Source organism: Cylindrospermum stagnale PCC 7417 (assembly GCF_000317535.1).
GTDB lineage: Bacteria > Cyanobacteriota > Cyanobacteriia > Cyanobacteriales > Nostocaceae > Cylindrospermum > Cylindrospermum stagnale.
In genome coordinates this window covers 3,617,492-3,675,162 of sequence record NC_019757.1, presented here as the reverse complement: position 1 = coordinate 3,675,162, position 57,671 = coordinate 3,617,492, and the positions used below count along the sequence as shown (strand labels likewise).

The window sequence follows — 57,671 nt, the reverse complement described above, 5'->3', positions numbered from 1 at the left end:
AGACTTCCTACTTTTTTTTGAACTTGTACACGTCTTGATCTAGAAAAAACTGTTTTAGCTATGCTTAAATTATTTTTCTCTAAAGTTTTAAACCATTTAGATTTTAAAATAGTAAATGCAATCTCAGTATCTGCATTTAATATTAAAAATATGGCTGTATACTCATCATCTTTTGCTCGTGCAGTATTATGTTTTTTACATGATGGTACAGTTAGAAGATTTTTCTTGTAATCAGGGCTTCCATCAGGCAAATATTCTTTCCCAGGGAAAAAACATTCAGGTGGTATATGTTCTCTACTATTTGAAATTTCATTACAACAGTAACATTTAGCTTTTCCTATTTTTCCACGTCCCATTGATTAAAATTCCTATTTTTCTAGCCTAGATTAGATTAGGATACTAGGAATAATGAATACTAGAGTAGGATTACTGAAATTAGTAACGTCCTAATATCAAAGACTTTTACTCTGGTGTGTTTGCATACTCAAACCCTGCTAATTCGTATTATCTCATTATATCTCTTGCCTTCCTCTCTCCGCGCCTCTGCGTCTCTGCGTGAGATAACTCTTTATTCTCCTTTCCCCATCTCCTGATAAGCCGCGTAAACACCCTTGACGTTATACCAATTCAGAAAAATTCGCGCAATTTCCAAAGCCAACTGCGGCTTACCCAAATCAATCAACCATTGCAAAAAAGGAGCCATCGTCCTTTCATTCAACGCGCCATTAAGCGAAAGAATGCCCCAAAGTAAGCGATGAAACCATGTCATTTGAATCATCATTTTTACTTCCCAAGTGGGATGTTTTTGATAAAACAAAACTCCCATGCGTCCGCGTTGAATTTCTTGATCAATTAGACGAGGAATTTGTGCTAAATTAAATGGTGGATGCCAATGATAACCGACAGCTTCAGGACATTTAATTAGTTGTAAACCTAGCTTTTTTAGCCTGACGCCTAGTTCTAAATCTTCCCAGCCATAAAGTTGAAAGCCTGTGTCGAATAATCCCGCTTTTTCTAACCAATGTTTGGGAATGGCGACATTACCAGTAGCAAAGAAGGCGGCGGAAAAATCTGTGATTTTATAGGGTTCGGCGGTGGGGTTGTCAAAATTAGCAGTGTTAATGACTGCACCGTAGGTAAAAAAGCGATCGCATCCCAACTTCTCTTCTCCCCGCACCAACGCCTCAAAATGCGATCGCAGAAAGTTTTTCAGCACCACCAAATCGCTATCAATAAAAATAATTGTGTCTCCCAGCGCCTTCTCTACCCCCAAATTTCGCGCCGCAGCGGGGCCAGCATGATCTTGTTGAAAGCTTCGCACATGGGGAAATTCTTCTTTATTAGTCGCTAACCACTCCAATGTGCCATCAGTAGAGCCATCATCTACCAAAACTATTTCATAACCTTGGAGAGACGTTTCATGAAACGTCTCTACATCACTCAAATCCTGCATTTCCAAGGCACGGAGGCACTTAGACAAAATCGGCTGGCGATTGTAAGTTGGTATCACAACGCTGAAAAACACAGTCTCACCCACAACACTTTTACTCATCTCCAGGATAGGACAAATAAATCACTGTCAGGGTTTCCTCAAAGATTAGAGTGTAGATTAATAGTTTTCTCCTGGTACCCAATCCCCAGATGGCGTTGCATAGAGAAAGTATACAGGGGTTACTTTAGATATAATAATGACTCATTCTTTGTTTTCCTGAGTGGAGAAATTAATGGGTCGCGCCAAAAAGGTTGTCCTGGCATATTCTGGTGGAGTTGATACTTCTGTTTGCATCCCCTACCTGATCAAAGAGTGGGGAGTTGATGAGGTGATTACACTTGCAGCAGATTTAGGTCAGGGAGATGAATTAGAGCCAATTCGAGAAAAAGCGCTGAAATCGGGTGCAAGTGAATCTCTGGTGGCGGATGTCAAAGACAGCTTCGTTAAAGATTACGCTTTCCCAGCGATTCAAGCTAATGCTCTTTATGAAAATCGCTATCCTCTAGGAACTGCCCTAGCTCGGCCGCTGATTGCCAAAATATTAGTAGAAGCTGCGGCAAAATACGGTGCTGATGCGATCGCACACGGTTGCACTGGCAAGGGTAATGATCAGGTACGCTTTGATGTCTCCTGTGCCGCTCTAAATCCCAATCTGAAGATACTCGCACCAGCAAGGGAATGGGGCATGAGTCGTGAGCAAACCATCGCCTATGGTGAGAAATTTGGCATCCCCGCACCAGTCAAAAAATCCTCTCCCTACAGTATTGATAAAAATTTGCTCGGTCGGAGCATCGAAGCTGGTTCGCTGGAAGATCCAGCCGTCGAACCACCAGAAGAAATTTATCAAATGACTAAAGCGATCGCCGACACACCCAATGAGCCAGAATACATTGAAATCGGCTTTGAAAAAGGTCTTCCTACCACGCTCAACGGTACAGCCAAAAACCCAGTTGAATTAATTGAACAACTCAATCAGGTGGTAGGAAATCACGGCATTGGGCGAATCGACATGATTGAAAACCGCTTAGTGGGCATCAAATCGCGGGAAATATACGAATCACCTGCCATGTTGGTGCTAATTCAGTCCCACCGCGATTTAGAAAGCCTAACTTTGACAGCTGATGTCAGCCACTATAAACGGGGACTAGAAGAGACTTATACGCAACTTGTGTACAACGGGCTGTGGTACAGTCCACTCAAAGCCGCATTAGATGCCTTCATTCAAAAGACACAAGAGCGAGTGTCTGGAGTTGTGCGGGTGAAACTTTTCAAAGGCAATGCCACAATAGTCGGTCGTTGGAGTGATAAATCCCTCTACAGCCCCGACTTAGCAACCTACGGCGCAGAAGACCAATTTGACCATAAGGCAGCTGAAGGCTTTATCTACGTTTGGGGGCTACCAACGCGGATTTGGGCACAGCAAACTAGAGGCTAGTCAATTCTGGATTTTGGATGAATTGAAAATCCAAAATCCAAAATCCAAAATCCCACTACTCACCAGCTTGATGCTTAACTTGGCGGGACTCCCACCACAGGGGCACAACGATCACGGCAATTAAAATTAGTAATGCGGCGATCGCAAATTGACTCACCCAGGCAACCAACTGCTCTAGGGAGATAATTCTGCCAGCAAAGAAAGCTAATGTCACCATCGCACTAGCCCAAGCACTGGCCCCTGCCAAGTTGTATAAAAAGAATTTTCCAAAGGACATTTCAGCTATCCCAGCTAGTGGTGCCGCAAAAATTCTTAATAAGGCGAAAAAACGCCCAAAAAATACAGCTTTACCAGCATTTTCACTAAATTGATCTTTAATACTCAGCAGTCGAACTTCAGAAATCCGGAAGAGACTACCAACTTTTAACAGGAAAGGCCAACCGCCTACTCTCCCAATCCAATAACCGCAATTGCCGCCAATTACAGCACCAGCAACGGCATCACCGAGAACCAGCCAGTAGTTTAGTTCATCGCTACCAGCGAGGAAACCACCTACTAGAGTCACGGTTTCACCAGGAAGAGGAATGCCCAAATTTTCTAGCAAAATTCCCAAGAAAATTGCCCAATAGCCGTAACTGTGGGCAACTTCCTGGATATTTTCTAGTGAAATCAGCTCAAAAGACATTCCGCACCGCCACCTTTACAAATTTTTACTTTTACTATATCTTTGCTTGTTTTTGCTTGGGGTGTCAATCAAGCCACTACACGGACTCATTAGTCTTTAATCGAAGTTGACACGTTCCACGGCTGAAACCAATAATCTTTAATCTATGTTAACTGTTGAATTTTGACTATTGACTATTAGCTAATCAGCGTTATTTACCACAAAAGTTGATTTATTGTCGGCTAAATTCAAAAAATTTATAAATAATTTATAAAAAGCCAAGATTTTTATAAATATCTTGTAAAAGATAACTTTGATACCGAAATTACCAGGCACTTGTGCCTATACTGGGTTAAATATCATAAATTATACGGCATAAATACTGAAACAAAAGCTAAATTGCATTACGCAAAGTCCCAATACATTTGGATAAAACGGTAATTTCGCCGTTGAAACAGAAGCAGCATTGATGTCAAATTTTCTTTTTGTTAAGTGTATCAACTACTCAGTTAAATTTATGACTCTGACACAAGAACGCCAAGTGATTTTGTTCGAACCCCAAGGAGCTATAGACTTACAGGGTGGTATGGCTTTGAGCGAAAAGATGGCTGCAATAAAGCCCCAAGCCGATCAACTCTGGGTTATCGATCTAGCGGCAGTGGATTTCATGGATAGCTCTGGACTAGTCCCCTTGGTAATAGGACTCAAAGCCGCACGCCAGAGTGGTTGTCGCTTAGTTCTTTGCAACGTACAAACCCCTGTACGATTGATTTTGGAACTTACCCAACTGGATTCAGTGTTTGAAATTTTTAACAGCGAGGAAGATATCTTATCTATCGTTAAGGATAACAATTTTGTGCTAGCAGACTAAATTTTTATACCATCTATATAAAGTATGGCGAGACCGACTAGCAGTTTTGCCGACGGAAATGACACACGAATATAGCATGGAGAGGAATTAATTCCTATGAGTTCGCAGCCCCCGCAATTTATTTTAGGGACTGCGGACTACAATTTTTTAGTAGCAAATTTCAGGAGCTTATCGGCTAATTGTTTAGATTGCACCACAATCATATCTTTAGGCATTCTGGGGAGTAGACATATTACTTTGTCCAGATGCCGTGCGGGGAAAGTTTGGCAAATCAATGCCGCTATGAGTAGTATGCCGGGTTTTTACTGCTAAACGGTAACTCACGCTTTGCAGCTCAGCCTGTAGTTGGCGATTTTCCCGTTGTAGCACTGTCACCTTTTCTCGCACTGGAGCCATACGTTCCTCAAACTTACGGCGGTAAATTTGCGGTAACTCCTGTACTACTTGCTCCAACATCCGACTGCGATCAGTGAGTTCTTGCACTGACTGGCGCAATTGGTAAATTTCGGCGTCACGAACTGTAATTTGCTCTTGGTAGAACGTCACCTGCTGTTCAACAGCTTGGAGTTGTTCTCGTAAAGCCTGCAACTGACTCAGATCCCGCTCTGGCTCCGAGCGCTGGGGCATGAAATTAGTATTTCCTTTTACCAGCCGGAAGAGTTCTTGAGATAGCTGCTGTACTAATTGATCGCGAAGTTGCAACTCTTGGCGCAACTGCGATACTTCCGTAGAAAGAGCTTGGATGTTGGGGGTGTCAGATTGGCTCACAGTGGCTTACAGCTCTCTTGGTATAACTGCGATGATACTGCCTTTGGCAAGTACTTGTTAATTTAGCATTCCCATCTGCAATCAGGAAAAAGTCATCAAGAAATTTTTTGGATTTTTATCTAACTTAGTTTTGAGTACTGAGTTGTGACACTCAGCACTCGTTACTCGTTACTCGTTACTCAAAACTCAGCACTGTCCTAGACGGTTGCCGCAACTTTAGCTGGTTTTTCTTCGTGGACTTCTTGCTTAACTGTTAAATAGCGAATCACTTCTTCGCTTAATCGCATAGCCCGTTCTAATGGAGCGATCGCTTTTGCGGGTGCCGTGTAGTTGAATTGGATGTAGATGCCATCCCGGTGCTTTTTGATTTCATAAGCAAGACGACGCTTGCCACGATTTTGAATTTGGATCTCCTCAGATCCTTGTTCACGGAGCAAGCTTTGGTATTTAGTAATTGCTTGCTCTACCTGCTCGTCTCCCAAGTCAGGGCGCAGGATGTACATTGTCTCGTAAACTGTCGTCATGGTTTTTAGTTTCCTTATGGACAAATTGGCTGCTGATGTTAATTTATACAAGCATGGTAATATACGATACCAGCACCCATCAACATCGGAAGCAACAAGGAACTATAATCTTACCAGTTTTCAATTTGAATGATTAGCCAAATCTGCCAAAGTAAGGATATTAATCAAGGTTATGGCGCAACGCTATTTGCGAGTTCAAAATCAAGAAGGACAGATTTACTATGGGTTACTACAACCATCCCTGAATGTGGAAGTGTTGGATGCTCCACCTTGGTTGCATGGCCAACCCACTGATTTAATCTTGGAACCAAATAATTACCAAATTCTGGCGCCTTGTGCGCCCTCAAAAATTGTGGCGGTAGGCAAGAATTATGCAGACCATGCTGCTGAAATGGGAACTTCTGTGCCTGCTGAACCATTGCTCTTTCTGAAGCCACCTACATCTATCATCGCCTCAGAGACGGAAATTAAGTATCCTCGCCAGTCGCAACGGGTAGATTATGAAGGAGAGTTGGCAGTCGTGATTGGCTCGAGCACCTGTGACTGTACACCAGAGTTAGCCCAAACCAAAATTTGGGGTTATACCATCGCCAATGATGTGACAGCGCGGGATTTACAAAAACAAGATGGTCAATGGACAAGAGCCAAAGGTTTTGATACTTTCTGTCCCTTGGGGCCTTGGGTGGTAAGGGAATTAAATCCAGGAGCCAAATTGCAGACTTTTTTGAATGACGACCCGAACCCAGTGCAATCTGCCTGTATCGATCAGATGGTGTTTCCCCCAGACTTTCTGGTGTCCTATATCAGTCAAGTGATGACGCTGTTGCCAGGGGATGTAGTGTTAACGGGTACGCCCTTTGGAGTTGGTGCATTGCACTTAGGCGATCGCGTGCGCGTAGAAATTGAAGGTATCGGCCGCCTAGAAAATACCGTGGTAGCCCGTTAACCTCTAGCGCACTTGCATATGCACAGCATCAGAAATCGCCGGAATTTCCGCATAACGCCCGCTCAGTGACTGGATAACAGAATATACCACAGATGCTACTACGCCTAAAAAGATAGTGTTAGCTACCGTTTCTATTGCAAATCCCGCACCAGGAATCGGCACCAAAATTTTCAGCAGTATGGAACACAAAAATATAATGATGTCCAAAAGTATTGCCTGCATAGCGTTGAAACGGATGAAGTGACTTATTTTTTCGTTTCTTACCACCAAGAGGAATAAAGCGAAGAACGCGAGCAGTTGACCAATTTGTCCTATGCTATCGTAAATTGCTTTCACCGGTAGCAGGGGCAAAAATAGCAATTGCAGTGGCGGAAACTGTGCCAACAAAATGCTACCGAATACTAGACCATCAATTAGGGGTAGTAAATAAGGTAAGCAAGCAAAAAGTCGGTCGGAAACTGTTGTAGACCCGCGCCAAGTCATCGTGCGTTCTCCTGTGGTGAAATTTCAACGTTTACTTGAGCCTAGGATAACGCAGTTGCTTGGTCTTGCTCGCAAATCAGATTATTCTATATAAGCAATGCGGAAACCCATCATACACTTATACTGGTTCGGCTGCTGTTCAGTGAACTTGCGAATAGCTTGACCACAGCGGAGTTGACCACCACGCCAGCGGGGTTGACCGCTCCCGTCGGCGAGTAGACAAGATTGGCAAACCTGCTCAGGGGCAAGGATTTGATCGTCCATTAAAATGACTAGCATCTAATCCCTCCGTAAATCCTTATTGCTACCCACATTCCACTTCGGAGAGAACACGCTTGGTAGACACCCAAAGAGCAGAGTCAGGTAGGATAGTCGCTGGCTGCGGGTCGTCAACTCCTGCGATTTTATCTGGCGGAACATGCCAATAAAACAACCAAAGCCCTCTTGTTGGCAAAAATGTGGGCAATAGCTTTCATATTGCTAAATACACCTTAATTCATTGTATGTTGTATATCTTGGAACAGAGGATATTAGTAAAAAATAATACATAAATTCTTACACAATGTTTTAGCAGAGGCAGCCAGATCGATCGCATCCCCGTTAAGTTAGTGAGAGGGAATGTCAAACTTGATATTCTCTGCGAAGAAGCTCGATGATCATTAACGCATTAATTAGGCTGGTATCTAATAATAAATAAGTCACCACCAATCAACGTCAATAGTCAGCAGTCCAAAAAACATTGAACTATCGACTATCAGACGGTTACTTCGGTGCTGCACCTAACTAAAATCTACCCATTGTCCAAATTTCCATAAGGATAGTTCCAGTGACCAAGACTAACTCAGACTTTCTTACATCCTCTGATCCTGCGATTGGGGAGTTAATTAACCAAGAACTACAGCGTCAACGTGACCACTTAGAGTTGATTGCTAGCGAAAACTTTACCTCTGCCGCTGTGCTGGCGGCCCAAGGTTCTGTACTGACAAATAAGTATGCTGAAGGGTTGCCTGGTAAACGCTACTATGGCGGCTGTGAGTTTGTTGATAAAATTGAGCAACTGGCGATAGACCGAGCCAAACAACTGTTTGGTGCTGCTCATGCCAATGTACAACCCCATTCTGGGGCACAAGCGAATTTTGCCGTCTTCTTGACACTGCTGCAACCAGGGGACAAAATCATGGGGATGGATTTGTCTCATGGGGGACATCTCACCCACGGTTCACCAGTAAATGTTTCGGGTAAATGGTTCCAAGTTTGTCACTACGGCGTTAACCAGCAAACAGAACAATTGGATTATGATCAAATTCGCGAGCTGGCGCTAAGGGAGCGTCCTAAGCTGCTGATTTGTGGTTATTCAGCTTATCCCCGTGTCATTGACTTTGGCAAGTTTCGCAGCATCGCTGATGAAATCGGTGCTTACTTACTGGCGGATATTGCTCACATCGCTGGTTTAGTGGCTTCTGGTCTGCATCCCAATCCAATTCCTGATTGTGATGTAGTGACAACAACGACTCATAAAACTTTACGCGGCCCTAGGGGTGGTTTAATCTTGACCCGTGATGCAGAACTCGGTAAAAAGCTAGATAAATCAGTTTTCCCTGGTTCTCAAGGTGGGCCATTGGAACATGTTATTGCTGGTAAGGCAGTAGCTTTTGGCGAAGCTTTGAAGCCAGAGTTCGCCACCTATTCTGCTCAAGTGATTGAAAATGCCCGTTCCTTGGCAACTCAACTGCAAAACCGAGACTTAAAACTAGTGTCTAATGGCACTGATAACCATTTGATGTTAGTGGATTTACAGTCTATTGGCATGACGGGTAAGCGGGCAGATCAGTTGGTGAGTGGGATAAATATTACGGCCAATAAAAATACAGTTCCCTTTGATCCCCAGTCGCCCTTTGTTACTAGTGGTCTGAGGTTGGGTTCTCCAGCTATGACTACGCGGGGCTTGGGAGTTGCAGAATTTGCGGAGATTGGGAATATTATTGCCGATCGCCTGCTTGACCCTGATTCTGACACAGTTACCCATGATTGTCGGCGACGGGTGGCAGCATTGTGCGATCGCTTCCCCTTGTATTCTCACCTAGAAATTCCCGTACCAGTGCTAGCTTAAGCAATTTGAGATTTGAGATTTTGGAAAGCGTCTAAAATCTCAAATTCCGATGCTGATAACTGACCCAAATGTAGTAGATATAGGTAGAAACTGCCCTCACCCGCTTTTGTCTAGCAAACTACTTAGAAAAAAATACTGATGCCTGCTCAGATTTATCATCTGATTGCCTTCCTAGTCGCCGCAGTAGTCGTTCTCTGGACTACCCCTGATGTCAAAAACATTGGTATCAAAAGCGGACGAGTAGATCAACCAGGCGATCGCAAAGTTCATCAACGTCCGATGGTTCGCCTGGGAGGAGTTTCTATCTTCGCAGGTACTTTTGCCTCCCTATTAATTGTCTGGTGGTTAGGCGGATTTGGCAATTTGTCACTAGAAAAAGAATGGCAAATTTGGGGTGTTATTTTAGGAGGTGTGGGCTTTTTTCTCATCGGTTTAGCAGACGATTTATTAAACCTCTCTCCCCTAGGACGCCTGCTAATGCAAGTGATTGTGGCATCTGCTGCATGGAAAGCAGGCGTAAGTATAGATTTTATTAGCGTTCCCACAGTCGGCATAGTTAACCTAGCAGGGCTAAGTTTACCAATCACAATCATTTGGCTGGTGGGGATGGTCAATGCCATTAACTGGATTGACGGTTTAGATGGATTAGCCGCTGGCGTATCTGGAATTGCCGCTGTAGTGATGTTGGTGGTATCCCTGTTTATGCGCCAACCAGCAGCAGCCCTAATTGCTGCCGCTTTGGCAGGTGCCGCCCTAGGTTTTCTCCGCTATAATTTCAACCCCGCACAAATTTTTATGGGAGATGGCGGGGCTTATTTTATGGGGTTCACCCTAGCCGCTGTCGGTGTAATTGGTTTAGTGAAAATCCCTGCTTTCACTGCTGTGTTATTGCCCTATCTAATTTTGGCAGTCCCAATTGTTGATATGTCAGCCGTGATTTTAGCGCGGTTACGTCGGGGCAAATCGCCTTTTGTGGCGGATAAAAGCCATTTGCATCACCGTCTGCTACAGGCAGGTTTGTCCCACAGATTAACAGTTTTGTTTATTTACTCTTTAACTCTGTGGGTGGGAAGCTTGGCTTTAGCTATTGCTGGCATCCCTAGTGGCATTACTTACGCCTGTGCCGCCACCTCACTTTTAAGTTACGCTATCTGGCGAGTATGGAGACTTTCTCGACAGTCTTGATTTTCGTTAAAACTACACCATCAAAACTCACAATAAAACCACTGAATTTATTTAGGACAAAAAAGGAAATATGTATTTTTATCCCCCCAGCGCTGATAATAAAGCGTCCTTTTGACAAACTGTGTGAATTTATTCAGCGGTTTCCCAATGCCAATCCCACGGGAAGCGCAATGAAGATAAAATTAAAGCATAAATTTAAATTCATGCTGTGTTTATGGCAACCCAACTCCGTGAAGCCAAATCCCTAACTGAACTGGTAATCTCTTGGGAAGCGTTGCCCAACGATTTTCAATTAGAGGATGAACCAGTGGAGAATACCGGTCAACCACTTTTAGCTGGTGCCTTGCGTGAAAGCCTAGAGATTAGTGGATTCATCAAACCCCAGATGTTGATCGCCTCAAATTTTGGTCTTTGTGCAACCGTCAACGAGCAATTTATTATCAAAGCACCTGACTGGGTTTATGTCCCATCAGTTAAAGAATTTTTGGGAAATCGCAAAAGTTATACACCCCATTTAGAAGGTGAGATTCCAGAAATTGTCATGGAATTTCTCTCCGACACAGAAGGGGGTGAATATTCAGTAAAGCGAACTTATCCACCAGGAAAATGGTTTTTCTACGAGCAAATTTTGCAGGTTCCCATCTACATTATTTTTGAACCAGATAGCGGTTTATTGGAATTTTATCAACTAGAAAATAGACGCTATGAGTTAAAGCAACCCGATGAAAACGGCCGTCATTGGGTTGAGACAATGGGCTTATTTTTGGGAACTTGGCAAGGAACAAAAGAAACTCGCCCTGGTTATTGGTTGCGCTGGTGGGATGAAGCGGGGAATTTGTTACCTTGGGCTGTGGAACAAATTGAACAAGAACGCCAACGTGCTGAACAAGAACGCCAGCAAAAAGAACGATTGATTGCTTATTTACAATCTCAAGGTATTGACCCGAATAATTTGCCCCCGTTGGAGTAAAAACATAGCAATTATATAGGAATCCAGTTTGATTCCTGAAAAGGGATTTAAATAAAAAACCTTACATAATCAGGACTTACTCACAGGACAAATTTATCCTTTTTTCAGGCAGTTTAAATAGTTTTTTAATACGTCTCTTGGCCCACCCTACAGGTAGGATTGCTTCCCAGCATCAAAAAAGCCTAAAAAGAGGGTAAATTTTTATAGTGCGTAAGTCCTAAAATCATAATTTTTCCTAGCAATTAACCATTCCTAAATCCGATGAGTTCAGAAATTATTTGTGTTGGTACTGAAATGCTGCTAGGAGATATCCTCAACAGCAATGCTCAATATCTTGCCCAGCAGTTAGCCCAGTTAGGCATCCCCCACTACTATCAAACTGTGGTTGGGGATAATCCAGAAAGACTCAAGCAAGTTATAGAAATTGCTGCTTCCAGAGTACAAATTCTTATTTTTACCGGTGGTCTTGGCCCCACACCAGATGACCTCACTTGTGAAACTATCGCCGATTTTTTTGGTGTCCCCTTGGTAGAAGACCCAGAAGTTATCGAAGATATAGCTGAGAAATTCGCTCAACGCGGTCGGGAAATGACGCCAAGCAACCGCAAACAAGCCTTAATTCCCCAAGGGGCAAAAGTTTTACCCAACCCCACAGGTACTGCACCCGGTATCATTTGGCAACCCCGACCAAATTTAACAATTTTCACCTTTCCCGGTGTTCCTAGTGAAATGTATCGGATGTGGGAACAAACAGCAGTCCCCTTTCTTAAAAGTCAAGGTTGGGGTCAGGAAATTATTCACAGCCGGAGTTTAAGATTTTGGGGAATTGGTGAATCTGCTTTGGCGGAAAAAGTCTCGGCTTACCTGAATTTACTTAATCCGACGGTAGCACCTTATGCAGGTAAGGGAGAAGTCAGGCTGCGAGTTTCTGCTAAAGCAACTTCAGCAGCAGCCGCAGAGGAATTAATTGCACCAATTGCCAAACAACTTATAGATATTGCAGGTTTAGATTATTACGGTGCTGATAATGAAACCCTGGCTTCTGTGGTGGGTAAGTTGTTACGGATATCAAGGGAAACCTTATCGGTGGCTGAATCCTGCACTGGTGGCGGTTTAGGGCAAATGTTGACAGAGATTTCTGGTAGTTCTGAATACTTTTGGGGTGGGGTAATTTCTTACGATAATTCGGTAAAGGTTGGTTTGCTGGGGGTTAACCCAGAAGATTTAGATAAATTTGGGGCTGTGAGTGCGACTGTAGCTGAACAGATGGCCATTGGGGTAAAAACCCGTCTCTCGACTACTTGGGGATTAAGTATTACGGGAATTGCTGGCCCGACTGGGGGAACTGATGAGAAGCCGGTGGGTTTGGTATATGTCGGTTTAGCGGGGCCAAAGGATGAAGTGACCAGTTTTGAGTATCGCTTTGGGACTATCCGGGGACGTGCTTTAACTCGTCATGTGAGTGCAAATGCAGCTTTGGATAATTTGCGCCGGCGGTTGTTGACGAGGTAGGGGATAGGCGATGTCTATGACGGGCTTCGCCTACGCATTTTACCCGTAGCGTGCGTTCCCTAACGCACGAATTACCACTTTTAATCAACTAGTCACGCTGGTTGAGGCATTTGGATTTTCTCTATCACGGATGCTTGGTTTATTTATTTATCTTATTTTTAAATAGAAAATTATATATTAAACTAAAAATAATCAAGCTGTAGCTGCAAAATAAAGCAATACTAACACTAGTAAACGCAGGAATATTGAAGAATTTAATCAGCCATTGAATCACAATTATAGCTACAATGCTAAAAATAAAACTAGCTATAAAAGCTACCAAATTTTTGGGCAAAATATTCTCCTATTTATATTTGATGTAGACTTAACTTACTAATAGTTTGTTGAGTCTCTCAAATACAGTCATAAATGTTACTGATAAACCTGGCTAATCAGTTTATTCGGATTAATTTAAGATTTTAATTAAACCTGTTGGCAAGTTTAATCATCTCCAATCCAAAAGGTAGTAATAGTGAATCTGCACCTTCTGCTACCTATCAAGTACTTGTAACCGTTTCAAATTTCTAACGTCTCTTCACTAGCGTTACCACTGGTTTATCAGGGTTATTCAGATTTAGATGATAAACTGTTATCGGTACATTTGAGCGGTTACGCTCTTTAAGAGTAATCAGAAATGTAGCATTTCTTTTAGTTTTTTGGACTACTTGGTAAATAATCTGACCTTGAATTTTTTGAACATTATTCAGTTTTTTCATATAGCGATAATTAGATTGAGTAATACATAAAACTGCTGTACCATCCTGAAAATGCACCACAGTTAAAAAATATTCTTTTCGATTAGTAATAAAATGCTTTCTGGTGAGTAAATCTGCTGTATCAACTGCTGGCATTTTGAAATTATCTGATGTTCTTTCGTATGTACGACAGTTACCATCATAGAATGGTGTACCAGCCGATACGGATTGAGAGAAGTATGCATATGTTAATGCAAATATAGAAAAATTGACTAAGGCAGTTTTTAAAACCTTGCGAAACTTGGACATCTTGTTGATATTCTGTTTTAGTAATAGTGTAACGCACCAATTTGTTTAAATAAAATCGGTTAAGTGCTAAATAAATTTAATCAATGTCAATATCTTTTTAGATAGTTGGGGGATGATGTAGGGCGATCACACTTCTGTAGTGTTGAGAAAGCGGATCGCTTGATTAGCTTATTCCATAGAAATCCTACCTTCATTTAATGTCGCTAAACAATAAATAATTTAACTTTTGGTTAATAGCTTCTATGACATTAGATTCTTCAGGTGTAATTACCCCATCTAAATTAGCAATTTTTTCACATTGGGCTAGTAAAGGTACAGCAAAATCACTATTAATTTGCTCAAGTAATCTTTCTAAAGATGGTGGTGATTTGATGTGAGTGGCAATTTCCTCAATTGAGGCAGGGCTAAGGTTAGCAGCTTGTAATTCTGGCAAAATATCCTCCCAAGATTTATCTGGATTACCTGCTAACACAACATGAACTAGAATTTGATCCATGATCTTCTCTTGAGAAATAGCAGCTTCGAGATATTTTTCGCTCTCTGCTTGAGCATCTATCAAGGTTGCTTCTAAAGTTAATGGATTCTGCTTTGCCTCATAAAATTTACAAGCTGCATAACCTAATGCATAGATCATTACTGCATTTGAACTAGCACCAATTACTGCTCCTGCAACTGGCAGGTTTCGCAACAAACCCAAACCAGCTTTAATTGCTGTTTTTCCACCTAATCCTAAACCAAAAATTGCCACTACTTCACCTTTCCGCTCTGAATTTTGTAAATCCAGCCCATAGGCAGCAGCAATTTGATAAACTAACTCCGCCGATAATGCAGCTGTAGCAGCCCAATCTACTGCAAACATTAGTGCTGCTTGTCCTGGTACAACACTACTAACAAGCCCTGTTCCTCCTGCTTCAACAGCTTTTCCTAGCATGAGATGATGGGCGATCTCTGCTGGTTGTTCATTTGGATATTTTTGCTGTAAATCTCTGACTATAGCCTCGGCTTTAACCAAATCAACCTGTTGAATTAAAGGATTCAACCAGTCCTTATTTAGAGATTTGACCGCTGTTTGCAACTGGGGATTATTACCAACAATTGCTAGTGCTTGCCCTACTATTTGTGTTGCTTGTAAAGCTGCGCCACCAATAGCCCCACCGATGCCTACAGCAGCCCCTGCAACAACTTGTCCAGCTTGAACAGCAGCGCCGCCAACTGCTCCAGCGGTTCCTGCTATAGTCCCACCAATACCTTCAGCAGCTCCTACAACAGCGCCGCCAACTGTTCCCGCAGTTTCTGTTATGGCCCCACCGATGCCTACAGCAGCCCCTGCAACAGCTTGTCCAGCTTGAGCCGCAGCCCCGCCAACTGCCCCGGCGGTTCCTGCTATAGCCCCAAACAGCGAATTGAAAAAAGATGGTTTTTGAACAGATAATTTACCGTCTGTTTGAGGTAGTGACAAAGAGGAATTGAGTTTTACTTCTAACTCAAATTCTTGTTGCCAATCTGGAAAATCTTCTCCTGTCTCTCTTCCATATATTTTGACTTTTGTAATAGATTGAATATTTAAATTCATTAATGCATCACGAATCAGTGGAACTAATGATTGCTGCTCTGGAACTTTGGCCGATTCCAGCATTATTTGTAGACAATCTTGTTTTAGAGTGGTTTTTGTCTTAATACTGGGCGAGTTTAACCACTCATTTACCAGAGTATTAATCGCATCTGTATCACCCTGCTTTGCAAGTTCTATAGTATTTGGCTGTGTCATTGTCAGTAGTGGTGAGAAGTTTATACTTTCTTCAAGTATTCCCACTTCTAAGCGACTAATAACACTATCATTCGTCCTTATCAACATCATCAGTCGTCAAGAGTGCTTGTGAACTATGGCGCACATAAAGCACATAAACAGTGTCATCCCGAATTGCGAACAAAATCCGGTAGGTACTTCTTGACTTCCCATAAAAGAGTTGGCGTACTTCCTCAGAAAATACTTCACGTTCTGAAACTAATGCACAGCGACGAGGTTTTTCCTGAAGAGAGGCGATTGCATTCATCAATCCTCTAAACCATTGATCTGCATAGGCTGGGTTGTAATCTCTCAGCCACAAATATGCTGCCTCAATTTGAGCATCCGCAGCCTCGGTTGTTCTAACTTGAAATGCCATATTTTTGCTGCATTTCTCGCTCAAATTCTTCAACAGGTCTTGTCTTACCTGCGTCTATATCCTCTAACCCCTTTCTAATTCCCGCAATTGTTTCCAACTGTTCCAGCAGTTCCAAAAGCTTCTGATACGACTCAGCATCCTGAACAACCAACTCTGCTTTACCATTTACAGTTAGTACAACAGGTTGTCCCGTTTGCTTCATCTGCTGAAGAAATTCAGATGTGTTGCGCTTGAAGCTAGAAAGAGAGTGAATATCTCGAATGATGTTTAGCATTGCTTTGATTATGCATTTAATTTGCACTAAATTAAATGTTATCAAATTTAAAACATTCTATTTGCCCTAAATTTAATGCTTTTCAGCAAAAATATGTCATATCCGATACAGGAAGCTATCAACCATCAGTTATCCTACTCTGACCCATCAGCAGAACCTATTACGGGATCGCTTGCAGTATTGTTCATAGTTTGTTACAAAAGTACAAAGAACTTCTAGAGAGCCAAAACCTAATGTTCGGCGGACTTACTGGTTTAACAGATCCCAAAGGCACTGATTGGGGAGAGCGGATGCTCAATACAGTCGCTAGCCAAACGATTCGCCACCTGTTTACCCAAAGCGAGTCAGTAGAAGTCTTTGTGCGCTGCTATCCCTCCAGCAAACTGTTGCAAGGCAGCATTGACAGCTTTAAAATGAGCGGACGTGGCTTGGTGATTCGGAGAGATTTTGCAGTTGAGGAGATGTCTTTTGAAACTGATGCGGTTGCCATTGATTTTGGCTCGGTGATGAGTGGCAAACTCAACCTCAAGCAACCCACCCAAGCGGTAGCCCAAGTGATTCTATCAGAATCGGGCATTAATGATTCCTTTAGGGCGGAACTGGTAAAGAAGCGCTTGCTTAACCTTTCTGTCCCAGCCTTGACGGCATTATCTGGGGGTGAACCTGTTTCTTTTACGGAAGTCCAAGTCAAGTTATTGCCACAAAATCGTTTGCATCTTGTAGCAAAGGCGGATTTAAACAACGGCGAACTCATCCCCCTGAGTATGACTGTTGGTATCAGCATTGAAAGACGGCGGCGGGTTTCTTTTAAAGACCCGAAAATTGAACTTGATCTGGTGCCTGAAGCGCAACGAGAAATTTCTCAAACTTTGAGCGTGGCGTTGGTGGAAATTTTGGATAATATGGTCGATTTAGATCGCTTTGACCTCGATGGGGTGAAAATGCGTCTCAACCGTTTAGATACTGAGGGACAAAAGTTAATTTTTAGCGGCTATGCGGAGATAGAACGGATTCCCCGTACTCCTTGAAATGAAAAATCAATTAAACGCCGCCTAGAAAAATCTAGGCGGCGGTTTAATTTTTTGGGTATTTGATTAAAAATTAAAAAACTAATTCTTAATTTTTAGCGTCCTACACCTACATATTGGAATCCAGCCTGTACCATTGCTTCGGGATTAAGGAAGTTACGACCGTCGATGATGACGGCATGGTTCATTAATTTTGCCATTTTCTCATAATCTAAAGTGCTGAATTGCTGCCATTCGGTGACGAGTACTAAAGCATCGCAGCCATCAGCTAGCCGTTCGGCATCAGTTTCTACTAGCACGCCAGAAATACCATGACGCAGACCTGTTTGGGAAACGATGGGGTCGTAGGCTTTGACTTTGGCTCCCAGTCGGTTTAGTTGCTCAATCAGGTTGAGTGCTGGGGCATCGCGCAAATCGTCGGTATCGGGCTTGAAGGTGAGTCCGAGTAGTCCGACGGTTTTGCCTTTGAGAATTTTCAGGACTTGCTGGAGTTTTTCTAGAGCAATTAGCCGTTGGCGTTCGTTGACGCTGACAGCGGCTTTCATTAGCTGGGCTTCGTAGCCGTAATCATCGGCGGTGTGAATCAGGGCGGAGACATCTTTGGGGAAGCAGGAACCACCCCAACCAATACCAGCTTGTAAGAATTTGTTACCAATACGAGAGTCTAGACCGATGCCTTTTGCTACTTGAGTGACATCAGCACCGACGCGATCGCAAATATTCGCAACTTCGTTAATAAAACTAATCTTAGTCGCCAAAAAAGCATTAGCAGCGTATTTGATCATTTCTGCTGAACTCAGGTCTGTGGCCAGAACTGGAACAGCGGCTAAAGACTTATCAGCAGCGTACTCACGCTCAACAATTGGGGCATACAGTTCTTTCATTAAGGCGATCGCTTTTGGACTATTACCACCCAACACAATACGGTCGGGGTTAAAGGTGTCGTAAACAGCCGAACCTTCACGCAAAAACTCTGGATTGCTAATTACGTCAAAGTGGGCAGCTATCTCAGGCAATTTCTCGTCAATCACTGCCCCACCTGCGGGTACTAGTGTTTTCTGGCGTTCAGCGATGCCATCCAAAACAATCATCCGCACCCAATCACCAGAACCAATAGGCACTGTAGATTTATTCACGATCACTTTATAACCACCGTTGAGATTTTCCCCAATCCCACGGGCTACAGCTTCTACATAACGGGTATCACTTTCACCAGTAGGTAAAGGGGGCGTTCCCACTGCAATAAACAGAATTTCCCCGTGGGCGACTCCAGCTGCTAAATCTGTGGAGAACTCGATTTTCCCAGTATTAATCGCAGATTGCATAATTTCTGAGAGTCCCGGCTCGAAAATTGGGGACTGCCCAGACTTCATTAATTTGACTTTTTCTTCGTTGTTATCTACACAAATTACATCATGCCCGATATGAGCCAAGCAAGCACCTGTCACTAAACCAACGTAACCAGTACCAATTACGCAAACACGCATTTTGTTTAATTCCTCAATTTTTTTCGGGTTATTCTGCAATTAGAAACTTTCAGCATGAAATCCACAGACAGGAGGGAAACCCCCGTTACCAGAGTCTAGGCTACGAAGAGAGCGAGACTGCACGGAGATTCAGAGCAGCCTTAAGCAGTCAGGAATAAGCCTGACTACTTGATCTCGTTTTGGATACGCTCGCGGAAATCTTCTACTGTCAGTTTTAACCCTTCTTGCAGAGGAATGGTAGGTTCCCAATTTAACAAGGTCTTTGCTTTTGTGATATCCGGCTGACGACGACGGGGATCATCAGAAGGTAATGGCTCAAACTGGATCTGCGCCTCTGGGTTAATCAAGTTTTGTACTGCTTGGGCCAATTCTAAAATGGTGTATTCACCAGGATTTCCCAGATTCACAGGGCCGATATAGTCACAATTCATCAGGCGGATAAATCCTTCTACCAAGTCAGAAACGTAGCAGAAACTACGGGTTTGGGAACCATCACCGTAAACTGTTAAGGGATTACCCCGCAACGCTTGAACAATAAAGTTGCTCACCACCCGCCCATCATTTTCTAACATCCTTGGCCCGTAGGTGTTAAATATCCTGACTACCCGGATATCGACTTTATTTTGTCTGTAATAGTCAAATGTCAAAGTTTCAGCAATTCTTTTGCCTTCGTCGTAGCATGAACGTATCCCGATGGGATTTACGCTACCTCTATACTCTTCGACTTGGGGATGAACTTCAGGATCACCGTATACTTCACTGGTTGAAGCCAAGAAGAACCTGGCGTTGACTCGTTTAGCCAACCCCAGCATATTCATTGTTCCCAACACGTTAGTTTTAACGGTTTTGACTGGGTTGTACTGATAATGTACTGGGGAAGCAGGACAAGCTAGATGATAAATTTGATCCACTTCTAACCGAATTGGTTCGGTGATATCGTGACGGATCAACTCAAAGTATGGATGATCTAGCCATTTGAGGATGTTGCGTTTGTGCCCTGTATAGAAATTATCTAAGCATATTACTTCATGCCCAGCTTCCATTAGTCGGTCAATAAGATGGGAGCCAAGAAACCCAGCACCACCCGTCACCAAAATTCTCATAGTGTCCCAGTTAGTTACAGATATTTTCAGTAGCTATTGCGCTTGTTTTTAGATTACCCAACTTGGGTACAAAAATATATGACAAACAGGGACAAATAAAAAGGTATTTGTGGATTTACCAATTTTACTACAGATACAATTTTGTTATATTTGTCCGCCCTATCTGCATCATACAATTAGCAAAATAACAAATATTCTCTGATAATTGTCGGTCTTTCAGCTATAGTTCATCAAATCTTCAACAAGATAAACTGTTTTTACACTCATCACATTTCGTACTTAAAGTCCAAAATTTATAGAGTAAGCTAATAAACAATTGCGACCAATTGCGACATTAGCAAAAAGGCGAAATTAATGATATTCTCTGAGCTTTGCCTTTTTTTACACAACAATTTTGATGTTGGGAGTTCCAGTTGGCAGCATTACTGTTTGTGTGTGTTGCGGTTCTCCAAGGATGATCAGCGAGCAGGTGAGTTGCCCGGCTAACTGGGTAATGATATCGCTAGTTGCTAACCCTCCAGGGCTGGTACGGTTACGTGTAAAAGGTAATACCACTAAATCATACAATCTCGCTGCTTGCAAAATCGCTTGGGCTACATTTTCATGGGCGATGATTTGGATTTCTGGTGGATTGGGCAAAGCTAATTTAGACACTAAAAGGGAGAGATGCGATCGCCTAGCAGCGATTTTATTGGAACTGGTAAGGCGATGTCTACGACCAGCTTCGCTAACGTACACGTTCAGCACAGTTACTTGAGCTTGATTTGCCTCAGCCAGCATTTGGGCAAATTGTACAGGCTGTAAAGCAGGTGCAATTAAGTTTTCCAGCGGTACGAGGATGCGCTGAATTTTTTTTGGTGATTCCACTAGACGTGTCACAGCTACTGGACAATGGGATGCCCAAAGAACACTATCAATCACATTGCCAAATAAACGCGCTCGCAGTCCAGTGCGTTTACCCCAACCCATCACAATTAAACTCGCCTTTTGTTCGCGAGCTGCTCTGCTAATTCCCGGAGCGAAGGCATCATCGATTCGCAGCAATGGTTCTGTAGCCACGCCCAATCCTCGACTCTGGGCGGTGGCTTTTGCGAGTAACTCCTCACTGCGTTGCAGAGAGGTGGTGAACTGGGGGGCATCCATTCTAGCAGCAGCTGGTGCGATCGCTAGCGGCACAATTCTGCCATTAGACTGACGCGCCAATAATGCCGCCATTTCAATCAAATACTGCTGCGTCTGGGGATTGTAGACAGGTACGACTATAGTAAAAGTACTATTTGCTGCCTCTGGTTTCTGGTCAGACAGGGTGATTGGTGCTGACTCCTCAGCTTGCGAATTCGTCAAACCCACAGCTGCCTGATTGGTAATCAAAGGCCCCAAGGTTGATGTAACTAGCATTAAAACAATCACACTATTTAATACTTCTGCTGGCAGCAACCCAACCCGATAGCCCACTAAAGTTGCTGCTAAGGTCGCACCCACCTGGGGCATACTGAGCGACCACATCATTAGCATTTCTCGCCAGTTATAGCGGTAAACCAGTTTTGCTAACAAAGCTGCTATGAATTTACTGCCAATCAAACCAACTACAATCAAGAGCGTTAACTTGATTGTAGCTAGGCTGTTGACAAAAGCAGGCAGATCGATCAGCAAGCCAAGGTCAACAAAAAAAATGGGAATAAACAGCACGCTGCCCACAAATACCACCTTTTCTTTGACTGGCCCTTCGCCCACAGTTTCATTAACTGCCAAACCTGCTAAAAAAGCACCAACAATTTTTTCTACCCCAATTAATTGAGCGCCTACAGCAGCGAGAAATAAGGAAAGCAGCACAAATAAAAATTGGTTTCCCTCGTCGTCTCCAGACCGCCGAAAAAATTCTTTGCCTGCCCAATCAAAACCGATCAAAACAACAAAGGCGTAAATAGTTAACCAAGCCAACAAGGTGAGTAGATTTACCAAACTGAAGGAGCCAGTATGAGTAGCTACACATACGGCTAATACCAAGAGGGCGCTAATATCAGTAAAAATTGTGGCGCCAATTGTGACAGTAACAGCTTCGTTATTGATCACTCCCAAGCGACTAATAATGGGATATGCCAAAAGGGTATGGGAAGCGAATAAAGAGCCAATTAATATTGCAGCAGTCCAGCCAAAGCCAAAAATCCGCCCTACTAAGGTTCCCACCGCGAAGGGTACACTAAAGGTGAAGCTGCCAAACCCCAAGGAACGATTTTGCCGTCGGCGAAATAGTTTGATATCAACTTCTAATCCGGCTACAAACATTAAGTAAACTAACCCAATATCTGATAGCAGATTCATCATCGGCAAATTGGAATGGAATAAATTCCAACCTGATGGACCAAGTACTACCCCAGAGAAAACCAAACCTACTAATGCTGGTAGTCTTAGCCGCTCAAACAAAATTGGTACAACTAAAATGACCACCAGCAAAATAGCAAAGGGAACAATTGGTTCCTTGCCGAGAACTTGGGAGGTTGATTCCAAACCAAGAACTTGTGATATGGGTTCCATAGGTAGGATGATTGTTGGGGCGATGGTGAAGCGGCGATTACCCCGCAGGTAATCGCCTGATCTATATAAATAACTGTGAAAGCTACCCTGAAAACAACTCAAAAAATCTCAACTTACCCAATACAGGCGATTGTCAAGAAACTAACTGCCTATGGGTGGATTTGACTCAAAATAAACCGCAAGCGATCGTAATCGTCTTTCAGCAGCACACTCAGGTTACGTCCAGCTTTGATGAGCCATTGTCGGTCGGCTTTGCGTAATTGGTACACGGATCGAATGGCAGCTGCGGCCAAAGACTCTACTGGGGCACCATTGATCAAAAGTAACGTCCGTAAAAAATCTAGCTCTTCGGTGAACTTAATTATCGCTTCTGGTTCGCACCGATAAACAGCTTGATGTATTTGTGGAGGACGGGGTGGTAGATACTGATACACCCTTTGGTTATAACCTATATTATGGGTTGGTTGCTCAAATCCGACGATCGCTGCACGGAATTCAGTTTTGAGCATGGCAAAAATTTGGGGTTGTTCCTCGCGCAAGTTCTCCAAGGACAACCCCAAGGCCCTTGCCCGGTGTACAGAGTCTACAGGCATGGTTGTGGCATAATAGACCACAGCATAAACCTGATTGCCAGACTCTTCATCCACAGAACAGACCCAACTACCAAATGCTGGCATGGGCGGAAAACTCAAGTCTTCCGGTTCCAAACACTGTGCCAAAAATTCGGTAGTAGTGGTCTCGATCACCTCCGCAATGTGGTTAGGTTGGCGATCGCCAGTAGCAAACTGTGGCAGGGGCAGGCGCATAGTTATCATTAGTCCTTAGTTATTAGTCATTAGTCATTAGCCAATAGTCTTTTAATAATGCTCAATGACCAATGACTAGTAATTATTTGCCTTTTTTCTTTCCTGTGGCCTCTACGAGTTCTAACTCTGGTAGCCGAAAGGTAACTAATTTATCCCAGTTACCACCTTCAAACAGTACAGCCACCTTACCGTCACTCACCCGTTGCACAAGCCCTTCATACCGATAATAGGTATCTGCGGCATTCTTGACGCGAACAGTTGCTCCAGGCAGGATCATGTTTTTACCCTCGCTTACTTCCTGTTAATAGCTTAATACTTTTGAACCAAACCACGGCTCGTTCAAAGAATAACTCAAGAATAATACTTCTGCCGTTGGCGGAAATTTGCCACAGATTCTACTATTCCTAAAGAAATAAAGTTGGTGAGCATGGCAGAACGCCCATAACTCATCCAAGGTAGTGGAATTCCCGCCACAGGTGCTAAACCAACAGTCATCCCAACGTTAACAATTAGTTGAAACACGATCATTGACAAAACACCAATAGCCAACAGCGAGCCAAAATTATCTTTAGCTGTTTGAGCTACGTGCAGCAGGCGGAAGCAAATTAAGCAGAAGACAAACAGTACTAACAAACAACCAAGAAAACCAAATTCTTCGCCCACTGCCGAAAAAATAAAGTCTGTATGTTGCTCAGGCACAAAATTTAGTTGGGTCATCGGACCTTTGAACAGACCCCATCCCCAAACTTCACCAGCACCAATGGCAATGCGAGATTGGATCAGGTGATATCCCGCACCGAGAGGATCGTGTTCGGGGTTGATAAATACGCTAAGTCGGTTTTTTTGATAATCTTGCAACACATGCTTCCAAGCGAAGACTCCTAATTCACCACCTAGCATGTTGAGACCCCATGCACCCCCAGCAGCAATACCAAATCGACGCCAGGGGAGAGTCTGCCAACCAAGCACACCCATAGCGACTGCCCAAAGTAAGCCTAAAGGTCCGAAAGATAGTTCTTGGAAAACTATCGGCTCTGGCAATGGCCAAGATATGCTGAAAAGAATGGCGGCAACCACCGGAGAAATAATCAGGATCAACCAGCCCGGGTTGGCATTTGCCCAGTACAGCATCCCTAAGACGATCGCACCAAATACTAGCGATGTTGCCAAATCTGGCTGCTTAAATACCAATCCCCAAGGAATAGCCGTGATTGCCAGAATGCGGAAAACACTCTCAAGATTGGAAGCGGTGCGCTTATGTAACAAAGCCGCTAGGGTGATAATTACCCCGATTTTGGCAAATTCAGAGGGCTGCACGTTGAAGCCTGCGATGCTGATCCACCGCTGTGCCCCTTTGGCGCTTGTACCAGCTATCATCACGGCGATCAAGCTAAAGTTTGTCAAAGCGTAGGTTACCCAGTGCCACTGGAGCAGAGATTCGTACCGGCTGCGAGCCAAAAATAATGCGATCAACACGCCAATACCAGCTACGAGCCAGTGCCACCACCAGTCAGCTACTGGCTGCTTCAGTTCTGTACTCAGGATCATAATGCCGCCAAAGATACTGACAGCAACAGGCAAACAAAATAGTAGCCAATCTACTTGTTGCCAGGGATTGATTCCATATTTCCAGCGCATTTTGGAGAGCGAACGTTTCAACAACATTGTGTGAGTTTAAAGTGGATCTTTTAAATTTTAAATTTAGTAACTGCAAATGAAGACTTGTTATGAGTATTCCTCAAGGAAACATCGCACCAAGACAGGTTTGTTCAGGTAGTATATTAGACATCTTCCTAGCTACAAGACAGAGTAATTTGGCGATGGCGATTAGAGTATAATTCCGTTTGGCTTTTTTGCTAGGGGCGACTATGAGACTGGGATACTTTCACGCCGCGACATTTATCTGATTACTCCCCCTTGTTCTTCGGGCTGATGTAGGTTGTAGCTAAAAATCTGTATTCCTAGGTGATGACCTAGGAAACAGACAAAAACTAAAATTTATTATGTCAGAGCAGCAACTGATACTTTACCAGCAATGGCGAAGGCGATCGCTGTTAATGCTTTTGCAGAAGCTGAATCTGGATCAGCAACAACTATCGGCACACCACTATCACCGCCTACTCTTGTGGCAATCTCTAGCGGCACGCACCCTAACAGTGGCACTCCCAACTCAGCCGCTGTTTTCTCGCCACCGCCGGAACCAAAGATGTCATACTGTTTATCCGGCTGATCTGGGGGAATAAAATAGCTCATATTTTCCACTATTCCCAATACCGGAACATTCATCTGCTGAAACATTCGCAATCCCTTACGAGAATCTAACAGCGCTACAGTTTGCGGTGTGGTGACAATTACTGCTCCTGCCATCGGCACGGCTTGGGTTAAAGTTAACTGAGCATCTCCAGTTCCCGGTGGCATATCAACAATCAAATAGTCTAGTTCTCCCCACTCCACTTGATAAAGAAACTGGCGAATCACTCCATTGAGCATCGGCCCACGCCAAACCACTGGCTGGTCTCGGTCAATCAAAAAGCCCATGGAGACTAATTTGACGCCGTGATTAAAAGCAGGTTCTAAAACATCACCTTTTTCACTTGGACGCACGATTATCTGGGCATCAGCTAGCCCCAACATCGTGGGGTCATTAGGCCCGTAAATGTCAGCATCGAGTAAGCCGACTTTCGCCCCTGTTTGTGCTAGAGCCACTGCGACATTCACCGCCACCGTGCTTTTACCAACGCCGCCTTTACCGCTAGAAACAGCAATAATATTTTTGACTCCAGAAATGCCAGTGCGGTCGGGCAAGCTTTTTTGCTGTGGTGTTTCTGCTGTCACTTCTACACTTACATCTGTAACACCAGGTAACTTTTTAACGGCCCTCTGGCAGTCTTCAACGATAAATTCCCGTAAGGGACAAGCGGGAGTGGTTAAGACTAAAGTGAAGCTAACCTTGCCACCGTTAATTTTAACGTTGCGAATCATATTCAGTTCAACCAGACTTTTGCGGAGTTCTGGATCTTGCACTGGTCGCAGCACTTCTAGGACTGATCGCGAATCGAGGACATCGTACATAAAAAATTCAAAATTCTTTCATTCAAAATTCAAAATCAAGAAATAGATTCTTAGCGAGCATCCTAGCTATATAACTGGATGTCAATTAAAGTCTGAGTAGCTTAGGTTTTCACTGTTGCTGTTGTCAGCAAAGGTAACGAATTTTCATGATTACCTTCTAGGATCTTAACTTTCTTGAGGGCTAGGCATGGGGTATTGACTATTGCCTATAAGGAAGAATTCAATCCCCAATCCCCAATCCCCAGTCCCCAGTCCCCAGTCCCCTATTAATGGATTTTTTCTTACCTGACAACGCTGCTTTTTCTACAGACTCGACCAGGGAACGTGCCACGCGATCTGCATAAGGACGGGACAAAGACCAAATTAGGGGTGATAGCCAACCGCGTAGAGTCACAGAATAAGACAAACAAGTACCACAAACCGTTGACTCTACCTGGTAAGTCACCCGTTCCTCGACGCCAGGAATCGCCAGCACGCGAATGCTCAGCATCTCTCTGGGATTGACGCGCTCCACAAAAATCTGGATAGGAATCGGCCAAAAGCGTGTTACCGCCTGGAAAATCAATCCTGGTTTGGGTACTAATCCGTAGGGAACATTGGTACTTTTGAGTAGTGGATGCCAGGAAACGTCCGTTAAGTCAACGACTTTTTGCCACAGTTCGTCTGGTGAAGCCGAACTAATCTCTCGATAGGTTCGCACCAGAGAAGCGCAAAACCGACGACGTTTGCGGTGGATGAATTGGGATAACCAACCTCGCACTGTCCTCATCCTCCTCCTCGCTAAACTTTTTCTGGCAACTCTGGCATCTACTAGGCAGGTTTTGGGGATCACGATGATGGCGTATCCCTCCCCGCTTTCAGGTCTGAAGGCTTAGAGTCTGGATAGACTAATTCTCCATAGTCTGGTATTGATACCAAAATGTTTTGAGGAACAAGTCCAAAAAAAAACTCGGTCAATATACAAGCCTATACGCATTTGAGGGACAATATCTCTAGTCATACCCATCAATCCTCTAAATGCTTGACAAGTAAGAAAAAAGCAAGTTGGGCAAATTGTAGCCCTGATTGTTGGCTTGTATCGCCAATAAATTTTTAAACTGAAAATTTGTGGCTTTCTGGAAATTGTATTTTAGGTTCGGGAATCTATGTTGACCAAATCACAAACCCCAGCTGTAGCAGCAGAATCATCCACGACCTCTTTACCGCCAACTGACGCTAAGGCTAGGGTTCGTCAGTTTATGCAACAGTTGCAAGACGAAATTAGTCAAGCTTTGACGGTTCTGGATGGTGTCGGTAAGTTTAAAGAAGATGGTTGGGAACGACCAGAAGGTGGTGGGGGGCGATCGCGCATATTACGCGATGGAGCCATCTTTGAACAAGCAGGTGTAGGGTTTTCTGAAGTTTGGGGAGATCAACTACCGCCTTCAATTTTAGCCCAACGTCCAGATGCGGCAGGACATAGCTTCTATGTGACGGGCACTTCAATGGTGTTACATCCCCGCAATCCCTATGTGCCCACAGTCCATCTGAATTATCGCTATTTTGAAGCGGGGCCAGTCTGGTGGTTTGGCGGCGGTGTGGACTTGACACCCTATTATCCCTTCGCCGAAGATGCAACACATTTACATAAAACACTGAAGCAGGCATGCGATCAACATCACCCAGAGTATTATTCTGTGTTTAAGCGTTGGTGTGATGAATATTTTTATCTGAAGCATCGGAATGAAACACGCGGCGTCGGTGGTCTGTTTTTTGATTATCAACATAATCAAAGTGCTTTATATGGTGGACCCGATCCGAATGGGGAAGCGGCTGCTTACAGTAACAAGGTAGGAAAACCAGCGCCACGCAGTTGGGAAGAATTATTTGCTTTTGTGCAAGATTGCGGTAGAGCCTTTTTACCAGCCTATGTACCGATTGTAGAACGGCGACATGGCATGGAATATGGCGATCGCCAACGGAACTTTCAACTGTACCGCCGGGGTAGGTATGTAGAATTTAACTTGGTTTACGACCGAGGGACTATTTTTGGACTGCAAACCAACGGACGCACAGAATCAATTCTCATGTCTTTACCGCCCTTGGTGCGTTGGGAATACGGCTATCAGCCAGAACCCAATTCTCCCGAAGCCGAGTTATATGAAACCTTCCTCAAACCTCAAGATTGGGTAAACTGGATGCCAGGTCAATAGTGCTTAGTGCTGAGTAAAGCCCCACAAATTAATCTGGAGGAAGTAAGGATGTTTTATCTTGGGTACTTTGCATCTCAATACATTATTTTTTCCGATTTTTTACTCAGCACTATTGTCTGTGTACTCAGCCATCTTTCGGTGAGTTAGACTACTAAAGATAAGCACATAGGCTAAGATAGTGACAATTTTATCTGTAGCTTGTTGATCTCAAGCGTCAGCTTCAAAAAAATCTGTTGCTGGTGAGCCAACTAATTTACTAATTTACTGGAATGATTTCCAGTGACGGTGAAATTAAACATTGCTAAACTAGCAAGTATTTTGGCTCACCAAACCAAGTTTATATACAGGGGTAGTTTATTTTGAGAGGAATGCCAGGGGGAGGGCTTCAGTGATTCACATAGACCAAAAAACCTATACAACCCAAGACGGTAATACCGTAATTGTCTTGACACCAGCCGGGCGCTTGGACATCACTACAGCTTGGCAATTTCGCCTGAAATTACAGGAGTGTATATCCAAACTCAGTCGCCATATAGTCGTGAACCTAGGTCAGGTAAATTTCATTGATAGTTCTGGTCTGACTTCTTTAGTAGCTGGGATGCGTGATGCTGATAAAGTCAAGGGCAGTTTCCGCATCTGCAATGTCCATCCGGAGGCCAAACTTGTGTTTGAAGTCACGATGATGGACACAGTCTTTGAAATTTTTGAAACAGAGGAGGAAGCTTTAGAAGGTGTACCTCGCAGTATCGCTAGTTAAATATTGGATTTTAGATTTTAGATTGCAATTCAATCCAAAATCTAAAATCTAAAATCTAAAGTACTGTTGTCGCTTAGTGTAGCGATAAGGTCCGATAATCGCTCCCCATGTCGCCTTGAGAGTCGCTGAGTCAATTCCTTTGTCGTAACTGTGGAATGTTGCCTCAGTAACTTCAAACCCCAAAGAAACTTGCACGGTATTACCAAGATAAGTAAAGCTACAACAAGTGTCTGGAGGTGCTGAAGCTGCAAACTTATAACGATTGGGGGCTATTTTGTCTTGGGTAACGGAGAGAATGCAGCCTGGTAGTAAATCTAATTGATCGATTGTTAACGCGTTGAGTAACGCGGGATTACTACCTGCCCCTTTTAAGGCGGTTGGATCTTTAGGCATATAGTATTGCACGTCCAAGGGTGCCTCGCTGTCGCGCCCTTGGCGTAACCTCATGATCCGCTGACGATACGGTTGATCTAAATTGACAATATTTGCTTGTTCGGCAAACAGAGTCAAACTGTCTTCTGGGAATAAATTAACTGGCCGTTGCCACAAGCGTAGGTGAACGTACCAAACAGGTTCTGCTATGGCCTGTTCCCGATTGTCGAATTCACCAGCCAGGTACTCACTTAGGGCTATTAACTGTGGCGAGAAGCTCATAAAATGTTATAGATAGGCACAGAAAATTATAAATCTGGTTAGTTCTACAAGCAAGAGGTTATTTCGCTGTTTATCTGATAGCCGAGATTGAAAATCACCCCGCAGCTAAAACCTGAACTTGGCAAAGTAGCCTTTAAGCGAGAAAATAAGAATACGTCGCCCTTAACATTTTCTTTGTGAATAACGTCCGAACTGTCTCTGATACAAAGCGAACTTTCTATACTCTTCATACCCGTCCGATCAATACGATTTACCGTCGGGTAGTGGAAGAGTTGATGGTAGAGATGCATCTGCTGTCAGTAAATATCGATTTTAGCTACAATCCAATTTATGCCTTGGGCGTCGTCACGACCTTTGACCGCTTTATGCAAGGCTACCAGCCAGAACGGGATCAAGAATCAATTTTTAACGCCATAATTCAGGCTGTTGAACAAGAACCGCAACGCTACCGCCAGGATGCTGAAAGGTTGCAAGCTGTAGCTCAAGGTTTGCCAGAACAGGATTTAATCGCCTGGTTGAGCCAAACAACTCACTCGGATCGAGATGCTAACTTACAAGCACAACTACAAGCGATCGCTAATAACTCTAACTTTAAGTACAGTCGCTTGTTTGCCATTGGTTTATTCTCGTTATTGGAAGTCTCAAGTCCCGAACTAGTCAAAGACGACAAGCAACGCAATGAAGCACTAAAAGCGATCGCGACTGGTTTGCATTTATCTGATGACAAACTTAGCAAGGATTTGGAGCTATATCGCTCTAACCTAGACAAAATGGCGCAAGCATTGATAGTAATGGCAGATATGGTCTCAGCCGATCGCAAAAAACGGGAACAGCGTAAACAACAAGCAAGTACCCCAGTGGCTCCTCCCAGTGCTAACGAATAGTTAGAAGTAGTCAAACAATTTTGGATTTTAGATTTTAGATTGACCCCATGTCTAAAGTCAGGGGCTTGTCGTTTAATTTTAGATTTTGGATTTTAGATTTGTTTCACGTAGCTTGCTTCTCGCGGAGCGAGTATAAATTCGGGGACTTGTAACCCTTTTTAAATTTTGGATTTTGAATCTTCAATCCAAAATCCAAAATTTAAAATCTAAAATTCGGTCAATAGTCAAGAGTCAAAAACCCTTGTACTATTGACTTGGGACTCTAAATTATTGCACTTTGGGCAGTATTTTATTTGTGTCTATTTGCGTCCAATTACTTAAACTATTAACTTCAGACGCCCAATAGTTTGTAGAGTAGGTCGTTGATAACTGCGAGCGCAAACGCTCCTAGAACAGCACTCCAAATTCCAAAACGCAGGCGAAAACCTTCTACTAACCAGGCGGCAATACTAAAACAAATAACGGCAATCATGAATGTGAAAAAGCCGGACAACAAGTCAAATGAGAGAAAAGTTGGTACTGCAAATACAAGGCGCAAAATCGGTCTGATTACTGCCGTCACAATTCCCAAAACTGCTGCGGAAAGGAAGGCTTTGCTTGGAGTATCAATTTCAACTCCCAAAGGCAATTTACTAATAATCAACAAGCTGATAGACGTGACTACCCAAACAATTAAAAACGTCACAATGCCACTCATTGCCATAACCCCTGAAACGCGAATGGTGATTGGCGATTAAATTAATTAGTCTGTTGATAGAATAATTTTTGTAGCTCAACCAATTATTTGTAAATTAGCAGTTTTCCTTCTCTGGCTGTAATTTATTCTGTATATCTTTAGGTTTACAAAAAAACTGGCGGGGACAAGGAGAACTCTCCTTATCCCTGAGATATTACCTTTGAGGTGCAGGTTTGGTATTTCCGGGTACTACAGGAACTTGGGGCGCCATTTGGCTAGGAACCACCGGAGAAACGCCAGGATTAACAGGACTGACACCTTCTTGCCCTGGTGCCGTGGGGAAAGGAACTTGATTGGGGGCATAGGGCATATAGGGGTTAAAGGAGTTAGGATTGCCTTGGAGATTATTGCCTGGAACTGGTGCGGTATTTGGTATGGGTGTCGTACCAGGATTAATCGGCAAAGAAGGGTTAGTAGGCTGGTTCGGTGAGTTTATAGGTACTTGAGATGAACCAGGTATAATTCCCAAAGAGACACGATTGCCCCCCACTTCTCGCAGCAAGTCTAATGTCTGAATGACATCGTTGTAAGTTGCTGTGCGCGACGCGTTCAGCACCAAAATGCCATCAGGATTTGCTTGGACATACTGCTTTAATCTTTCCGCCAAATCTTGCCGATTTACAGCCTCTTTTTCTATATAAGTTTGGCCAACAGCATCGATAGTCACAGGTAATATCTTACTTCCACTCTGTGAATTTGCCGCAGATGTTGTACCTGTATTAGCTTTGGGTAAATCAACGTTAATTGCCTGTTGCCGAGTAAATTGCAAAGCTGCCAGCAGAAAAAACGTCAGGATACAAAAAACGACATCAATTAAGGGAATGATTTGAATTTGTACTTCTTCAATTGGAGTATGCAGGTTAACTTTCATTATTGCTCAGGTTTTAGTGGCTCAGATTCCCCTGGGGTTTCGGGAGGTTCAGAAAACTTGGTTTTGCCTCGCTTGCGGGGGGGTTCAAAGCTTTCCCGTGGAGATTCCCGCACGACGAGGGATGTCATTTTGCTAAAGTCAGGTGGGGACTCGCGGTAGAGCAATTCTAAGTTGTTTCCTGCTTTACGAAAAACTTTGACTTGGTTAACGACAAAACTTTGAAATAGCCGGTAGAAGACCAAACTAACGATCGCAACTATTAACCCCGCTGCCGTACTAATCAGAGATTCTCCAATACCAGTAGTTACACCAGCTGTCGATTCAGTTCCCAAATCGCCAATCCGAATTGCTCGCAAAGACTGAATCAAACCCAAAACTGTACCCAACAGTCCCAACAACGGCGAGAGGGCAATTACAGCTTCTAAAAGTTTTTCACCCCGCCGCATTCCTGCCAACTCGTCTTCTGCTGTAGACTCCAGCGCTAGTCGAAAGGTTTCGGCATCACTTTTTCGTAAACGTAAAGGCGCATAGAGAAACCGCCCGATGGGTTGATCTGTTGATTGTTGGGCAATTTCCACAGCCGCTTCCCAGTTATCATGGGCAGCATCTAGGATGCGCTCGACTATTTCTTTTTCCTGAGTTAAAATTCGCAGCCAGAACCATAGGCGCTCGAAAATCGCACTTAAAGATAGAACCGACAGCACAAGCAAAGGCCACATCGCTGGCCCGCCCTTATAAAACAGATCTAAAATATCCACTGTGTAGTTTTCCTCCCTCCATCACGAGAACAAATATGCCCAAGCATTCTAATTGTAGAGATTAATGCACAACTACCATAATCGCTTACGGGATTGCCTCTTAGGTAGTTAGCGACTCTTGATGAGTAGAATTTTCCATAGAAACTAGGGCGGTTATTCCCACCGGGAGTTTAAAGCATAATTTGCCAGAATAAAAGATAACTAGAGGGTAAAAATATGAACTTCTCAATCCAATCGCTTTACAACTGGTATCGCAATTTGCTGCGTAATCCAAAATACCGTTGGTGGGTAATTATCGGAACACTAGCTTATCTTATCAGCCCGATTGATATTGCCCCAGATTTTATCCCTGTTGTCGGACAAATAGATGATGTTTTACTTTTAACGTTGTTAGTTTCTGAGGTTTCTGGACTAGTGATTGATGGCTGGAAAGCTCGTAAAGGTAATTTGGATACAGAAGCCAATAATACTGCTGAAGACTCTACCGCCACCGCCAACACCATCGATGTTGATGCTGTTTCTGTCAAGTAGGGGGGATGTTTTTTGACACAAAGGGGTGCTGCGGGAACCGCAGAGGGTCGCTGAGGAAGAGTTAGCGAAACTCTGCGTTTAAAAATCTTTCACAAACTCAGTCAGGAACTTAACCGCTTTCAGGATATAAGTAGCGCAATCTCTAGGAGAAGTATTGTAAAACGATCGCCAAGCTGAGGCTTTATCTTCATCATAGCGATCGCGTTTTTGGGGATGGTTCTCTAGCCACGCTAACCGGACTGCATGACCAATTAATACATCCAACACTATATATTCTTCAATTTGCAAGTTGGGGTTATTGGCAGCAATGGCAGCTAATTCCATTAATGCTTCAATATTAACTTGGCGATATTCTGGAGCTTCGATTTTGTTGAGTAAATGCTCAACTAGCAGAGCAAAATTTCTTTCCCCTGCTGTCATTTCTGAAAGCATTACCTCACTATCTAAACGATTGCGGCGCTCTAATTTATCGCCAATCACTAAGCCTTTGCAATGTTGCATCAACACCCATACTTGCTTAAAAAAGTTTTTGGGTACGCGACCTGTTGCTCCCTCTGCTTGGCGAAACCGGCGCCAACCACCCGGTGGAACCTCGATTTCTTCACTAATTGAGGGTAGCACTACCCAAGCAATATCACTTTCTTTTTGCTTGATGTGGAGTGATTCTTGCTGACGCAACAAACTACTCATGCCAGAATATCCAGTTAATACCTGATGCAAGCGTGTTTTCACCTCAAAGGGTGAAAGTTGCATTAAGTGGTCATAAGCTTCATCTTGAGTAACTTGCAATTCTTGGGCTACGTCGCTGGTAATTAACAAGATAAGATAGCCAACTCTCAGGGTGAGAAGTCCTTGAAATAGTTCAGGTTCTGATCTGATTAAAATACCAAGATAGATCAGGATCTCTTGCGTCAAAACGCGATCGCGGATATCCTCACGACAGAAATGATTTATTTTCTCGGCAATTTCATTGTGGGACATGGGTACAGCTATCAGGGAAGCTTCGCTGTAAGCCCTACCAACGGCAATTTGCTTACCTTGTACCAAAATGCTTGTCACCGCATCAGACAAGCCGATATCAACCATTTTCCGTAACCCAGCAGCACGACGTACCACCGCCCAAATGCCTAAATCCCCGGCTTTAGTGTAAACTTCATCAAGTAAATCGGCTACGGTAACGGGATGTTTGGGGCCACCATACCCCGTATCAAATTTTAAGCCCTCCAAGCGCGTCAAAGTTTGCAATAACTCAATTTGCTCGTAGATATTCTCTGATGAACGCAAATGAGACAGCAATAAACCAAAGTTTGTTTCACACTCCATTTGGAATTCTTGGGTATGCCCTAAGCTCCAGTTTTTATCGGGATGATAAGTTAGGTAATAGCACCGTGTCCCTGTATTTTTCATCGGTGACTGGGCAAATTCATCATCTTGAAGAAAATCAATTCTTTGAATTCCTGCTGTCAGCATCAACTGATTTAGCCGCCCTAATTTTACCCGCACACCATTACAAACACCATCTTTCAATTCTTGCATTAGTTCTAATAACGCCTCAGAACCAATTTCTAACATAGTGTGAGTCAACATTAAAGTTAGGGTAGGACGCCCCAAATCAGTCCAATATTTTTGAATGTAAGCTAATTCACTTCTGAATTGATCTATTAGAAAGTGGTAATCAAGGGTTAAATAAAACTGCTGAGAGTCCAAAAACGAAGGCAAAAATACAATTGTCTTACCATGAATCCGAAAGATTCTCGATGTTGTCAAACTCCGCAAACGCCTTACTGGACGCCCAGTTAAACCGAGTTTATCATTGCGACCAATTTGGGTATAAATAGCAGAAAATTCTCCAGCTTTTCTTACTTGAATCGGTTCTAATTGGGTGGGTGTTTGGGCTTCGATACCGTGAACTGCTAGATTTGCTTGTAAAACTTCATCTTCCGCTAGCAAGGAAATTTGTACCAACGCCTCGCGTTTTTTGCCGACACACAAATGTCTACCTAATGGGTCAATATCTCCTACTGCTATTAATTCATCGCTCAACATTTCACCGAGAAGATATAAACTCTGCGCCCAGACTAAAGGCACATTTTCGTTAGGTAAACGCGGCTGAGTTTGGGGTGCTAACTTTTCTGCTTCTACCTTTTCGGCGGGAACATAATAAAGTTCTGGTAATAAGTGCAAGCCGTCGCGCTCAATGAGTAATGACTCTAACAGCTCTTGATATTTTTGAACTTGATTTTGATCACCCCGAAATAATCCATCAAGAACTAAATAAGTAAAAAATAATGGCCATTCGCATTCAATATGCTCAAATTGTTTGAGTTCCGCCGGTTCATAGTGCAAACGCTGGTTATCTTCTAAGACAGTTTGGTGTCCATCACGAAGGAAGCGTTTACAGCCATATTTACCTGCAAGTTTGGTGATAATTTCGTTCAAGGTTCGTTGACGCAATTGCTCATCTTCTACTGCAAAAGCGGGAAAACTAATGATACTCAACAGCGCCGCATCAATTTCTTTAGAACCAGATTCTCTGGGTAATAGAGATTCTAACGTAATTCTGGCGCGGGCAATTTCATCTGGTAACACATGAATTACTGATGTTTGACTACCATGTACACCAAACAAATTTAGTCCGTTGATGGCTTCTAAAGCTGCTTTAGCCATACCGACAGAACTGGCGTTCAACTCTGCACTGCCATGATTAATTTTATTACCCCTTTCCCAAATTCCAAAATCCGGTGTGCGGTAAGCTCGTCCAATGTAATAAACCAAATTTTGGACGAAATTAACTTCATCAATTGTGTAAATTATTGGCAATCCCGCAGCGGTCATTTGCGCCAACATCAGCAAAAATATAGATGTGGCATCTAGTTGCAAATGCCCCCATTCATCATCACCAACTACTATGTCGCCGGTGGAAGTGTTATATTTGGCGTGCAGTCCATCCAGAAGGGATTGAGTATGTTTAAATGTCTCTACCTTCTGCGCCTGTCGCATCATAGCAAACAGTAACCCACGCATTAATTTGATGACACTGTATTCCAGTTCATAAGTGCGTCCTTTGTCTTCATCCACCTTGCGGTATGCAAGTCCTAAACCCCAAACTGCCAAAATACTGTAAACATTATCTCGCACCCAGGCATCTGTATAATCTCCGTGGGCGGTAACTGCTGTACTCGCAGGTAGTAACCCAGTAATCGCATTTTGACGTGCAAGGATAATTGTTTTGATTTGCTGGTAATAGTATTCTAGACGAGTTAGCAATTCGGTGGTTGTTTTCATAAATTCATAAATATTTGCAAGACTAAATTTGATGGATACAACTTTTAAGGCTGATCCTTTTTTCTGTGAATTTGTGGCTATTTGAGATTGCTTAATCGGTGAATATTTTTCTCTTCAACAATTTTATATCATAAACTGATTGTAATTAAGAATTGCCTATTTTACAATAATTCTATAACTTCTATACTGTTAGGTTTAACCATGCAGACACAAGCAGCGCCTTTCACTCTGCGGCTGTTGACTGTTGCGGAATACCACAAGATGGCAGAAGCGGGTATTTTTCAGCCAGAGGAACGAGTCGAATTAATTGCTGGACAGATTATTAAAATGATTGCAAAGGGAACTGCTCATACTTCAGCCGTTAGACGAACGGCGAAAATTTTAAGTCGCTTGCTGGCAACTCAGGCTGATATCATAACTCAAGATCCTGTCCAGTTAGATAATTTTTCGGAACCTGAGCCGGATATTGCTGTAGTCAAGGTTAATCCCTTTGACTATGCAGACCACCATCCTACCACGGCGGAGGTGTATCTGATTATTGAAGTGGCAGATAGTAGCTTTAAATATGATTGTGACATCAAGGGTAAAATTTATGCCCAAGCAGGAATTAGAGATTATTGGGTGTTAGATGTGAATAAACGCCAACTTCATGTATTTCGAGAACCTACTCAGCAGGGATATCAGAGTGAAGTAATTTTTGCTGAAGGTGGGATTGTTTCACCTTTGCAGTTTCCTAACATAACCATAGCTATCACGCAGATATTACAACCTTTAATTAACCAATAGGTGTAATCAAAGAAAGCTATCTTAAAAATAGGAAATATTTTTATCAATTTAGGTGATAATCGTTTCAGGTCTAAATTATTCAGGAGGTGTGATTGTGGTTATTACTCAAACCAAAGCGACAATAACTCACTTCACCCCAGATGAGTATCGGGCAATTGAGGAAACTGCCGAAGAACGCCACGAATACCTCAACGGAGAGATCATCACCATGCCTGGAGGTTCCCCCGTTCACAGCCGCATTACCGTAGACATCACGACTTTTCTCAACCTAGCTCTCCGAGACACCAACTTTCAAACCTACAATGGCGACTTGCGAATCTGGATTCCTAACTTCAATCATGGAACATATCCCGACATTATGGTGATCGATGGCGAACCAGAATTTAATGGCAATCGCACGGACGAAATTCTCAATCCTCTACTCATTATCGAAGTCCTTTCCCCCTTCACTGAAGCCTACGATAGAGGTGAAAAATTCAGAAAATATCGCTCCCTGACTAGCTTTTGTGAATATCTGCTCGTCAGCCAAACTGAACCCTACGTTGAGCAGTATTATAACCGCGACCAAAACAGTAGCGATCGCTGGGAATGGCAAGTTTATGATCACATTGATCGGTCAATTGTTCTGCACAGTTTAAATGTAGAACTTCCCATGTCTGAAATCTATCGCCGCATTAAATTTTAAGGGCGATACCTGGGTTGGGATACGCCTACGAATTTATCTTAGTTAAGATGTAAGCTATAAAAATTATCGATATCAGAGAATAAAATGCTGAAAACCCATTCTTCCAACGTATATAAATTATTTATAAGCTAATGAAAATTAAAGTCAAAAATCTTGGTGCTTTAAAGCAAGCCGAATTCACACTTGGCGATCTGACGGTCATTTGTGGCTATAACAATACTGGTAAGACTTACGCCACTTACGCGCTGTTTGGCTTTTTATCTACTTGGCGGCGGATGTTTACGATTAAAATCAACGACGAGAAGATTGAACAACTACTTGCTAATGGAGTAGTTCGTCTTGATATACAAGAATATGTCGAACAAACTGAACAGATTGTAGCTCAAGGTTGTCAGGCATATACCAAAGAATTACCGAAAATTTTTGCAGCGCGAGCTGAACGATTTAAAGAATCAAAATTCCAGGTGATTCTGGATATGCAAAATATTCATTTTTTAACCAAATTTGATCTGAAAATTGGCTCCGGTGAGGTATCACTTTTCTCTATGACTAAAAATGAAGAAAGCACAGAGTTAGTTGTCACTCTGCTTGTTGAGAAGGAGAAGGTAAAAATTCCTACCGAAATACTTGAGCACATCATTGCCGACGCACTAAAAGACATCATTTTTGTTCAATTTTTCCCTCGCCCTTTCATTGCTAGCAGCGAACGAACTGGTGCCGCCATTTTTCGTAAAGACTTGAATTTCGACCGCAATCGCTTATATGAAGAAATAGGTCAGGCTGGCCAAAATATTGATCGACTGCAACTTCTATTTAGAAATGATGGAGATTATGCCCTGCCAATAAAGACGAATGTGAATTTTATCCGGGAACTGGAAAAAATTGTCAAAAAAAGTAGTTTCATTGCTGAGAACCATCCCGATGTGCTGACTGATTTTGCTGACATCATTGGTGGCGAGTATACCGTTACCAGCAATGATGAGCTTTACTATGTGCCGAAGGGTAAACGGGTCAAGCTTTCTATGGATGAAAGTTCTAGCGCCGTGCGTTCTCTATTAGATATCGGCTTTTATCTTAGACACGAAGCTCAACCTCGCGATTTATTGATGGTGGATGAACCCGAACTGAACCTACACCCCGAAAATCAACGTCGCGTTGCGCGGCTTTTTGCTCGACTGGTTAACTTGGGTATTAAAGTTTTTATCACTACCCACAGTGATTACATCATTAAAGAACTAAATACACTGATCATGCTCAACCATGATAAACCTCATCTCCAACGAATTGCTGAACAAGAAGGTTATCGGCAAGAAGAACTGATTTCTGCTGGAAAAATCAAAGTCTACATTGCTGAAGAGTCAGATATAACTCTAGAGGGCAAAAAGAGAAAAACTAAATGCCAAACCCTGATACCAGCTGATATTGACCTGGAACTAGGTATTGAGGCCCGCAGTTTTGATAAAACCATTGAGACGATGAATCGTATTCAGGAAGCAATTGTTTGGGGTGAGGATTAATGTCTGATATTGCTATCCTCAAAAAGATGATTAAGGAAGAGTTTACGGTGTCATTGGCAGAGCGAAAGGATGGAACACACTTCAATTACTCAGTCACACTCACAGAAACTCAGGATAATTATTCTGTAACTATTGATGGAATGCCCAACTTTAACGAGGTTATCATCATTAACGCAGAAAACTTCCTAGCACCAATAAAAGTTTTTAATGGATCAAAAGGTGAGTGTAAACGCGCAGATTTTATCATGATTGCTGATACTGACACAGAAAAAATCATCATTTGCATTGAGATGAAGAAAACGAAAGGCAAGAAAATTATTCAGCAGCTAAAAGGTGCAAAATGTTTTGTTTCTTATTGCCAGGAAATCGGCAAAGCATTTTGGACTAAACATAACTTTCTTGACACTTATCAATATCGTTTTATCAGTATCGGTCACATTCCCATTTCTAAGGAAAAAACCCGCCATGATGGGAAGAAAAAAGATTCAAATAAAACTCATGATTGTCCAGAGAAGATGCTGATAATTAAGGGTAAAAATTCCCTTCAATTTGATTCATTGATATAAGGTAGGTGATCATGGGCGGCATAAATTTTTTGCGGTTTTAATATACAAAAAATCCAATTGTAGAGGAATATATGATTAAATATATTGCAAGTTTAATAAATAAAATGCTTTATGCGTCGAGATTCAATTTTTTACAAACTATTTCAACAATATCCGTCTCTGTTATTTGAACTATTGACAAATCCCCCGACAAATGCAGATGCTTACCGATTTGATTCCGTAGCTGTCAAAGAACCAAAATTTGAAATTGACGGGGTATTTTTACCACCAGAAAGCGAGGGTGCAGGAGTAGTATATTTCTGTGAAGTTCAGTTTCAAAAAGATGAACTGCTTTATGAAAGAGTGTTTGCTGAATCGTTACTATATTTCTACCGCAACCGTGCCAGATTTAGCGATTGGCAAGCGGTAACGATTTATCCATCTCGCAATACAGAACAAAGTGATATTTATCCCCATCGTGGCTTGTTGAATAGTAACCAAGTACATCGGGTATATTTGGATGAATTGGGAGATATTCGTCAATTACCTCTATGGGTAGCAGTGATGGTATTAACTACTCTAGAAGAAAGTCAAGCACCAGAAGAAGCTAGGTATTTGTTAACAAGAACGAGTGAAGAAGTAGCATCGCCATCAAGTCGCGCCATAATAGAGATGATTACGACGATAATGGTGTACAAGTTTGAACAACTGAGCCGCAGGGAGGTAGAATCTATGTTAGGAATTACGCTCAAGGAAACGAGAGTTTACCGGGAAATTAAAGAAGAAGGACGGGAAGAAGGACGGGAAGAAGGACGAGAAGAAGGACGGGAAGAAGGTGTAGAACAAGCAACAGTTAATCTCGTTATCCGACTATTGACTAAGCGGTTTGGAGAACTATCTGGGGAAATACGCGCTGCAATTTCTGGTTTACCATTGCCTGTTCTGGAAGATTTGAGCGAAGCACTGTTAGATTTTACTAGCTTGGCTGATTTACAGGTTTGGTTAGCAGCCGGACGTGATTAAAGTATTGGCGATCGGATGGCATCAATTTTGTAGGATGCGTTAAACTCTGTTAACGCACCACCCGGATTTTTTTATAAAGTAGTGATTGCCTCCGGCACGTTACACGAACGCATCAGCCACTTTTTTAGATATAAAAGGCAATATTTCTCGGCTCTTAGCTTGAGCTTTACCTTCCGTAAATACTACTAACAGATATGGACGCTGATCTGGTAGTTCAATGTAAGCCGCATCATGGCGAACTTGGCTTGTCCAACCGGCTTTTGACCAAATTTGACTATTTTCAGGTAATCCACCCCCTAAGAAGCCTGTAACCTGGTCTTCTTCGACATCTTGAGGTAAATCATGGGGGTTGAGACTGCGTTGGAGTAAAGCCATCATGGATTGCGATCGCACACTAGATACCGCTACACCACCGACAATGCTATGCAGCAAGCGGGCGATCGCATTTGTAGTCAACATATTGCGATTATCCAGCATCTCTCCATAAAACGCTCGTTCCCTTCCATAAGGGCCATCACCCCAAGTTTTTTGACAAACGTTAATCGTTTCCATTTCCTCCCACCCCAAAGACTGGTAATAACGGTTAACAATCTGACGCTGATATTTCCAGGTTTCAAAGGGGCCTGGTGGTAACTCTGGGCCGGAAGTGGTGCCACTGAGGATATCCACCACCAAGCTGGTAGCATCATTACTAGAATCGATCATCATATCCCTCAAGGCACGCTCCAACTCCTTGGAAGTTTGTAACATACCTTTCTCTAGCCACTCGTTAACCGCCACCAAGTAGAATAACTTGACTATACTCGCGGGGTAAATTCGCTCCACACCACGATAACTAAAACCACGAACGGGATGATTCCAAAAAGCGTTGGGAGTCAGTGCGCCACCTGTATTTACTAAGACAGGCGGATCGTAAACAATCCAAGTCAGAGCAATTTGGTTTCGGGTTAATGTGCCAAATGCTGACCAAGTTGCCTCTAAAATGCGATTACCAAGATTGTCGAGTTGTTCGTCTTTGCTGAAGAAAACCATTCTCTCTCGTTATGTCCTTTAATCTAAAATCTAAAATCCCAAATTCCGAATCGGGTGAGCACCAGTGTCTTGCTGACCTAAATTTATATGATTCTCCTGAATGTATCCGCTTGGCAACTCAAGCTGCTGCTGGGCGACATTTACGGGTAACATCAAATCATCAGGATTCAGCGGTTGAGGTGTATTTGTGCGAGGATGACTATCCAGGGTGGGTATCGGTTACCGATTTGGGTTTATTACAAAGAGCTACTGTAGCTTACCAAGCTCCCATATTTTCTGAATCGGAAGTTAAAAAACTGCTACCGTTGGCGATCGCCTTTACTCAAAAAGCGATGCCACAATCTAATTATTACCTTTGGGGTGGGACTGTCGGGCCAAATTACGACTGTTCTGGGTTGATGCAAGCGGCTTTTGCCTCGGTGGGGATTTGGTTACCGAGAGATGCTTATCAGCAAGAAGGCTTCACCCAACCAATTACCATAGGCGAATTACAACCAGGGGATCTAGTATTTTTTGGAACTCCCCAAAAAGCCACCCATGTAGGATTGTATTTGGCTGATCATCGCTATATCCATAGTTCCGGGAAAGATTACGGTCGCAATGGTATTGGGATTGATGTGCTTTCGGAACAGGGAGATGCCGTGAGTCAGTCATACTATCAGCAGCTGCGAGGTGCTGGCAGAGTTGTTAAGAGTTACGAACCACAGAGACGCTGAGGACGCAGAGGAATTATGAGGAGTGGGTTGATTTCTGAAAATCTGGCTGGGGAGAATGGGGCAATTTTTGTCAAGATCCCAGACGTTTCCGTGGTGGTGCCGGTGCGTGATGAGGTGGAAAGTTTGCCGCTGTTGCTGGAGGCGATCGCTAATAGTGTGAGCGCTAGTGGGTTGAGTTATGAAATTATCTGTGTGGATGATGGTTCTACAGATGGTTCTGCCCAATTGCTCAAGCAACAAGCGCAAATCCGCCATGATTTAAAAGCGGTGATTTTGCGGAAAAATTACGGACAAACTGCCGCTATGGCTGCGGGGTTTAATTATGCAGCCGGAAAAGCGATCGTCACTTTAGATGCTGATCTCCAAAATGACCCAGATGATATCCCCATGTTATTAGCCAAGTTAGAGGAAGGCTATGATTTGGTTAGTGGTTGGCGGCATAAACGTCAAGATGCAGCTGTTTCCCGGTTACTCCCTTCTAAAATTGCCAACTGGCTAATTGGCAAGATCACTGGGGTAGTGTTGCATGATTATGGCTGTTCCCTCAAAGCCTATCGGTCAGAATTGGCAGCAGATATGAACCTCTATGGAGAACTGCACCGATTTTTACCAGCTTTGGCTTTCATTGAAGGGGCAAGAATTACAGAAATCCCCGTGCGTCATCATGCCCGTCGCTTTGGTCGCAGTAAGTATGGCATCTGGCGGACATTTCGCGTCTTGATGGATTTGTTAACTATCTCCTTTATGAAAAAGTTCCTCACACGCCCAATGCACGTTTTTGGGCTTTTGGGCTTAAGTTCAATGGTTTCCGGCTTGGGGATAGGAATATATTTGACCTTCCTCAAATTGGCTTTTGGTGCGATGATTGGCAATCGCCCTTTGCTAATTTTGGCGGTGCTGCTGCTGGTAACTGGAGTGCAGCTATTTAGCTTCGGTCTTTTGGCAGAATTACTCATGCGTACCTACCATGAATCCCAAGGAAGACCCATCTATCGCGTGCGGGAGGTAGTGGCACAAAATGCTAAGTAATGTAACTATGGGCATTAAACACACCTAGCATTAAATTGCATCTGTTTTGAAAATTTTTCAGAATTTTGATACCCATCTGCGGCAGAATCTGCTGATTTTATTTACAGCAGGTTTATTATTCTGGTCTAGTATGGCGGCGTTGTTACCAACTTTACCCCTTTACATTGAGTCCGTGGGGGGAAGCAAACAACAAATTGGCCTTGTCATCGGCAGTTTCGCCATCGGACTGTTGCTGTTTCGCCCCATGTTGGGACGGCTAGCAGACCAACGTGGACGCAAATTTATTTTGTTGATTGGTGCAATTGTGGCGACGATCGCACCCTTTGGCTATATAGCATTCAGATCACTTTCTCTCTTGATTTTGGTGCGGATCTTTCATGGTATTAGCATCGCCGCTTTTACCACTGGCTACACCGCCTTGGTAGCAGATTTAGCTCCGGTCAAAAATCGTGGTGAAATCATTGGTTATATGAGTCTAGTGACTCCCATTGGTTTAGCAATTGGCCCTGCCTTGGGAGGTTATTTCCAGGCTGCGGCTGGTGATCAAGTCTTATTTTTGTTAGCTGCTGAATTGGCTTTTGTGGCGGTGTTGGGTATAGCCCAAATGACCAATCCACCCGTACAAACACAGATGAAAACAGCGGGTAAGGATAGTCAATTTTGGCAAATTCTGATCAGTCCACGGGTGAGGGTGCCATCTGCGGTTATGTTGCTAGTTGGTGTGTCGCTGGGGTCTGTGCATACTTTTGTGGCCTTATTTATCAAATCAACGGGAGTGGATTTGAATGCTGGGTTATTTTTCACCGCTGCGGCCATCTCTAGTTTTGTGATCAGGCTGTTTGCCGGTCGGGTAAGCGATCGCGTTGGTCGTGGATTGTTTATCACTTGCAGCATCATTGCTTACACTTTGGCATCATTAATATTATGGCAAGCCAACAGCGCGATCGCATTCTTGCTAGCAGCGATCGCTGAAGGCTGCGGCGGTGGGACGCTGATTTCCATGATTACTACCATGATGGCAGACCGCTCACTCCCCCAAGAAAGAGGGCGAATTTTTGCCATCTCCATCGCTGGATTGGATTTGGGAATGGCGATCGCTGCCCCGCTTCTCGGTGCTGTCGCTGAACTTGTCGGCTACCGCAATATGTTTGGTTACGGTGCAGTTTTAACTTTTGTGGCACTGCTAATCTTTCTCACCCAATCCAGCAAAGGCTTTCTCAATTCCCTGCGCTTTTCCCTTGGTCGTGGTCAAGATGCCTATGCCTTAAACAAATAGAAAAGTAAAGACATGATAAACGTGTTTTTACACTCATCATGTCTCTACAATGTTTTTCATTAACGGGCGAGGAGGGATTCGAACCCCCGACACCGTGGTCCGTAGCCACGTGCTCTAGTCCACTGAGCTACACGCCCCTGTTCAGAAACTTATAATAGCACTATTAACCCAAATGACGCAAGAGAATTTTCCAACTAATTTTGCCAACCTCACTCATCTAGACCACGAGGGAGAAGCACAGATGGTGGACGTGTCTGGTAAAGCGCCCACCGTCCGCCAAGCAGTAGCCACAGCCCAAGTGCGAATGCTGCCAGCCACCTTCGCCGCCATTCAAGCCGGAAATGCTCCGAAAGGAGATGTATTGGCAACTGCCAGGTTAGCTGGGATTATGGCAGCCAAGCAAACATCTAATTTGATTCCCCTGTGTCATCCGTTGCCCTTGCAAAAAATTACAGTCGAGGTGACAGCCAATCCCCAACTACCTGGTTATCAAATTTATGCCACAGTCAAAACCAAAGCCGAAACAGGTGTGGAAATGGAAGCTTTAACCGCCGTTTCGATTGCGGCTTTGACTTTGTACGATATGGCGAAAGCCTTAGAAAAATCGATTCAAATTGAATCAATTCGTTTGGTAAGTAAGACTGGCGGGAAATCTGGAGATTATACCCCGCCAGAATTATAGGCTACTGAATCTCACCTAAAGCTTTGTTGAGTTCGGTAGGGCTTTCATACTCTTCGTCTTCTGGCAATTGCTCTAATAATGAGAGAATTTCCCTATCAGCACCTTGCTTTCTAGCATGATCAATCAATTCTTGTTTATCAGCAGGATAGTCAACACCTTTTAAGTGTTTTTGGATTTCAACTGGGTTGGTTTTAGCCATTTTTCTTCTACCTATAAAGGTTATTTATATCTTCACAAGTTGATGTATTTACATCCTCTATCAAAAGATGAATCATTGTTAACTTATAAGAGTCTAAAGTCAGATAAAAAAGGTCATTCGCTCGGTTGATGAAGTTTTTTATAACTTGATACGTGTAACTTTGGATAATACTAAATCCGGTTATTAGTTGAAATTTAAAACAGAGTTATACACCTCATGACGACGAAAAGTAAATTTTCAAATAAGCGAGATATAAAAGAAATTAGAGTGATCCAAATTCTTGCTATCTCAGGTAGCCTTCGGACTGCCTCGTCGAACACAGCTTTGCTTCGTGCCCCCAAAACCCTTAAAATGAATATGGTGTGTTAAAGTCTGTAACAAATATTTATGCCTCCTCGCTGGCCTCGCAAACCCGATCGCAAAGACCCCGATTTCCGCAAGTTAGACGACCTGATGAATTTTGCCATACATGTAGGAGTCGCCGCTACGATTAATTCTGGGTTGTGGTTTTTCCATATCTTGAAAGCAACTACCTGGGAGTGGCTGCCGTTGTTGACCCTAAGTTGGGTAGGAGTGTTGTTGGTGCATCTGATTTATATTCGGGCGATCGCCAATTACTCCGAAACACCACCCAAGTCCACCTGAAGAGGGACTGCTGAAGCTAGGGCAAATGTAACCTGTGGGGGTAGTGTCAGCCTAGTTAATTGAGCGATAATACTAAATAGCCTGAGAGTTTTTGCTCTTTATATAGGGTTATTTTATGGCTAAAACAAACACCACGGAACTACTGGAAGCCCTAGCATCTGAAATTGGCGAAACCGTCTACATAGACATTGCTAAGTGGCATCTTTATCTATCCGATGCCAAACTGCACAGCATTGTCGCTGAACAGTTGTATCCATTAATTACTTCCAAAGCTGTTAACGAAGACCAAGTGATGGAAGTATTGGCATCAATTCCAGTTAAAATTGGCGGCGGCAGACGGGAAATTTCTTTAATCGATTTATTACCTCTGCAATGCCAAGTCAGCCTTGTAGATATTTTAGAAAAGTATCAGCGCGAAATATAAATTATGTTTTTACAACTCAAAGATACCGAAGATTTGGTAAAAATTCTTGACCTTCAAGAATTAATCGACCCCAATAGTGCTACCGTTCACGCACAAGACCAAGAAGGTGAAGAAGAACAAGACCCTGATACTTTTAAAAAAGAAAATCTGGTCTTTCCTTCCGGTGAACGTCTACCGCGCTGTTGGTTAGATGCCAACTATCGAACAGCTAAAGCTTCTTAATTTGATAATTGGGTAATGGGTAATCAGATTTTTCTAATTTCCCATTACCAAAACTTTCAAAGCCAACTTTCTTTGTTTTGATACCACCCAATAAATCCGTTATTTCAGCCACTGTCGCCCCTTCATTCTGCTGAAACTGCGGAAAATACCCCCTTGCTTTCTGATAAACTAATAACAATATTTTGTAAAAGGAATTCATTTAGTGTCAGAGCAACTTATTGATAAAGTTGCCATTGTTACGGGCGCTGGTAAAGGCATCGGCCGGGCAATTGCTCTCACTTTCGCTAGTGAGGGGGCGAATGTTATTATTGCTGACAAATCTCCCGAATTAGCCATTGAAACTGCGGATGCAATCAAAAAACTGGGTAGAAACGCACTCGCTATACCGATTGATGTCACCCATGAGCAAGCGGTGGCTGATATGGTGTTACAAACACTTACAACCTTTGGTAAAATCGATATTTTGGTGACGAATGCTGGCATTCAGCGTCGATATTTTGTTGCTGACTTACCGCGTGCTGAATTTCAGGCTATGTTGGATGTCAATTTACTAGGTGCCTTCTTCTGTTGTCAAGCCGTATTACCTAATTTCTATAATCAACGCCAAGGCAATATCATTTTGATAGCTTCGGATTCGGGTAAACTTGGCTATGCATACAACTCTGCATATTGTGCCAGCAAATTTGCTGTACTCGGCTTTATGGAAGCATTAGCAGATGAAGCACGCGCCTATAAAGTCCGCGTCAATGCGCTGTGTCCTGCTGGGGTGAAAACAGATATGGGCAAAACTTTACTAGAGGCAGATGGTACTCCGGTGAATGACAGCTACTTTATGGAACCTGAAGAAGTGGCAGATGTGGCGCTGTTTTTAGCTTCCCATCAATCGCGTGCTATTCATGGGCAAGCAATCAATGTTTACGGTGGAGTTGATTACCGCCTGATGCGAGGGTAAAACTCAGCATCAAGCGGCAATTAGTCATGATTAAAACCTACATTCCAGTTGATGACGCAGTTTTTTCTACTACTGTTGCTGCTTCCGTTTCAGAACGCGGAAAGAAGGTTTTAGTTATCCAGTAAGTCAAGATGTGAGAAAGCAATCCCATAGGGCCAGCAAACAAGCAGAGGGAGAGGGAATGAAATGTCCAAATTCCTGTTTTCTGTCCTTCCCAATATATCCATCTACCGACAAATAAATCCATAACTAGAAAATGAATCCAGCCTGTAGCAGCGGCTGTTTCATCGCTAAAAAATCTCGCAATATCAGCTAATGGGGGATTTGATAAAGCCTGGGCATTTTCTGGTGTAATGCTGCTAACAAACAAATATAGATACGCCACAGCTAAGACCACAAAAGGCAAATAGGATTCCATTATCCGCCGTGTTACTTTCTAGTTTGGCAGAAAAATCATCAATGTCCAAAATGGCAAGACAAAAATATTAGCAATGCTAAATAGTTGTGTGATATTCATCTTACAAAGCCACAAGTTGTGATTCGATTTCTGAATATTTTAAATCACGACCGATGAAAACTAAGCGGGTTTGCCGTAATTCTTCTGGTTGCCAAGGACGATCGTAAAATTTATCAAATCGAGTCCCGACACCTTGCATAACTAGACGCATGGGTTTATTAGGAACTGCCACAAAGCCTTTGATTCTGTAAATCTCCTGTTGCTGTGCCAGTGTTTGCAGTTGTTTTTGTAGCTTTTCTGGGTCAAAGGCACGGTCTAAAATTAGGTGAGTTGAGGTAATCTCTTCATCGTGGTCGTGGTCTTCTTCACTGTCGTGATGGCTGGGACGGCTATCTAAATTATCTTCAACTGCGGCTTGAAATCCTAGCAATATTGATGCATCTAGTTTACCGCCATCGCTGGCGACTATTTTCACCACTCTGGGTAATTCTTGTTTAATAAATTCCTCAACTCGCGCTTGTGTCTCAGCATCTACTAAGTCGGTTTTATTCAAAACCACCAAGTCTGCACAAGCAAGTTGGTCTTCAAACAGTTCTTGCAATGGTGTTTCGTGTTCTAGACTATCATCTGCTTGCCGTTGGGATGCGATCGCTTCTAAATCACTAGCAAAGGTTCCCGCAGCCACCGCAGCACAGTCTACCACGGTAATTACAGCGTCAACAGTGGCAGCGTTGCGAATTTCCTGCCAGCGAAAAGCTTTAATTAGGGGTTTTGGTAAAGCTAAACCAGAGGTTTCAATTAAAATACAGTCGATGCTATCTCGCCGCTTAATTAACTCTAGCATCGTCGGAAAAAATTCTTCCTGTACGGTACAGCATAAGCAGCCGTTAGTTAATTCAAAGATATTACTGTCACCATCTTCGGGGCAAATTTGACAGGATTTTAGTAATTCGCCATCAATTCCGAGTTCCCCAAATTCGTTGACTAAAACAGCAATGCGGCGTCCTTGGTTGTTTTGTAGTAGATGGCGAATTAGGCTGGTTTTACCACTACCTAAAAAGCCTGTGATGACTGTGACAGGAATTTTTGTTGCCATGTTTTGTGTATAATTTTCTTAAACAGCTTATATTTTACACCATACGCTACAAAATCAATTAATGGGCTGAAAGCGTAAGTAAGCATCAACTTACTACATCAATTATTTATATTGGTATTTGTATATTTCTATTATGCGAGAATGATTTATGGTGGGTCATTCGTTAAATTGACGGTAAAGGTTAAACCGGATGCTAAAGGAGTAGTCAAATGCTAAAAGAACTTCACTTAACGTCTATTGGGACTGCTCCTCAATTTGATGTTGAATTTAGTGATAGGATCAACATTTTTACTGGGGATAATGGACTAGGTAAAAGCTTTTTACTTGAGGTTGCTTGGTGGGTACTTACTGGAAATTGGGTAGATCAACCCGCTTATCCGCGAAAACTAACAGAAGAACATCCTGAAATTATCTCCAAAATTCACACCAAATATGGTGTAAGGGACTATGAGAGCGGCTTTAATTTTTCTGCACAACAATGGCTGAGTAGGCATTTACTTCCTGAATTAAACGAGGTAGTTATTTTTGTTCGTGTTGATGGTGGCTTCTCTATTTTTGACCCTGCTCGCAACCATAAAGATGCGTATAGTTTTACTCCAAATACACTTTGGAATGGCTTGAAATTAAAGGGAAAAGTTCTTTGCAACGGTCTAATTCACGATTGGGTAACATGGCAGAATCGACCACACAAGATGCCATTTCAACTTTTATCTGATGTAATCAAAAGACTTGCTCCTCATCCTGATGAATGGATAGAAATAGGAGAGCCAACGCGAGTATCTGTGGATGATGTGCGAGACATTCCCACAATTAATCTTCCTTATGGTAATATTCCTATCACCCAAGCATCAGCAGGAATGAAGCGTATTCTCGGACTTGCTTATTTGTTGGTATGGACTTGGTACGAACACGAAAAAGCTTGTGAACTACGAAAGCAAGAACCGATGAATCAAATAGTTTTACTAATTGATGAAATTGAGTCTCACCTGCATCCTCGCTGGCAAAGAGTTATTTTACCATCTATTTTATCTGTGGTAAATGAGTTAAAGCCAAATATGCCAATACAGGCTTTAGTCACTACTCATTCTCCACTTGTGCTAGCTTCATTAGAGCCAATCTTTGATGAAGAGCAAGATAAATTATTTCTATTTGAATTGCAAGAAAAAGAAGTAGCATTAAATGAAGTTAACTGGACTAAACAAGGAGATACAGTTGGATGGTTAACCTCAGAAATATTTGGACTCAAACAAGCTCGTTCTCAAGAAGCAGAAACAGCGATTGAAGCCGCAGAAGCTTGGATGCGTGATGATGATATGAATGGTTTTCCAGAATATTTAAGAACCCAATCGCAAATTCATCAGGAACTCGCAAAACTATTACCAGGACACGATCAATTTTGGCCGCGTTGGATAGTCACTTCAGAGAAAAGAAATTCTCGGTTATTTGGGGCATAGTTAAAGATGCTAAATTTAAATCCTCCCCCGGAACCACCAGATTTTGATGCAAAAGCACGACAATTAGGTAATAGTTGGTTAGCGAAAAATCCAGATACAAAAAAAAGACCGAAAGAATATTGGTCAGTTTTTAAGAGCTATTTAGCTGATGGTTTCGGTAATCTTTGTGGTTATAGTGCTATGTATGAACCTGTTGGTACTGTAGACCATTTCTTATCTTGCGAAAATTATCGTCACTTGACTTACGAATGGAGTAATTACCGTTTTGCTTCTGCTTGGATTAATAGTAGCAAAGGTACTCTTGATGATAAAGTTTGTGATCCGTTTCAAGTTGGGGATGACTGGTTTGAGATTCTGTTACCTTCCCTGCAATTAGTCTTAACTGATGCAGTTCCAGCAGAGGAACACCAAAAAGCCGAATTTACTCTACAACGATTACATCTACGCGATGATGAACGAGTCATTCGTCAGCGTCAAGCATGGTATCAAATGTATCTTGATGGTGAAATAACCCTGATAGGATTAGAAAAAAAGGCTCCTTTGATTGCTCGTGCAATTAGAAAACAGCAGCAAGAAACTTCTTTGCCAGAATAAAGAGCGATATCATCAAAATTTAGGGGCGATCGCACTCTGGTTGGTTTCATCAATCGAAAACAATCACAGGACAATCGCCCCTAGATATTTTGAGCGTTTTTATTAAAACTCAGTATTCAGTACTCATTACTCAGCAGTAGCAAGTTCGGTAGCACCGCGTGTTCGCTTCCGTGTCAGGGCGTTGAACACCATGATACCAATGGCTTTGATCAAATTGCCTTCTAATTCTTGGAACATCTTCATGTTCACCCCAAAAGCGGCATTTGCTTCTTCGACGATGCGATCGCCTGTAGCATCATCAATGGGCATTTCGTCCAAGTTTTGCCGATATTGGGCTTTGAATGCCTTCTCATCGGTAATATCTGCAAACTCATAAAAGGCAGTACCTTCACCATCAGCCAGTTTCATCGCTGTTTGGGCAATACCTTTGAGAATTTGTCCCCCAGATAAATCGCCGAGGTAACGGGTGTAAGAATGAGCGACTAGCAATTCTGGGGCTGTGGCTGATAATTCCCGGATGCGCTTTACATAAGCTTCACCAGCGGTAGATAATTGGATTTGCTCCCGCCAGTTATAACCGAAGTAATAATTCAGGTCTTGCTCTAAGGTATGCTTGCGATTGAGTTCTGGAAAGTAAATTTTCCCAACAATCGGGTGGTTTTGGTGCTTTTCCATCTCTTCTTCCATCGCTGAATAGATGAAGTAGAAGTTAGCAACCAGTTTCCGATAGGAGTTCTTCTCCACAACTCCCTTTAAAAAGCACTTGACAAAACCTACATTTTCTGCCATTGTGTGGGCTTTTTTAGTGCCTACACGTAGTTTGGCGGCTAAATTGCTGCTCATACTAAATTTCTCAACTTTAAAAAGTTAACTGCCAGAGTTTTGATTTACAAACGACTAAAAAGGCCATTAAAACGCTACATTAAAACTATTTGATGAGAATTTATATTAAAATTTCTTAAGTTCACATAAATTGTAGTGTTTTACACAGCAATCGGCTAAGGGCTAGAATCCCTGAATTAGCAACCCTTTGGGGGAAATTTAAAATGTAAAACGCTCTCATTCTAATTCTCACAGAAGAATCTACTCGCTCAAATGATCAGGCTGCGCTTTTTGTTTTTGGTCTAATTAAACTTAGATTCTCTGTCCAGGTACTCGAATTCAAACATCATCTAAAATTTCTAGATTATTAAAAACAATTAATCATATTTGAGCAGGTTTTACTGGTAGAAACGGCAAATTATTCGGGAATTATGAGTAAATTTACCAAATCCTCCGATGATCGGCAGAAAAATATTTACAGAAACTAAAAATGATGGTTTTAATCATTAATTCATGCGATTTGCCGATTTGTTGAGCTAGGCTGACAGGTAGTTATTATCTAATTACTGCCAATATAATATCACTGGAAACAAGACTGATAATTTTAGCTAATCTCTGTCACTGTTATTCTGTCAAGAAATATGAGCTATCGCCTTGGTTTATGCCCTCCTCGGTTGCTTTGTCAGGGATATGGCGGTTAATACTCGTATCGTCTTAACCTGAAGTACTCAGTAGATAGTAATGTGGAAAAAATATTCTTTTGGAATTGTTGAACAACTTGTAAAGTGTTATTCTCCAGTGTGACTGTGTGGAGTGTTTAAACGTATGGTCTTATCGATAACTCGGACTCAAGGCGGCATTCCTGGGGGTTCTGCTTCCGAATCTGAAGGATTGGAAATAGGAAATGAGAGTAGTTTTGCGTTCAACTTAATACCGCTACCTGCGACTTCCTTATTTGGTACAGATGGGATTCGCGGACGAGTGGGAGAATTGCTGAGTGCGCCTTTAGTATTGCAAGTTGGGTTTTGGGCGGGTATTGTTTTGCGTACCCATGCAAATCAAGTTGGGCCAGTCATTCTCGGACAAGACTCGAGAAACTCTAGCGATATGCTAGCGATGGCCTTGAGTGCAGGGTTAACAGCAGCGGGGTTAGAGGTTTGGTATTTGGGATTATGTCCTACTCCCTGCGTCTCTTATCTCGCCAGCATCACTGATGCTATCGGCGGGGTAATGATTTCTGCTAGTCATAACCCGCCAGAGGACAACGGCATTAAAATTTTTGGGGCGGATGGTGCGAAGTTACCCCAACGATTGCAGGCAGAAATTGAGGCGGGACTGCGTGGCAAAATCTCACTGGCAAAGAGTGTCAGTCATTGTGGGCGGCATTACTCGCGACAAGAGTTAATTAAGCATTATAGTAAAGCGTTACAAACACCCTTGCATAGTGGTGTCAATCTTCAGGGAATGAAGATTGTTTTAGATTTAGCTTGGGGGGCAGCAGTCGGGTTAGCACCTGCGGTATTTACAGAAATGGGTGCAGAGGTAATCTGTTTGCATAACGAAGCAGATGGCGATCGCATTAATGTTAACTGCGGTTCAACTCACCTAGATATTCTGCAAGCAACAGTTAAGCAGCATCAAGCTGACTTAGGCTTTGCCTTTGATGGCGATGCCGATCGCGTTTTAGCTGTAGATAACACCGGCAGACAAATCAACGGCGATTACATACTCTACCTCTGGGGACGCGATTTACAACAAAAGCAACAGTTGCCAGACAACCTGATTGTTTCCACTGTCATGGCTAACTTAGGCTTTGAGAAGGCTTGGCAACAGCTTGGTGGTAACTTAATTCGCACAGCAGTTGGCGACCAATATGTACAGGCAGAAATGTCTAGAACTGGGGCAATGTTAGGCGGCGAACAATCAGGTCATATCCTCTGCCCTCATTATGGAATTACCGGAGATGGCTTGTTAACAGCCTTGCATATAGCCGCTTTAGTGAAACAGGCTGGTGTTTCTTTAGGGGAGATGGTAGATCAAAGCTTTCAGTTATATCCGCAACTATTACATAACGTGCGCGTAGTAGATCGCGATCGCCGTTTAGGGTGGAAAGATTGCCAACCCTTACATAATGCGATCGCCCGTGCTGAAGCGGCAATGGGTGATACTGGGAGAATTTTAGTCCGCGCCTCCGGCACAGAACCAGTGATCAGAGTTATGGTGGAAGCCGCCAATGCTGAACTTGCCAACCACTGGACAAATGAATTGGTGTCACAAGTCCAACAACACTTAGCCGAATAGAGTACTGAGTGCGGAGTGCTGATTCATTTGTAGTACTCCACACCATGCATTCTTTACTCACCCATGGAAACTTATGGCAAAACCCAAGAAATCCCCGCGCTCAAAAAAGCAGACGCCAGCAGCAACACCCACCCTTAGCCTCAAAGAACAGTTAGCCCAAAAGCGCAAAGCAGCCCAAGCGCGAAAAGAATTCACCAGCTTACTCACCACCGCCTCCGCTGGCGGTTTCTTCTTGGGCATTCTGCTCTTTTTCGTAGGTGGCATTAAACTGGCAATTACCGCTACGGCGGGAATTATCATCATGTCTTTTGCCTACAAATACCCCCGCCAAGCTATGATTGCCTTCATCATTTATGTGCCTATGGGGGGTACCATCACCTACTACTTGGGTAATAGTCCTATACTCCAATTAGCTAAAGATGCTTTTTACCTGCCAGCGCTAATTGGACTTTGGCAAACTTGCCGTAAGCAGGGAGTACCCTTTATTATTCCCCCAGGCATTAAAACCCCACTGTTGATTGTCTTGGGTTGCTGTCTACTAACTTTAGTGTTTATCAATGGTGGACAGCAGTTCAACCCCCCTAGCGGGGGACTCATGGCAAAAGCAAGCAACGAAATCCCTCTAGGCATGGGAATTTTGGGATTAAAAGTATTTTTAGGCTACGTACCCCTGATTAGTTGTGCTTACTATCTAATTCGCAATCAGCGAGATTTTCTATTTTTATCACGCCTCCAAGTTACCCTCACACTTATCTGCTGTGGACTTGGATTTATCCAATACATGTTACTACTAACAGGAGTATGTCAAGGCACGAGAGGTCTCGAAGGAAACGCCCTATTTGTCACATCACTAGATGCCCGGTGTTATTTTGGGGGAGCGCTCTTATATAGTCCCGAAGAGGGCGTAATTCGCCTCCCAGGAACATTTGTAGCTCCTTGGCAGTGGGCCTGGTTTTTGATTTCCAGCACCTTTTTTACCTTTGCTACTGGCTTCTCAGATCCCTCGATAATTTGGCGGCTAGTCAGTTTAGGTTCTTTAGCATCGGTCTTTATCAATGCTGTAGTCTCTGGGCAGAGAATTGCCTTAGCCTTAGTACCAACTTGTTTTGTGATTTTGCTATTGCTCACAGGTCAAATTGGCAACCTGAAAAGGTTTATTCCCATAGGAATAGGACTCGCCGTTATTTTGGGGATTGCTATGGTGACGAATCCTACTGTTGTGCAAGACAGAACAGCGAGTTTTACAGATCGTTGGGAAGCTTCACCACCGCAGGAGTTTATAGTCCAACAATTTAAGGAAAATTGGAAGAATGTTGATGGACCTATAGGAAGTGGCTTAGGTCGAGCCACTAACTCTGCCAGGGCGATGGGTTCAACCAAGCTAGTAGAGACCTACTACCCAAAAGTACTTTATGAAGTGGGAATTGTGGGAGTACTCACCTTTCTGGGGTTGGTTACCACCTTAACAATCGTTGCTTTTAAGACTTATCGCCAGATAAAAAACCGTAATTACCGCACTTACGGTGCTGCTGTGTGGGTGTTTATATTGTTTATTAGCTACAACACCTACTACTACCCTCTGGATGTTGATCCAGTGGCTGTCTATTATTGGTTTTTTGCTGGAGTTCTGTTCAAATTGCCACTACTGGATAAACAAGATCAACAAAATGCCGAGTCTCAGCCAAAAACACCGACAAAACGCCTACGAGTAAAATTTTAAGAGAGATAAAAGCGGCAGAGGTATACTGAAGTTTATGAAAATCAATTTTTACCGAGTTATCGTCTAACCTAAAAAAAATAATATGAGTGATTATCCCTTCATTTCAGTGGTTATCCCGACATACGGCCGCGAAAAAGTTCTGCGTGATAGCCTTGTAGACTTGTTGAAGCAAGAATATCCAAATTTTGAAGTTTTGGTGGTAGATCAAACGCCAAAACACGAACCAGATACTCAAGCTTATTTAGATGCGTTGGCAGCAGCAGGTAAAATTAAATTATTCCACTTAGATTGGGCGAGTCTGCCAGGAGCAAGGAATTATGCTGTGCGGCGGTCAACTGGTGAAATCATCTTGT

Annotated in this window: 59 protein-coding genes, 1 tRNA gene and 1 pseudogene (2 of these 61 running past the window's edge); 30 read left to right on the top strand and 31 right to left on the bottom strand. The window is 43.0% G+C overall.

Annotation, left to right across the window (positions count from 1 at the left end):
• Positions 1-356 carry the beginning of a hypothetical protein gene (locus CYLST_RS15275; protein ID WP_015208623.1) on the bottom strand. Its footprint begins 379 nt before the window's first position, so the window shows 356 of its 735 coding nt (coding positions 1-356); the start codon lies at positions 354-356; its stop codon lies off the left edge, out of view.
• Positions 357-568: 212 nt separating this feature from the next.
• On the bottom strand, positions 569-1,552 hold the full coding sequence (locus CYLST_RS15270; RefSeq protein ID WP_015208622.1) for a glycosyltransferase family 2 protein: 984 nt from the start codon (positions 1,550-1,552) through the stop codon (positions 569-571).
• A gap of 172 nt (positions 1,553-1,724) precedes the next feature.
• On the opposite strand from CYLST_RS15270, the gene CYLST_RS15265 reads away from it, so the two are divergent.
• Positions 1,725-2,927: an argininosuccinate synthase gene (locus tag CYLST_RS15265; protein WP_015208621.1), complete on the top strand. Its 1,203-nt coding sequence runs from the start codon at positions 1,725-1,727 to the stop codon at positions 2,925-2,927.
• A 55-nt stretch (positions 2,928-2,982) separates the two neighbouring features.
• Here the strand turns inward: CYLST_RS15265 and CYLST_RS15260 are convergent, their stop codons facing one another.
• Complete coding sequence (locus CYLST_RS15260) at positions 2,983-3,612, bottom strand: DedA family protein (protein WP_015208620.1); 630 nt, start codon at positions 3,610-3,612, stop codon at positions 2,983-2,985.
• 496 nt (positions 3,613-4,108) lie between these two features.
• Between CYLST_RS15260 and CYLST_RS15255 the strand changes: the two genes are divergently transcribed.
• Entirely contained in the window at positions 4,109-4,462 is a 354-nt protein-coding gene (locus CYLST_RS15255; protein ID WP_015208619.1) for an STAS domain-containing protein, read from the top strand.
• Between the two features lie 207 nt (positions 4,463-4,669).
• Here CYLST_RS15255 and CYLST_RS15250 read toward each other — a convergent pair whose 3' ends face one another.
• On the bottom strand, positions 4,670-5,230 hold the full coding sequence (locus CYLST_RS15250; RefSeq protein WP_015208618.1) for an Npun_F5560 family protein: 561 nt from the start codon (positions 5,228-5,230) through the stop codon (positions 4,670-4,672).
• A 197-nt stretch (positions 5,231-5,427) separates the two neighbouring features.
• Complete coding sequence (gene rpsF / locus CYLST_RS15245) at positions 5,428-5,754, bottom strand: 30S ribosomal protein S6 (protein ID WP_015208617.1); 327 nt, start codon at positions 5,752-5,754, stop codon at positions 5,428-5,430.
• A 172-nt stretch (positions 5,755-5,926) separates the two neighbouring features.
• Here rpsF and CYLST_RS15240 point away from each other — a divergent pair, with 172 nt between their 5' ends.
• Entirely contained in the window at positions 5,927-6,700 is a 774-nt protein-coding gene (locus tag CYLST_RS15240) for a fumarylacetoacetate hydrolase family protein (protein WP_015208616.1), read from the top strand.
• A 3-nt stretch (positions 6,701-6,703) separates the two neighbouring features.
• On the opposite strand, the gene CYLST_RS15235 is transcribed toward CYLST_RS15240, so the two are convergent.
• Positions 6,704-7,183 (bottom strand): Tic20 family protein, encoded by a 480-nt coding sequence (locus tag CYLST_RS15235; protein ID WP_015208615.1) that lies wholly within the window; start codon positions 7,181-7,183, stop codon positions 6,704-6,706.
• A gap of 81 nt (positions 7,184-7,264) precedes the next feature.
• Positions 7,265-7,462 carry a hypothetical protein gene (locus CYLST_RS15230; RefSeq protein WP_015208614.1) on the bottom strand — a complete coding sequence of 66 codons (198 nt, stop codon included), beginning with the start codon at positions 7,460-7,462 and terminating at the stop codon, positions 7,265-7,267.
• Between the two features lie 547 nt (positions 7,463-8,009).
• Here CYLST_RS15230 and glyA point away from each other — a divergent pair.
• From glyA to CYLST_RS15210, 4 genes are all read left to right on the top strand, one after another.
• Complete coding sequence (gene glyA / locus CYLST_RS15225; protein ID WP_015208613.1) at positions 8,010-9,293, top strand: serine hydroxymethyltransferase; 1,284 nt, start codon at positions 8,010-8,012, stop codon at positions 9,291-9,293.
• 138 nt (positions 9,294-9,431) lie between these two features.
• The gene (locus tag CYLST_RS15220; protein ID WP_015208612.1) at positions 9,432-10,478 is read left to right on the top strand and encodes a glycosyltransferase family 4 protein; all 1,047 of its coding nucleotides are present in this window, start codon (positions 9,432-9,434) and stop codon (positions 10,476-10,478) included.
• A gap of 214 nt (positions 10,479-10,692) precedes the next feature.
• Entirely contained in the window at positions 10,693-11,448 is a 756-nt protein-coding gene (locus tag CYLST_RS15215; RefSeq protein WP_015208611.1) for a Uma2 family endonuclease, read from the top strand.
• Positions 11,449-11,709: 261 nt separating this feature from the next.
• Complete coding sequence (locus tag CYLST_RS15210; RefSeq protein WP_015208610.1) at positions 11,710-12,960, top strand: competence/damage-inducible protein A; 1,251 nt, start codon at positions 11,710-11,712, stop codon at positions 12,958-12,960.
• 563 nt (positions 12,961-13,523) lie between these two features.
• On the opposite strand, the gene CYLST_RS15200 is transcribed toward CYLST_RS15210, so the two are convergent.
• From CYLST_RS15200 to CYLST_RS15185, 4 genes are all read right to left on the bottom strand, one after another.
• Positions 13,524-14,003 carry a hypothetical protein gene (locus tag CYLST_RS15200; RefSeq protein WP_015208609.1) on the bottom strand — a complete coding sequence of 160 codons (480 nt, stop codon included), beginning with the start codon at positions 14,001-14,003 and terminating at the stop codon, positions 13,524-13,526.
• 190 nt (positions 14,004-14,193) lie between these two features.
• On the bottom strand, positions 14,194-15,858 hold the full coding sequence (locus tag CYLST_RS15195; RefSeq protein ID WP_015208608.1) for a hypothetical protein: 1,665 nt from the start codon (positions 15,856-15,858) through the stop codon (positions 14,194-14,196).
• Positions 15,839-16,168 (bottom strand): type II toxin-antitoxin system RelE/ParE family toxin, encoded by a 330-nt coding sequence (locus CYLST_RS15190; RefSeq protein ID WP_015208607.1) that lies wholly within the window; start codon positions 16,166-16,168, stop codon positions 15,839-15,841. Before CYLST_RS15190 ends, CYLST_RS15195 begins: the two co-directional genes overlap by 20 nt.
• Positions 16,152-16,442 (bottom strand): type II toxin-antitoxin system Phd/YefM family antitoxin, encoded by a 291-nt coding sequence (locus CYLST_RS15185; RefSeq protein WP_015208606.1) that lies wholly within the window; start codon positions 16,440-16,442, stop codon positions 16,152-16,154. Before CYLST_RS15185 ends, CYLST_RS15190 begins: the two co-directional genes overlap by 17 nt.
• 233 nt (positions 16,443-16,675) lie before the next feature.
• Here CYLST_RS15185 and CYLST_RS15180 point away from each other — a divergent pair, with 233 nt between their 5' ends.
• Positions 16,676-17,470, top strand: a complete 795-nt coding sequence (locus CYLST_RS15180; RefSeq protein WP_015208605.1) for an LmeA family phospholipid-binding protein — start codon at positions 16,676-16,678, stop codon at positions 17,468-17,470.
• Positions 17,471-17,565: 95 nt separating this feature from the next.
• On the opposite strand, the gene CYLST_RS15175 is transcribed toward CYLST_RS15180, so the two are convergent.
• The 8 genes from CYLST_RS15175 to CYLST_RS15140 form a co-directional block, all read right to left on the bottom strand.
• A complete protein-coding gene (locus CYLST_RS15175; RefSeq protein WP_015208604.1) occupies positions 17,566-18,957 on the bottom strand; it encodes a UDP-glucose dehydrogenase family protein in 1,392 nt (463 codons plus the stop codon).
• 164 nt (positions 18,958-19,121) lie between these two features.
• On the bottom strand, positions 19,122-20,060 hold the full coding sequence (locus CYLST_RS15170; protein WP_015208603.1) for a UDP-glucuronic acid decarboxylase family protein: 939 nt from the start codon (positions 20,058-20,060) through the stop codon (positions 19,122-19,124).
• 381 nt (positions 20,061-20,441) lie between these two features.
• Positions 20,442-22,595, bottom strand: coding sequence for a cation:proton antiporter domain-containing protein (locus CYLST_RS15165; RefSeq protein WP_041233116.1), 2,154 nt, complete (start codon positions 22,593-22,595; stop codon positions 20,442-20,444).
• 149 nt (positions 22,596-22,744) lie between these two features.
• The gene (locus CYLST_RS15160; RefSeq protein ID WP_015208601.1) at positions 22,745-23,401 is read right to left on the bottom strand and encodes an HAS-barrel domain-containing protein; all 657 of its coding nucleotides are present in this window, start codon (positions 23,399-23,401) and stop codon (positions 22,745-22,747) included.
• Positions 23,402-23,483: 82 nt separating this feature from the next.
• A complete protein-coding gene (locus CYLST_RS15155) occupies positions 23,484-23,678 on the bottom strand; it encodes an NAD(P)H dehydrogenase subunit NdhS (protein ID WP_015208600.1) in 195 nt (64 codons plus the stop codon).
• Positions 23,679-23,752: 74 nt separating this feature from the next.
• Positions 23,753-25,066: a rod shape-determining protein RodA gene (rodA, locus tag CYLST_RS15150; protein WP_015208599.1), complete on the bottom strand. Its 1,314-nt coding sequence runs from the start codon at positions 25,064-25,066 to the stop codon at positions 23,753-23,755.
• A 336-nt stretch (positions 25,067-25,402) separates the two neighbouring features.
• Positions 25,403-26,473: an Mrp/NBP35 family ATP-binding protein gene (locus CYLST_RS15145; RefSeq protein ID WP_015208598.1), complete on the bottom strand. Its 1,071-nt coding sequence runs from the start codon at positions 26,471-26,473 to the stop codon at positions 25,403-25,405.
• A gap of 220 nt (positions 26,474-26,693) precedes the next feature.
• Positions 26,694-27,233, bottom strand: coding sequence for an SRPBCC family protein (locus CYLST_RS15140; RefSeq protein ID WP_041233667.1), 540 nt, complete (start codon positions 27,231-27,233; stop codon positions 26,694-26,696).
• A 385-nt stretch (positions 27,234-27,618) separates the two neighbouring features.
• On the opposite strand from CYLST_RS15140, the gene hemF reads away from it, so the two are divergent.
• On the top strand, positions 27,619-28,665 hold the full coding sequence (gene hemF / locus CYLST_RS15135; RefSeq protein WP_015208596.1) for an oxygen-dependent coproporphyrinogen oxidase: 1,047 nt from the start codon (positions 27,619-27,621) through the stop codon (positions 28,663-28,665).
• 388 nt (positions 28,666-29,053) lie between these two features.
• On the top strand, positions 29,054-29,422 hold the full coding sequence (locus CYLST_RS15130) for an STAS domain-containing protein (RefSeq protein WP_015208595.1): 369 nt from the start codon (positions 29,054-29,056) through the stop codon (positions 29,420-29,422).
• Between the two features lie 48 nt (positions 29,423-29,470).
• On the opposite strand, the gene CYLST_RS15125 is transcribed toward CYLST_RS15130, so the two are convergent.
• Complete coding sequence (locus CYLST_RS15125; RefSeq protein ID WP_015208594.1) at positions 29,471-30,076, bottom strand: chromophore lyase CpcT/CpeT; 606 nt, start codon at positions 30,074-30,076, stop codon at positions 29,471-29,473.
• A 176-nt stretch (positions 30,077-30,252) separates the two neighbouring features.
• Between CYLST_RS15125 and psb29 the strand changes: the two genes are divergently transcribed.
• On the top strand, positions 30,253-30,960 hold the full coding sequence (psb29, locus tag CYLST_RS15120) for a photosystem II biogenesis protein Psp29 (protein ID WP_015208593.1): 708 nt from the start codon (positions 30,253-30,255) through the stop codon (positions 30,958-30,960).
• A 331-nt stretch (positions 30,961-31,291) separates the two neighbouring features.
• Here the strand turns inward: psb29 and CYLST_RS15115 are convergent, their stop codons facing one another.
• The 3 genes from CYLST_RS15115 to CYLST_RS15105 form a co-directional block, all read right to left on the bottom strand.
• Positions 31,292-31,657, bottom strand: coding sequence for a phage holin family protein (locus CYLST_RS15115; RefSeq protein WP_015208592.1), 366 nt, complete (start codon positions 31,655-31,657; stop codon positions 31,292-31,294).
• A 193-nt stretch (positions 31,658-31,850) separates the two neighbouring features.
• Positions 31,851-32,567, bottom strand: a complete 717-nt coding sequence (locus CYLST_RS15110) for a biopolymer transporter ExbD (protein ID WP_015208591.1) — start codon at positions 32,565-32,567, stop codon at positions 31,851-31,853.
• Complete coding sequence (locus tag CYLST_RS15105; protein WP_015208590.1) at positions 32,567-33,325, bottom strand: MotA/TolQ/ExbB proton channel family protein; 759 nt, start codon at positions 33,323-33,325, stop codon at positions 32,567-32,569. Before CYLST_RS15105 ends, CYLST_RS15110 begins: the two co-directional genes overlap by 1 nt.
• A gap of 216 nt (positions 33,326-33,541) precedes the next feature.
• Between CYLST_RS15105 and CYLST_RS15100 the strand changes: the two genes are divergently transcribed.
• The gene (locus tag CYLST_RS15100; protein ID WP_015208589.1) at positions 33,542-33,856 is read left to right on the top strand and encodes a YkvA family protein; all 315 of its coding nucleotides are present in this window, start codon (positions 33,542-33,544) and stop codon (positions 33,854-33,856) included.
• A 78-nt stretch (positions 33,857-33,934) separates the two neighbouring features.
• On the opposite strand, the gene CYLST_RS15095 is transcribed toward CYLST_RS15100, so the two are convergent.
• Positions 33,935-37,141 (bottom strand): glycoside hydrolase family 15 protein, encoded by a 3,207-nt coding sequence (locus CYLST_RS15095; RefSeq protein WP_015208588.1) that lies wholly within the window; start codon positions 37,139-37,141, stop codon positions 33,935-33,937.
• Positions 37,142-37,342: 201 nt separating this feature from the next.
• Between CYLST_RS15095 and CYLST_RS15090 the strand changes: the two genes are divergently transcribed.
• The 5 genes from CYLST_RS15090 (at position 37,343) to CYLST_RS15070 (ending at position 41,697) form a co-directional block, all read left to right on the top strand.
• A complete protein-coding gene (locus CYLST_RS15090) occupies positions 37,343-37,927 on the top strand; it encodes a Uma2 family endonuclease (RefSeq protein WP_015208587.1) in 585 nt (194 codons plus the stop codon).
• Between the two features lie 94 nt (positions 37,928-38,021).
• A complete protein-coding gene (locus tag CYLST_RS15085; protein WP_015208586.1) occupies positions 38,022-38,612 on the top strand; it encodes a Uma2 family endonuclease in 591 nt (196 codons plus the stop codon).
• A gap of 131 nt (positions 38,613-38,743) precedes the next feature.
• A complete protein-coding gene (locus CYLST_RS15080; protein WP_015208585.1) occupies positions 38,744-40,129 on the top strand; it encodes an AAA family ATPase in 1,386 nt (461 codons plus the stop codon).
• Complete coding sequence (locus tag CYLST_RS15075; RefSeq protein WP_015208584.1) at positions 40,129-40,695, top strand: hypothetical protein; 567 nt, start codon at positions 40,129-40,131, stop codon at positions 40,693-40,695. The genes CYLST_RS15080 and CYLST_RS15075 overlap by 1 nt, the downstream gene beginning before the upstream one ends.
• Positions 40,696-40,806: 111 nt before the next feature.
• Positions 40,807-41,697 (top strand): Rpn family recombination-promoting nuclease/putative transposase, encoded by an 891-nt coding sequence (locus CYLST_RS15070; RefSeq protein ID WP_015208583.1) that lies wholly within the window; start codon positions 40,807-40,809, stop codon positions 41,695-41,697.
• A 99-nt stretch (positions 41,698-41,796) separates the two neighbouring features.
• Here the strand turns inward: CYLST_RS15070 and CYLST_RS15065 are convergent, their stop codons facing one another.
• A complete protein-coding gene (locus tag CYLST_RS15065; protein ID WP_015208582.1) occupies positions 41,797-42,729 on the bottom strand; it encodes a serine hydrolase in 933 nt (310 codons plus the stop codon).
• Positions 42,730-42,740: 11 nt separating this feature from the next.
• Here CYLST_RS15065 and CYLST_RS15060 point away from each other — a divergent pair, with 11 nt between their 5' ends.
• Genes CYLST_RS15060 through CYLST_RS15050 form a run of 3 tightly spaced genes read left to right on the top strand, consistent with a single transcriptional unit; the run spans position 42,741 to position 45,750 of the window.
• On the top strand, positions 42,741-43,445 hold the full coding sequence (locus CYLST_RS15060; RefSeq protein WP_015208581.1) for a C40 family peptidase: 705 nt from the start codon (positions 42,741-42,743) through the stop codon (positions 43,443-43,445).
• Positions 43,446-43,460: 15 nt separating this feature from the next.
• Positions 43,461-44,474, top strand: a complete 1,014-nt coding sequence (locus CYLST_RS15055; protein WP_015208580.1) for a glycosyltransferase family 2 protein — start codon at positions 43,461-43,463, stop codon at positions 44,472-44,474.
• A gap of 46 nt (positions 44,475-44,520) precedes the next feature.
• Positions 44,521-45,750, top strand: coding sequence for an MFS transporter (locus CYLST_RS15050; protein WP_015208579.1), 1,230 nt, complete (start codon positions 44,521-44,523; stop codon positions 45,748-45,750).
• 63 nt (positions 45,751-45,813) lie between these two features.
• Here the strand turns inward: CYLST_RS15050 and CYLST_RS15045 are convergent.
• Positions 45,814-45,887, bottom strand: a tRNA-Arg gene (locus tag CYLST_RS15045).
• Positions 45,888-45,922: 35 nt separating this feature from the next.
• On the opposite strand from CYLST_RS15045, the gene moaC reads away from it, so the two are divergent.
• Positions 45,923-46,432: a cyclic pyranopterin monophosphate synthase MoaC gene (gene moaC / locus CYLST_RS15040; protein WP_015208578.1), complete on the top strand. Its 510-nt coding sequence runs from the start codon at positions 45,923-45,925 to the stop codon at positions 46,430-46,432.
• Position 46,433: 1 nt separating this feature from the next.
• Here the strand turns inward: moaC and CYLST_RS15035 are convergent, their stop codons facing one another.
• Positions 46,434-46,631 carry a DUF2795 domain-containing protein gene (locus tag CYLST_RS15035; protein ID WP_015208577.1) on the bottom strand — a complete coding sequence of 66 codons (198 nt, stop codon included), beginning with the start codon at positions 46,629-46,631 and terminating at the stop codon, positions 46,434-46,436.
• Between the two features lie 387 nt (positions 46,632-47,018).
• Here CYLST_RS15035 and CYLST_RS15030 point away from each other — a divergent pair, with 387 nt between their 5' ends.
• The 3 genes from CYLST_RS15030 to CYLST_RS15020 all read left to right on the top strand — a co-directional run bounded on the left by CYLST_RS15030 (position 47,019) and on the right by CYLST_RS15020 (position 47,922).
• On the top strand, positions 47,019-47,276 hold the full coding sequence (locus tag CYLST_RS15030) for a hypothetical protein (protein ID WP_015208576.1): 258 nt from the start codon (positions 47,019-47,021) through the stop codon (positions 47,274-47,276).
• A gap of 115 nt (positions 47,277-47,391) precedes the next feature.
• The gene (locus CYLST_RS15025) at positions 47,392-47,700 is read left to right on the top strand and encodes a DUF3181 family protein (protein WP_015208575.1); all 309 of its coding nucleotides are present in this window, start codon (positions 47,392-47,394) and stop codon (positions 47,698-47,700) included.
• A gap of 3 nt (positions 47,701-47,703) precedes the next feature.
• On the top strand, positions 47,704-47,922 hold the full coding sequence (locus CYLST_RS15020; RefSeq protein WP_015208574.1) for a hypothetical protein: 219 nt from the start codon (positions 47,704-47,706) through the stop codon (positions 47,920-47,922).
• Here CYLST_RS15020 and CYLST_RS15015 read toward each other — a convergent pair.
• Positions 47,909-48,121: a hypothetical protein gene (locus CYLST_RS15015; protein ID WP_015208573.1), complete on the bottom strand. Its 213-nt coding sequence runs from the start codon at positions 48,119-48,121 to the stop codon at positions 47,909-47,911. The two genes, CYLST_RS15020 and CYLST_RS15015, sit on opposite strands and share 14 nt — an antisense overlap.
• Positions 48,122-48,124: 3 nt before the next feature.
• On the opposite strand from CYLST_RS15015, the gene CYLST_RS15010 reads away from it, so the two are divergent.
• Complete coding sequence (locus CYLST_RS15010) at positions 48,125-48,874, top strand: SDR family NAD(P)-dependent oxidoreductase (protein WP_015208572.1); 750 nt, start codon at positions 48,125-48,127, stop codon at positions 48,872-48,874.
• Positions 48,875-48,911: 37 nt separating this feature from the next.
• On the opposite strand, the pseudogene CYLST_RS15005 reads toward CYLST_RS15010, so the two are convergent.
• Together CYLST_RS15005 and cobW are read right to left on the bottom strand one after the other, a co-directional pair.
• Positions 48,912-49,391 (bottom strand): annotated as a pseudogene (locus CYLST_RS15005) (ABA4-like family protein).
• 1 nt (position 49,392) lies between these two features.
• Complete coding sequence (gene cobW, locus CYLST_RS15000) at positions 49,393-50,427, bottom strand: cobalamin biosynthesis protein CobW (protein WP_015208571.1); 1,035 nt, start codon at positions 50,425-50,427, stop codon at positions 49,393-49,395.
• Between the two features lie 209 nt (positions 50,428-50,636).
• On the opposite strand from cobW, the gene CYLST_RS14995 reads away from it, so the two are divergent.
• The gene (locus tag CYLST_RS14995; protein WP_015208570.1) at positions 50,637-51,881 is read left to right on the top strand and encodes an AAA family ATPase; all 1,245 of its coding nucleotides are present in this window, start codon (positions 50,637-50,639) and stop codon (positions 51,879-51,881) included.
• Positions 51,882-51,887: 6 nt separating this feature from the next.
• Positions 51,888-52,475, top strand: coding sequence for a hypothetical protein (locus CYLST_RS14990; protein WP_015208569.1), 588 nt, complete (start codon positions 51,888-51,890; stop codon positions 52,473-52,475).
• Between the two features lie 126 nt (positions 52,476-52,601).
• On the opposite strand, the gene CYLST_RS14985 is transcribed toward CYLST_RS14990, so the two are convergent.
• Positions 52,602-53,318: a biliverdin-producing heme oxygenase gene (locus tag CYLST_RS14985; RefSeq protein WP_015208568.1), complete on the bottom strand. Its 717-nt coding sequence runs from the start codon at positions 53,316-53,318 to the stop codon at positions 52,602-52,604.
• 804 nt (positions 53,319-54,122) lie between these two features.
• Here CYLST_RS14985 and glmM point away from each other — a divergent pair.
• The 3 genes from glmM to hpsN form a co-directional block, all read left to right on the top strand.
• Positions 54,123-55,598: a phosphoglucosamine mutase gene (glmM, locus tag CYLST_RS14980; protein ID WP_015208567.1), complete on the top strand. Its 1,476-nt coding sequence runs from the start codon at positions 54,123-54,125 to the stop codon at positions 55,596-55,598.
• 73 nt (positions 55,599-55,671) lie between these two features.
• Positions 55,672-57,318 (top strand): hormogonium polysaccharide biosynthesis protein HpsL, encoded by a 1,647-nt coding sequence (gene hpsL / locus CYLST_RS14975; protein ID WP_015208566.1) that lies wholly within the window; start codon positions 55,672-55,674, stop codon positions 57,316-57,318.
• Positions 57,319-57,400: 82 nt separating this feature from the next.
• Positions 57,401-57,671, top strand: the beginning of a protein-coding gene (gene hpsN, locus CYLST_RS14970) for a hormogonium polysaccharide biosynthesis glycosyltransferase HpsN (RefSeq protein WP_015208565.1). The gene runs 710 nt beyond the window's last position; the window shows 271 of its 981 coding nt (coding positions 1-271); it begins with the start codon at positions 57,401-57,403; its stop codon lies off the right edge, out of view.

Coding starts and splice junctions, on each gene's coding strand:
- CYLST_RS15270 (WP_015208622.1), bottom strand. CDS start 1,552: ATGAGTAAAAGTGTTGTGGGTGAGACTGTGTTTTTCAGCGTTGTGATA.
- CYLST_RS15265 (WP_015208621.1), top strand. CDS start 1,725: ATGGGTCGCGCCAAAAAGGTTGTCCTGGCATATTCTGGTGGAGTTGAT.
- CYLST_RS15260 (WP_015208620.1), bottom strand. CDS start 3,612: ATGTCTTTTGAGCTGATTTCACTAGAAAATATCCAGGAAGTTGCCCAC.
- CYLST_RS15255 (WP_015208619.1), top strand. CDS start 4,109: ATGACTCTGACACAAGAACGCCAAGTGATTTTGTTCGAACCCCAAGGA.
- rpsF (WP_015208617.1), bottom strand. CDS start 5,754: ATGACGACAGTTTACGAGACAATGTACATCCTGCGCCCTGACTTGGGA.
- CYLST_RS15240 (WP_015208616.1), top strand. CDS start 5,927: ATGGCGCAACGCTATTTGCGAGTTCAAAATCAAGAAGGACAGATTTAC.
- CYLST_RS15235 (WP_015208615.1), bottom strand. CDS start 7,183: ATGACTTGGCGCGGGTCTACAACAGTTTCCGACCGACTTTTTGCTTGC.
- CYLST_RS15230 (WP_015208614.1), bottom strand. CDS start 7,462: ATGCTAGTCATTTTAATGGACGATCAAATCCTTGCCCCTGAGCAGGTT.
- CYLST_RS15220 (WP_015208612.1), top strand. CDS start 9,432: ATGCCTGCTCAGATTTATCATCTGATTGCCTTCCTAGTCGCCGCAGTA.
- CYLST_RS15215 (WP_015208611.1), top strand. CDS start 10,693: ATGGCAACCCAACTCCGTGAAGCCAAATCCCTAACTGAACTGGTAATC.
- CYLST_RS15210 (WP_015208610.1), top strand. CDS start 11,710: ATGAGTTCAGAAATTATTTGTGTTGGTACTGAAATGCTGCTAGGAGAT.
- CYLST_RS15200 (WP_015208609.1), bottom strand. CDS start 14,003: ATGTCCAAGTTTCGCAAGGTTTTAAAAACTGCCTTAGTCAATTTTTCT.
- CYLST_RS15195 (WP_015208608.1), bottom strand. CDS start 15,858: ATGTTGATAAGGACGAATGATAGTGTTATTAGTCGCTTAGAAGTGGGA.
- CYLST_RS15190 (WP_015208607.1), bottom strand. CDS start 16,168: ATGGCATTTCAAGTTAGAACAACCGAGGCTGCGGATGCTCAAATTGAG.
- CYLST_RS15185 (WP_015208606.1), bottom strand. CDS start 16,442: ATGCTAAACATCATTCGAGATATTCACTCTCTTTCTAGCTTCAAGCGC.
- CYLST_RS15180 (WP_015208605.1), top strand. CDS start 16,676: ATGTTCGGCGGACTTACTGGTTTAACAGATCCCAAAGGCACTGATTGG.
- CYLST_RS15175 (WP_015208604.1), bottom strand. CDS start 18,957: ATGCGTGTTTGCGTAATTGGTACTGGTTACGTTGGTTTAGTGACAGGT.
- CYLST_RS15170 (WP_015208603.1), bottom strand. CDS start 20,060: ATGAGAATTTTGGTGACGGGTGGTGCTGGGTTTCTTGGCTCCCATCTT.
- CYLST_RS15165 (WP_041233116.1), bottom strand. CDS start 22,595: ATGGAACCCATATCACAAGTTCTTGGTTTGGAATCAACCTCCCAAGTT.
- CYLST_RS15160 (WP_015208601.1), bottom strand. CDS start 23,401: ATGCGCCTGCCCCTGCCACAGTTTGCTACTGGCGATCGCCAACCTAAC.
- CYLST_RS15155 (WP_015208600.1), bottom strand. CDS start 23,678: ATGATCCTGCCTGGAGCAACTGTTCGCGTCAAGAATGCCGCAGATACC.
- rodA (WP_015208599.1), bottom strand. CDS start 25,066: ATGTTGTTGAAACGTTCGCTCTCCAAAATGCGCTGGAAATATGGAATC.
- CYLST_RS15145 (WP_015208598.1), bottom strand. CDS start 26,473: ATGTACGATGTCCTCGATTCGCGATCAGTCCTAGAAGTGCTGCGACCA.
- hemF (WP_015208596.1), top strand. CDS start 27,619: ATGTTGACCAAATCACAAACCCCAGCTGTAGCAGCAGAATCATCCACG.
- CYLST_RS15125 (WP_015208594.1), bottom strand. CDS start 30,076: ATGAGCTTCTCGCCACAGTTAATAGCCCTAAGTGAGTACCTGGCTGGT.
- CYLST_RS15115 (WP_015208592.1), bottom strand. CDS start 31,657: ATGAGTGGCATTGTGACGTTTTTAATTGTTTGGGTAGTCACGTCTATC.
- CYLST_RS15110 (WP_015208591.1), bottom strand. CDS start 32,567: ATGAAAGTTAACCTGCATACTCCAATTGAAGAAGTACAAATTCAAATC.
- CYLST_RS15100 (WP_015208589.1), top strand. CDS start 33,542: ATGAACTTCTCAATCCAATCGCTTTACAACTGGTATCGCAATTTGCTG.
- CYLST_RS15095 (WP_015208588.1), bottom strand. CDS start 37,141: ATGAAAACAACCACCGAATTGCTAACTCGTCTAGAATACTATTACCAG.
- CYLST_RS15090 (WP_015208587.1), top strand. CDS start 37,343: ATGCAGACACAAGCAGCGCCTTTCACTCTGCGGCTGTTGACTGTTGCG.
- CYLST_RS15080 (WP_015208585.1), top strand. CDS start 38,744: ATGAAAATTAAAGTCAAAAATCTTGGTGCTTTAAAGCAAGCCGAATTC.
- CYLST_RS15075 (WP_015208584.1), top strand. CDS start 40,129: ATGTCTGATATTGCTATCCTCAAAAAGATGATTAAGGAAGAGTTTACG.
- CYLST_RS15070 (WP_015208583.1), top strand. CDS start 40,807: ATGCGTCGAGATTCAATTTTTTACAAACTATTTCAACAATATCCGTCT.
- CYLST_RS15065 (WP_015208582.1), bottom strand. CDS start 42,729: ATGGTTTTCTTCAGCAAAGACGAACAACTCGACAATCTTGGTAATCGC.
- CYLST_RS15060 (WP_015208581.1), top strand. CDS start 42,741: ATGTCCTTTAATCTAAAATCTAAAATCCCAAATTCCGAATCGGGTGAG.
- CYLST_RS15055 (WP_015208580.1), top strand. CDS start 43,461: ATGAGGAGTGGGTTGATTTCTGAAAATCTGGCTGGGGAGAATGGGGCA.
- moaC (WP_015208578.1), top strand. CDS start 45,923: ATGACGCAAGAGAATTTTCCAACTAATTTTGCCAACCTCACTCATCTA.
- CYLST_RS15035 (WP_015208577.1), bottom strand. CDS start 46,631: ATGGCTAAAACCAACCCAGTTGAAATCCAAAAACACTTAAAAGGTGTT.
- CYLST_RS15030 (WP_015208576.1), top strand. CDS start 47,019: ATGCCTCCTCGCTGGCCTCGCAAACCCGATCGCAAAGACCCCGATTTC.
- CYLST_RS15025 (WP_015208575.1), top strand. CDS start 47,392: ATGGCTAAAACAAACACCACGGAACTACTGGAAGCCCTAGCATCTGAA.
- CYLST_RS15020 (WP_015208574.1), top strand. CDS start 47,704: ATGTTTTTACAACTCAAAGATACCGAAGATTTGGTAAAAATTCTTGAC.
- CYLST_RS15015 (WP_015208573.1), bottom strand. CDS start 48,121: ATGAATTCCTTTTACAAAATATTGTTATTAGTTTATCAGAAAGCAAGG.
- cobW (WP_015208571.1), bottom strand. CDS start 50,427: ATGGCAACAAAAATTCCTGTCACAGTCATCACAGGCTTTTTAGGTAGT.
- CYLST_RS14995 (WP_015208570.1), top strand. CDS start 50,637: ATGCTAAAAGAACTTCACTTAACGTCTATTGGGACTGCTCCTCAATTT.
- CYLST_RS14990 (WP_015208569.1), top strand. CDS start 51,888: ATGCTAAATTTAAATCCTCCCCCGGAACCACCAGATTTTGATGCAAAA.
- CYLST_RS14985 (WP_015208568.1), bottom strand. CDS start 53,318: ATGAGCAGCAATTTAGCCGCCAAACTACGTGTAGGCACTAAAAAAGCC.
- glmM (WP_015208567.1), top strand. CDS start 54,123: ATGGTCTTATCGATAACTCGGACTCAAGGCGGCATTCCTGGGGGTTCT.
- hpsL (WP_015208566.1), top strand. CDS start 55,672: ATGGCAAAACCCAAGAAATCCCCGCGCTCAAAAAAGCAGACGCCAGCA.